This window comes from Nocardiopsis endophytica (assembly GCF_027706725.1).
Taxonomy (GTDB): domain Bacteria; phylum Actinomycetota; class Actinomycetes; order Streptosporangiales; family Streptosporangiaceae; genus Nocardiopsis_A; species Nocardiopsis_A endophytica.
In genome coordinates, this window is the sequence record NZ_JAQFWQ010000022.1 from 1 (window position 1) to 55,462 (window position 55,462).

Sequence of the window (55,462 nt, forward strand, 5' to 3'; positions counted from 1 at the left end):
CTCGCCCACCCCACTGCGCCGCCCGCCTGGCCTGCCGGCCGCCGGACGGACGGCAGGCGGGGCCGGAGAACCGCCTGCTTCTCGCCGTCGCCGCCCAACACGGCGACCACGCACACGCCCCACGGCCGACAACGCTGCGCTGCGGGCTGCTGCCCTTTGTCGTTGCTGCCCTCCACCTCACACCCCGGCGGCCTTCCGCTCGGCTGGGGTTATCGAGTGGGGCACCACCTCAGCCGCCCTCCCGCCTGGACCACGAGTGGGCTCGCGCCCGGCAGGCGGGGCCGGGGAACCGCCCTGCTTGCTCCGTCGCTGCCCAACCACGGCGACCACGCACACGCCTGGCGGCCGACGACGCTGCGCTGCGGGCTGCTGCCCTTTGTCGTTGCTGCCCTCCACCTCACACCCCGGCGGCATTCCGCCCGGCCACGACCCGTGAGTGGGGTACCTGCTCAGCCGCCCGACCGCCTGGACCACGAGTGGGCTCGCGCCCGGCAGGCGGGGCCGGGGAACCGCCCTGCTTGCTCCGTCGCTGCCATCTCCGGCGACCATGCACACGCCCCACGGCCGACAGCGCTGCTGGAAGGCCCGCCGGCCCGTCCTCGTCGCCCCTTTTCCTGGGCATTCGTCTGGTGGTCGAAAGGGTCAGCGGCCTGACCTGCGTGACGTGTACGCATCGATGACCTTGACCCCCAGGGTCTCGTCCTCTGTGCGGATCACCTGTCCGCCTCGACCGGTCACCGCCTGGGCCAGGGCCCCCGCCTCCCCGCCGCCTCCCGGGACGATCAAGGTCACGGCGGCCCCCATCGCCGCCAGTGCGTCCAACTCGGCCTCCGTCTTCTCCGCCGTCTCCGGGCGGGGCGGCCAGGCGAACTCCGGCGACCCGTCCCGTCCGAGGTGTGCGGTCGGCTCCCCGTCCGTCACCAGCACCGCCACCGGTGCCCGCCCGGGATGGCGGCCGAAGTGCTCCCGTGCCAGGAGCAGCGCGTGCTGCACGTTGCTGCCCTGCACCCTCGGGCCGGCCGGTTCCAGCAGCTCCGCCGCGGACAGCGGCCGTGCCGTCTCGTCGAACCCCACCACCCGCACGGCGTCCTGCGGATACCGGGCGCCGACCAGTGTGTACAGCGCCAGCGCCGCCTCCCGCGCCGGGCCGAACAACCCGCCGCGCACCATCGACGACGACAAGTCCACCAACAGGCACACCGCGGCCGCCGCCCGCTCCTCGGCCTCGGCGGTCCGCACGTCTTCAGGGGAGAGGAGAGGAGCCTGCGGATCGGCCGCCCGGCGTACGACCGCGGCCCGCACCGTGGCCACCGCGTCCAGCGGCGCCGGGCTCCCGGGCTCCCAGGGCACCGTCGCCCCCGGATCCCCCGCGTCCGGCCGCGCCGTCCCTGCCGTCCCCACACCCCGTTCCTGCGCGAGGCCGTGGCCGCCGCTTCGGTGACCCCTTCGGCCCGTGGCCAGGCCGCGCAGCGCCGCCTCTCCGAGGCGCCGCACCGCCTGCGGGGTGAGCCGTGGCCGGGACCGGCCGCCGGTGAGCAGCCCGGCACCGCGCAGCCGGGGCTCGACCTCGGCCAGCCGCCCGACCGCCTCGGCCGCCCCCGGGCCCAGCAGCCGCTCCGCGGCAGCGGGATCCACCCCGTCGGGGCCGCCTTCGAGCGCCCGCGCCAACTCGTCCAGGTCGGCCAGCTCCTCGATGAGGTCGACCGCCTCGGCCAGCCCCAGATCCCCGGGGCCGTCCACCTCGGCGAAGGCCTCCCGCACCAGGTCGGGGCGGCGCCGGAGCAACGCGTCGGCGAGGCGGTCGAGCGCCTCGGCCAGGCCCGCCTCCCGGGCGGCCTCGCCGAGCAGCCCCTCCAGTTCGGCGCGGCGGTCCGGGTTCAGCGACGACGCGTGCGCCCGCGCGGCGGCGGCCCGCCGGGCCAGTGCTTCGGCCACGTCGTCCAGGGTGCCGGGCCGCCCGGCGAACTCGGGGAAGAAGGCGCCGTGCTCGGCCATGAACCGGTCGAGGTCGACGGGCTCGCCCCGGGCATCGGCCTCCAGCAGCGCGGCGAGCGCCGTCGCCATGGCCGCGACACCCGCCGGGTCCGGCGAATGCGCCCTCCACGCCTCCGACCGGCCGAGCCGCGCATCGACGAGGTCGTTCCGCACCTCCTCAAGGAGGCGCGCGACCGTCTCCCGCGCCTCGTCCGATCGCCAGGGGTAGGGACCGGCGAGCAGGTGGCGCAGGGCGGCGGCGGTGTCGCGGGGGAGGGAGGCGAGTTCGCTCTCCCGGACGCGCGCGTCGTCGGAAGGGTCGTCGGCCAGGGCACGCAGCTCCAGTTCGACCGCGCGGTCCAGCTCGGCGCGCGCCCGGCGGTGCACCCCGTCGAGGCCTCCCCGCCGTGCCGCCTGTCCGCGCCGCTCCCGCACCTGGCGCAGCAGCTCGTCCGTGCCCGGGATCCCGTCAACGCCCTGCCGCAGCAGGTCGCGCAACGCCTGGTGGGGGCGCTTCCCGTCGAAGACGCGGCGGCCGAGGCCGCGCAGCGCCCGCGCGGTGTCGAACGGCGGCGCGAGCGGGTCGGGACCGGGCCGGTAGGGGAGGTAGCGGACCCGGTCGCCGCGGGCCGCCCCGCCGTCGCTCGGCTCCCCGCCGGTCATTCCGCCGGCCTCATGTCCGGTACACCGAACGCTCGCCGGGGCCGCCGGGGCCCTCCGGTCCGGCCGCCCCGCCCTGCCCTGCGGCCTCCTCGCCCCCGAGGTCCGCCTTGGACAGCCTCCGGGTCAGGTACAGCCCCTCCATGGCCAGCTCCAGCGCCGCCGCGGTCTCTCCGGCGGCCGCGTCCGGCCCCTCCGGCGCCCCCTCGCCGCCCTGCAGGGCCCCGCCCCGCGCGGCGCGCTCGGTCAGCACGCCCAGGCCTTCCAGCGGCCCCACCGACGCGAGCAGGTCGGCAGCGGGCACCCCGGCCCCCGCCTCGGCGGTGCCGCCGCCCGCGAAGTGCGCCTTCAGCGGCTCCAGCTCCTCCTCGGCGAACCGCTCCCGGAACACCTCGGCCGCCGCCCGCCGCAGCAGGTGGTCCAGCACCTCGCCCTCGCGCCCCTCCTCGCCCGGCGCGAACTCGGCCTTCCCGCGCAGCGCCGGGACCGCCGACGCCAGGTCCGCCACCCGGGCCACCGCCGCCTTCTCCCCGGTCAGCGCCGCCCGCCGCTCGGCCGAGGCGGCCGCCGCCTCCACCGCCGCGAGCGCGAACCGGGCCGACACCCCCGAGCGCGCGTCCACCGACGCCGACCCCCGCACCAGCCGCGCGAACCGGGCCACCACCGCCACCAGGTGCCCCGGCACCAGCACCCGGCCCGCGGGCGCGGCCTCCTGGCGGACGAGCGCCTCCTCGTCGTCGGCGGTCAGCGGGTAGTGCGTGCGCACCTCGGCGCCGAACCGGTCCTTGAGCGGGGTGACGATCCGCCCCCGGTCCGTGTAGTCCTCGGGGTTGGCCGTGGCCACCACCAGCAGGTCCAGCGGGAGCCGCAGCGCGTACCCGCGGACCTGCACCTCCCGCTCCTCCAGCACCCCGAACAGCGCCACCTGCACCCGGGCCGCCAGGTCGGGCAGCTCGTCCAGGCCCAGCACCCCCCGGTTGGCCCGCGGCACCAGCCCGTAGTGCAGCGACGCCGGGTCGTCGAGCGCGACCCCCTGGGCCAGCCGCACCGGGTCGATGTCGCCGACCAGGTCGGCCACGGATGTGTCGGGGGTGGCGAGCTTCCCGGTGTACCGGTCGCCGCGGTGCCGCCAGACCACCGGCAGGTCCTCGCCGAGCCGCCCCGCCGCTTCCTTGCAGCGCGGGCACACCGGCGCGAAGGGGTCGTCGTTGACCGGGCACCCCTCCACCACCGGGGACCACTCGTCCAGCAGCCCTGCGACCGCCCGCTGCAGCCGCGTCTTGCCCTGCCCGCGCTCGCCCAGCAGCACGATGTCGTGGCGGGCCAGCAGCGCGCGCTCCACCTGCGGCAGCACGGTGGCGTCGAACCCGACAAGACCGGGGAGGCGCGGCCGCCCGGCGCGCATGCGCTCCAGCAGCGAGCGGCGGACCTCCTCCTTGACGGGCAGGGGCGTGCGGCCGGAGTCCCGCAGGGCGCCGACGGTGGCGGGGAGCGCGTCAGGGGGTGTGAGGGCGGACACGCAGGCGAGTCTAGTGGCGGGGCGCCGTGTGCGGGATCGCCTCAGCGGGGCCGTCTCCGGTGAAATAAGCAGCCTCGGGGGAAGGTTTCACGTCGAGGGGCTGCAAGGATGGTCCCCCGGGCCGGCGCCCCGGCCCGGAACGGACCGACGAGCGATGTGGGGTGCGACCAGTGGCCAGGTTCGGTGATGCGCTTGCGTCGGGCGCCGATCTGGTGAGCGCGGCCGAGAGGGCGGTGCAGGAGGCGGTGCGGTCCCTCGACGGCCCTCCGGACCTCATCTTCTTCTCGGTCTGCGGCACCGACACCGAGGAGGTCGTCCTCGCCGGTGAACGGGTGATGGGCATGGCCCCCGGGTCGGTGAGCATCGGCTGCACCTCCGCCGGTGTGATCGGCGGCGGCCGCGGTGTGGAGGAGCAGGGCGCGGTCAGCGTGTGGGCGGCGCGGCTGCCCGACGTGGAGATGACCCCGTTCCAGCTGGACGTGGTGCCCGAGGGCGACCACCTGGCGGTGATCGGCATGCGCGAGCCCGACGAGTCCGACCGCGCGGCCCTGCTGCTCGCCGACCCCTACCGCTTCCCGGCCCAGTCGTTCGTGGAGCGCTCCACCGACGCGCTGGGCGGTCTGCCGCTGGTCGGCGGGCTGGCCGACGGCATGGGCGGGAACGGCTCGGTGCGGCTGTTCTTCGAGGGCGAGGTGGTCGACGCCGGTGCCATCGGCCTGCTGCTCGGCGGCGACGGCATCGTGGGCACGATGGTCAGCCAGGGGTGCCGCCCGGTGGGCCCGGCGATGGCGGTCACCGGGGCCGAGGGCAACGTGGTCAGCGGCCTGGCCGGGGTTCCCGCCTACGACCGGCTGGAGCAGCTCATCAACGCGCTGCCGCCGGAGGAGCAGGAGCTGGCGGCCGGGGGCGGGCTGCACATCGGTATCGCCATGGACGAGTACGCCGACCGGCACGAGCAGGGCGACTTCCTGATCCGCTCGGTGGTCGGCGCCGACCCGGACGAGAACAGCCTCACCATCGGCGACACCGTGGACGTGGGGCAGACCGTGCGGTTCCAGGTGCGCGACCGGGACACCGCCGACACCGACCTGCTGGAGCGGCTGGGCATGTTCGGCGAGGACACGGGCGGGCGCGCCGCGGGAGTGCTGCTGTTCTCCTGCAACGGGCGCGGGGCGTCCATGTTCGGCACCGCCGACCACGACGTGCGGGCGGTCCGCCGCGCGCTGGGCGTGGACGCGGTGACCGGCTTCTTCGCGGCGGGCGAGGTCGGACCGGTGGCGGGCCGCAACCACGTGCACAGCTACACGGCCTGCCTGCTGGCCTTCGGGGACTAGGGGACTGGGGCCGGCCCGGGGCGGGCCGGGCGGACCGCTGTGGGCCCAGACCCGCGGACCCGTCGTTGATCTCGGGAAATGCGCCCCTAAAAGCGGCCCGGTAGCGTCGCTTCTCCCGAGATCAACGCCGAGCACACCCGCCTGACCGCGCCGGCTCCTCAAGGTGTCCGCTTCACCCCGGCTTCCCCGAGGTCGGCGACGGCGGGGCCGAGGGCCCCGCCGAACCCCCATCGAACTCTCGGGAACCTGCTCCCGGGTGGGCAGCGGACCGATGGCCGAATCCGGACGCGCCCGTGCCGACCGGGCCCCATACGCCGCCACCGCCCATGAACGGGGAATGGTCCCGGGGAACGGCGGCCGCCGATCCGGGTGGTGATCATGCGCCATTAAGGGTGGCCATTATGGCCGCCCCTGGCCAGGCCGGTTCGTTCCGGTGCACTTCCGACGCCCCGGCGTGCGCGGAATTCGGTCCGCTTGTCCTCCTTTTACCCTGCACGGCCCCTCTGCGCGGCGTGCCGTTTTCGTCATTCCCTGTCGCCGGTTGCTTACTTGTGGGGTCCTCGGTGTGCCGGGGACCGACCGAGATGGGGGAGACATGCCGCGTAACCGGCCGCGTATCCGGCCTCGAATCCGGCTCCGCACCGGCGCGTTCGCCGCCGCCGGGCTCCTCGGCGCGCTCCTGCTGCCCGCCGCGCCGCTCGCCGCCGCGCCGCAGGCGCCCGCCCGCCCGTCGGCCCAGGGCTGGATCGAGGAGGACCCCGGCAGCGCCGACCTGCGCCTGGACACCGGCGCCGCACAGGACGCGCCCCTCGGTGCCTCGCTGGAGCGCGAGCCCGGCGACGGCCCCGTCGCGCTGGCCACCTTCCCCGCCCGCGACCTCGACCGCGCCGTCGACGAGCTCGACGTGGCCATCGGCGTCTCCGGCCCGGCCGACGGCTTCTCCGTGGAGGTGCGCGGCGAGCGCGCCGAAGGCGTGTGGGGCGAGTGGGTGCCGGTGGCCGGCTCCTCGCCCGGCGCAGTCGCCGAGGAGCAGGGCGTGCGCGTGCGCCTGCCCCACCCCGCCGACCGCGTCCAGGTGCGGGTCGGCCTGAGCGGGAAGGCCGCCGAGGGCGGGTCGGTGCTGGAGGAGGTGCGCCTGCGCCCGGTCGGTGCCGCCGACGGTGCCGCCGACGGCGGGCTTCCGGGCGAGCCGTTCTCCGCGCGGCTGTTCGCCACCCGAATCGGCCTGGTCGGCGCGACCACCGCCAACGGGCACACGGTCCGCGCCGACGACCACTTCGTCGCGCTGCCCTCCCGGCGGGCGCTGGCGCCGCGCGGTTCCGGGGACTACACGGTGCGGGTGTGCACCGAGGCCGACGGGGGCGACGAGGTCGAGGGGGACGGTGCCGACGGGCGCCGCTGTGCCTACGCGCCGGTGTGGGACGTGGGCCCCTGGAACATCAAGGACGACCACTGGAACACCGACCGCCAGATGTGGCGGGACCTGCCGCACGGCACCCCGCAGGCCCAGGCCGCCTACAAGGACGGCTACAACGGCGGGCGGGACGGCTTCGGTCGCAAGGTGCTCAACCCGGCCGGGATCGACCTGGCCGACGGCACCTTCCGCGACGCGCTGAAGCTGCCCACCAACGCCTGGGTGCGGGTGGACTACCTGTGGACGGGCGACCCGCGCCCGCGCGCCCGGATGGCGGCGGCCGACGGCGGCGACCCGGTGGTGGTCCGCTCGGGACCGGGGCGGGACCACCCGGCGACCGGGATGGCCGCCGAAGGGGCGCGCGTGGCGGTCGAGTGCCGCACCGCCGGGGAACGGGTCGACGGCCCGGCGGGCGCGGCGGCCGAGTGGCTGCGCATCGGCGAGGGCGACTTCGTCCCGGCGGCCTTCGCCGAGGGCGGGGGCGCGGCGCCCGAGTGCGCGCTGCCCTGACCGCGGGCCCTTCCCGGGAACCCGCCCCCGGGAACCCGCCCCCGCAAAGCGGAAGGGGTGGCTCTCGGCCACCCCTTCCGCACTGTGCTGCGGGAGGCTAGGCCCCGCCGTAGGGGACGGCGTCGATGATGTCCACCGACAGGCTCTTGCCGTTCGGGAGCGTGTAACTCACCGTCTCCCCGATCCGCTTACCGTTGATCGCGGAGCCCAGCGGCGACTTGGGGGAGTAGACGTCGATCGGCGCGCCGCTCTCCTCCCGGGAGGCGAGGAGGAAGGTGACCTCTTCGTCGTCGCCCTCGAACTTGATGGTGACGGTCATACCGGGACCGACCTCGCCCTCCTTGTGCGGGGCGCTGCCGACGCGCGCGTTGCGGAGGATGTCCTGGAGCTGGGAGATGCGGGCCTCGATCTTGCCCTGCTCCTCCTTGGCGGCGTGGTAGCCGCCGTTCTCCTTCAGGTCGCCCTCCTCGCGGGCGGCTTCGATCTTGTCGGCGATCTCGATGCGACCAGGCCCCGAAAGGTGCTCCAGCTCCGCCTTGAGCCGGTCATACGCCTCCTGGGTCAGCCAGGTGACGTTGTCATCGCGGGTCTCGGTCACGGGAACTCCCTTGGTGCGTCTGAACTACTGCGGTCCACCATCGGCCGCAGCTGAACTTACGAGGTTATCACCGCGTGATCATCGCGGAAGAACCGTTGATTCCCGCCGTTTGCGCACCGTACAGCGCTTTGCCGTCAGGTGCGGTCAGGAAAGCGGAGGAATGGTCCGTGCGATGGTCGGCGGTGTCCGGCGCCGGGGCCGGGGCACGCGGGGGCGGTCAGGTCAGGGCGGTCTTGGCGTTCACTTTGCCGTTCCTTGTTCCCTGCAGGACGCCACTTCTACCATCGCGGCACGACGAACCGTCTCGATCTTCGCCGTCACGTCCTGGGTCCCCGCCCCGACCTCGACCCGGCGCTGGCCGACCTCGACGTGCTGGGGGTCGGTCGCCCGCACGATGCACACGGCGGGGCCGCCGCTGTTGGTCTGGAAGGTGATGCTGGCCTCGTCGTCGGACTCGATGCTCCAGGCGATGGTCTGGTTGGCCACCCCGGTGTGGTCCCCGTAGCTCATCAGGGCGAACCCCCACCCGACCGTGAAGACGCCGGCGGCGATGAGGCCCAGGACGAAGAAGACGGGGCGGGCGCCGTGCCGCTTCCCGATGGCGCTCCCGGACGCGTCCCCGGCCGCACTCGGGCCGCTGCCGCCGTTGTCGCCGTCACCGCCGTCGCCTCCTGCGGCGCCGTGCCGCTCGGCGCCGTCGGGCGTGAGGTCAGAGGGGCTCTCGGGCATGCGGGAATCTCCGAACGTAAGGTCTGCGTTGTCTAAGATAGCCCCGCCCACTGGGGCCCCTGTTCCACCCCCGCCCCCGCATGTCCCCGCACGGGCAGCGCGGCGGGCACCCGGCCGGACCAAGCCGCCGGCCGGGTCTTTTCGAGGAAGCTTCCGCGACTACCCGAGGGGTAACTCCGTTGTCCGAGCGTTTGCGGCTCATGGCCGTGCATGCCCACCCCGACGACGAATCCAGCAAGGGCGCCGCCACCATGGCGCGCTACGTGGCGGAGGGCGCCGAAGTGCTGGTCGTCACACTGACCGGCGGCGAGCGCGGTTCCATCCTGAACCCGGCCATGGACCGGCCCGAGGTCCGCGAGAACATCGGCGAGGTCCGCCGCAAGGAGATGGCCGAGGCCCGGCAGATCCTCGGCGTGCACCAGGAGTTCTCCGGCTTCGTCGACTCGGGCCTGCCCGAGGGCGACCCGCTGCCGCCGCTGCCCGAGGGCTGCTTCGCGGTGCAGCCGCTGGAGACGGCCTCCGAGCCGCTGGTGCGCTCGGTGCGCTCCTTCCGCCCGCACGTCATCCTCACCTACGACGACGAGGGCGGCTACCCCCACCCCGACCACATCATGACCAACCGGGTCTCGGTCGAGGCCTTCGAGGCGGCGGGCGACCCGGAGCGCTACCCGGGCACCGGCGACCCGTGGCAGCCGCTCAAGCTCTACTACCACGTGTCCTTCCCGCGCCCGCGGTTCGAGGCGATCTCCGCCGCCCTGGACGAGCGCGGCCTGGAGAACCCCTACAAGGACCTGATGAAGCGCTTCGAGGACATGGAGCGCGACCGCAGGACGTGGGACATCACCACCTAGATCAAGTGCGACGAGTACTTCGAGACGCGTGACCGCGCCCTGATCGCGCACGCCACCCAGATCGACCCGAACGGGTTCTGGTTCGCGGTGCCCATGGACATCCAGCGCGCGTCCTGGCCCTGGGAGGACTACCACCTGGCCCGCTCCCTGGTCGACACCGAGATGCCGGAGACGGACCTGTTCGCGGGCGTCCGCGAGACGGTGGGAACATGAGCGGTATGGAGACCGTACTCATGCTCGCTCAGCCCGAGGTGGACAAGTTCACCGTCACCCCGGGCGTGCTGGGCTTCCTGGTGGTGGCCGCGATCGGCGCCGTGCTGTACTTCCTCATGCGCAGTATGAGGACCAAACTCGCCCACGTCCGCGAGGGCGGCTTCGACCAGGCCGTCGAGGCGGCCGCCGACGAGCCGGGGCAGCCCTCCAAGGAGTGACCGGGGAGTGACGGCAGAGGGCCGCGGCGCGCCCCGAACGCCGCGGCCTTCCGCCGGGACGCGCCGGTGCCGTTGACACAGGTCAGTAGGCGACGGTGATACGGCGCCGGATGGCCTGGTCCTTCTCCAGCTCGTCGGCCAGTGCGACGGCGTAGTCCTCGGCGCTGATGAAGCTGCGGCCGTTCGCGTCGAAGAGGAGTTCGTCGCCGCCGAGCTGGAACCGGGCGGTGCGGTCGCCGGGGGCGATCTCGTCCGCCGGTGAGATGTAGGTCCAGTCCAGGTCGGTCACCTCGGCGCGCAGCAGCCGCAGGACCTCGCGCTGGGCGAGGGACTCGGCCTTGTACACCGCGGGGAAGTCGTCGGTGTCGACGCGGTCCGCACCCGACGCGGTCTTGAGGCTGCCGGCGCCGCCGACGACGACGAGCCGCGGCACACCCGCGGTGCGCAGCCCTTCGGCCAGCGAGCGGTACATCGTCAGCAGCGGGGCGGTCGGGTCGGAGCCGTCGCGGGGCGGGGAGACGGCCGACACCACGGCGTCGTGACCCGCGGCCGTCTCAGCCACCTGGGCGGGCTCGGTGACATCGAGGGCGACGCTCGTCAGGTCGGGACTCAGGGGCAGGGCGGCGGCCGTACGGCCCGAGCGGGTCGCGGCGGTGACCTGGTGGCCGCGGTGCAGCGCTTCCGCCGCCACACGGGAGCCGATCATGCCGGTGGCGCCGATGAGGAGGATCTTCACGGATGACTCCGTTCGTGCTGGTCTCGTAGGGCTCGTAGGTATGGTCAGCGCCGGATCTCGAAGGTGACCTTCGCCTGCTCCATCGTCTCCTGCAGGACGCGCACCTCTCCGGAGGCGTTCTTGTACTCGCCGGTGCCGCCCGTGATGGCGAACTTCTCGTCGAAGACGGGCCCGGAGTCGGAGAGCTCCGCGGTTCCAGACGTGGTGATCTTGCCGTCGGGCAGCTCATAGACGAAGGTCAGCATCTCGGAGGTACGCGGCTCGGCGTCGGTGGAGATGCCCACGAAGCTGCTGGCGCCCAGCTCGTTGCCGTCGGCGTCGATGAGGTCGGCGGTCCCGATCAGTTGGTCGCCGAGGGCGGAGTCGTCCGGGGGGACGTCGACCAAGTTGACCGCAGTGCCCTTCTCGACCGCCTCGATGGTGATCGTGCGGTGGTGGTATCCGTGCTTGGGAGGGGCGGCGTTCGCCGCAGTGGGCGCCAGGGACAGGCCGAGGACCAGGGCTCCTGCCGTGGCGGCGGCGACACCGATCGCTGGAAGGACGTGCTTGCGCATGATCGGACTCCGTATCCGTCGAGGTACCGCATCAAATATCTGCCGCTGCAGACAATATGCCTGCAACGGCAGATATTGCAAGAGCAGCTTCTTCTGTCGTCGGCTATCTGGCATCCTGGTGGGATGGACGCGCAACTGCTGCATGACGACGACGTGACGCTCTACGGACTGTTCGTGGAGGCGTTCACTCGCCTCAAGCCCCTGGTGCACCGGGACCTCGGGGTCCCGGACGCCTGGTTCGAGGTGCTGCTGCGGCTGGGGCGCACCCCCGGGCACCGGCTGCGCATGACGGATCTGGCGGAGGCCGTGTCCTTCAGCTCGGGCGGCTTCACCCGGCTCGCCGACCGCATGGCGAAGGAGGGGCTGATCCGACGCGACCCCGACCCCGAGGACCGGCGGGCCTCACTCGCCGCACTGACCGACAAGGGGGCGGAAGCACTCGACCGGGCCCTGAAAGCCCACGTCTCCCAGCTCCGCAGTCACGTCACCGCCCCCCTCACGGCCGAGGACCGCCGCCACCTGGAGCGCATCCTGCGCACACTCCGGGACGCGAACGAGTGAGTCCCGCAGACGCACGGCTGTCGCCCGGTGGGGAGGAGGCTTCTCGCTCGACCTTGTTCCTCAGACGGCCGACAGGTCGACGGTGACCGGGAAGGGGACGGACGCCTTGATCGCGCCGGTGAACATCTCGCCGTCCCGGTACGCCTTCATCGCCGGGTCGAGGACGTAGGTGTAGATGATGGGGATGCCGGTGGCCGCCTGCTCGATCCGCCAGTAGAAGGGGATGCCGGACTCGGCGTACTGGCTCGTCTTCACGATGCGGTCCGTGGTCTCCGAGCCGGGGGAGACCACCTCGACGACCAGGAGCAGGTGCTCGGGGCGGCTGGGCGTGACATCGAGGGTGTCCGCCCGGTAGACGGCGACGTCAGGGCGGCGGTTGGTCAGCGGGACGTCCTGGAGGCGGACGTCGAAGTCCGTATCGGCGTTCCAGTCCGGGCCCGCGGCGTCGTCCAGAGCGTTGGCCAGGATTCGGGCCAACCGGTTGTGCCGCTTGGACGCGCTCGGACTCACGACGACCATCCCGTCCACGATCTCGATGCCCGCGCACTGCTCTTCGGACCAGGAGTCGTACTCCTCCGCGCTGATCTGCGAGTGCATCCACGCGGGGGCGACCATCTCCGCGCCCATGGCGTACCTCCCTCGACCGGCGGTGACCGTCAGGTCCAGCACTGCTCGGTCCAGACTACTGTCGCTCCCGCGTTCCTGCCGGTACATGCCGCGCCCGCAGCCGAGCACCTGCCCGCAGCGGGGCGTGATCCGTGCACGGCCCGATTCAGTCCGGAGACGGCGGGCCGTTCCAGTGGTAGATGTTCTCCGGGCGGCCCTGGCCGCCGTAGCGCGGGCGGCGCTCCACGAGGGCCTGCTCGGCGAGGTGCTCCAGGTAGCGGCGGGCGGTGACGCGGGCCATGCCCAGGCGGTTCCCGGCCTCGGCGGCGGTGATGCCGTCCGGGTCGAGTCCGCGGAGCAGGTCCACCACGGCGGAGAGGGTCGGGTTGCTCATCCCCTTCGGGAGCGGGCCGCCGATGCTGCCGCGCAGCGCACCGAACGCCCGGTCCAGGTCCTGTTGGGCGGCGGTCCCGCCGCGGTCGAGAAGGTGGCCCCGGTATTCGGCGTAGCGTTCCAGCTTGTCGCGGAAGGCGGCGAAGCTGAACGGCTTCAGCAGGTACTGCACCACGCCGTACACCAGCACCGAGCGGACGGTGCCCACATCGCGCGCCGAGGTGATGGCGATGATGTCGGTGAGGTGGCCGCGGGCGCGCAGGGTGCGGCAGACGTCCAGGCCGGTCATGTCGGGCAGGTAGAAGTCCAACAGGACGAGGTCGACGGGGTGCCGGTCCAGGAAGTCCAGTGCCTCGCCACCCCGGTGCACCACGCCCGCGGCGGTGAAGCCGGGGACCCGCTCGACGTACTGCGCGTGCGCGTCGGCGATCCGCGGGTCGTCCTCGACGATGAGCGCTCTGATCCTGTCTTCACCGCTGTTCATACGTCTTCTTCCCGGTCCGGCCGGTCGTCCGGCCCGCCCTGCCCGCCCGGTGCTTCGGGGGCCTGCTGTGGACGCAGCCGCACGGTGAACACCGCGCCGTCGCCCGACTCCACCTCCGCCGCGCCCCCGTACCGGTCGATCACCTGCTTGACCAGGGCGAGGCCCAGGCCCTGGCCCCGCGCCCCGGCGGCGGACTTGGTGGTCCAGCCGCGCGTGAAGATGGAGTCCAGGTGCGCGCCGCCCACGCCGCTGCCGCTGTCGGCCACCCGGACCAGCAGGCCGCCGCCCGCATCGCTGCGCGCGGTCACCGTGACCCGGCGGGGAGGTTCGGCGGCCAGCGCCGCGTCGATGGCGTTGTCCACCAGGTTCCCGACCAGGGTGACCAGGTCGCGGGCCGCGACCGCGCAATCGGTGACCGCGGAGTCCTCGGTGACCACCAGCTCCACGCCCTTCTCGGCGGCCTGGGCCGCCTTGCCGAGCAGCAGCGCGGCCAGTGCGGGCTCCTCCACCGCCTCGGTCAGCCGGTCGGCGAGCTGCTGGGCGGAGGCCAGCTCGACGGTGGCGAACTCCACGGCGCGCTCGGTCTGGCCGAGTTCGACCATGGTGACCACGGTGTGCAGGCGGTTCGCGGACTCGTGCGCCTGGGCGCGCAGCGCCTCGGTGAAGCCGCGCACCGAGTCCAGCTCACCGGCCAGCGCCTCCAGCTCGGTGTGGTCGCGCAGGGTGGTGACGGTGCCCAGCGGGCGGCCGTCCTTCTCGATGCGCTCCTGGCGGGCGACGAGCACCCGGTCGCCGTAGACGCACAACCGGTCGTCGGCGGGCTCCCCGGAGGCGAGCAGCGCGTCGAGCGGGGGCCGCAGGCCGAGGTCGCCGACCCGGCGGCCCTCGGCGTCGGCGCCCAGGCCGAGCAGTTCGCGCGCCTGGTCGTTGGCGAGCACCAGCTCGCCGCGCGGGCTGACGATCAGCAGGCCTTCGCGGACGGTGCGCAGGACGGCGTCATGGTGCTCGTACATGCGGGTGATCTCCGCGGCGCCCAGGCCCAGGGTCTGCCGGTCCAGACGCCGGCTGATCGCGTACGAGCCCGCGGCGGCGACCAGCAGCGCGGCGGCGGAGACGGCGACGACCGGGTACAGGCGGCGCTGGACCTCGCTGCCGATCCGCTCCTGGAGGATCCCGATGGACACCAGCGCCTCCACCTGGCCGTCCTCCCCGCGGATGGGCGTCACCGCGCGGACCGAGGGGCCCAGCGTTCCCTCGTAGCTCTCGGTGAAGGTGCGGCCCTCCAGCGCGGGGGCGACCGTGCCGACGAAGGGTTCGCCGATGCGTTCCGGGTCGGGGTGGGTGTAGCGGGTCCGGTCGGGGGCCATGAAGACGATGAAGTCGGTGCCGGCCGCCTCGCCCACGGATTCGGCGAGCGGCTGCAGTTCGGCCGACGGGTCGGGGCCGTTCAGCGCGGTACGGACCTCGGGCAGCTCGGCCAGCGCGGAGGCCAGGGCGCGCACCTGGAGCACGGCATGCTCGTGGGTCTCCCGGCGCACCTCCAGGAAGACCAGCACCGCCGCCGTCCCGACCAGTGAGAGGATCACCGCGAGCTGCAGTACGAAGAGCTGTCGCGCCAGGCTCATCCGCTTGCGCATGGTGCCATTCTCACAGGTCGGGGGCGGCGGCGCGGGAGGGGCGGGGGCCGGCCGGGCCGCAGGGCCCGCGGTCACATCGTGATGCCCAGGGCCCAGCCTCCGAGCAGCATGCTCATCGCCGTGATCAGGACGACGCCGATCAGGTTCAGCCACAGCCCGGCCCGGATCATCTGCGGCATCGTCACATACCCGGAGCCGAACACGATCGCGTTCGGCGGGGTGCCGACCGGGAGCATGAAGCTGCAGGTGGCGGCCAGCGCGGCGGGGACCATCAGCAGCATCGGGTCGATGCCGATGCCCACGGCGACCGCGGCGAGCACCGGCAGGAAGGTGGTGGCCGTCGCGGTGTTGCTGGTGAGCTCGGTGAGGAGCAGGACGATCAGGCAGACGGCGGCGACCAGCAGGATGACGGGCAGTGCGCCCAGGCCGCCCATCTTGCCGCCGATCCATTCCGAGAGCCCCGTGTCCTGAACGGCCTTGGCCAGGCACAGCCCGCCGCCGAAGAGCAGCAGCACACCCCAGGGGACGCCGTTCTGCGCGGTCCGCCAGTCCATGGCGGCCACGCCCTTCCGCGCCGACACGGGGATGAGGAAGAGGGCGAGCGCGGCGGTCAGGGCGATGGTGGTGTCGTCGAGGTTCGCGATGAAGGGGAGCACGGAGGTCAGCGCGCCCCACCCGCTGAGCTGGTCCTTGAAGACCCACAGCAGTGCGGTGGAGACGAACACGGCCAGGACGGTCCACTCACCGCGCGAAACCGGGCCGAGCCCGTCCAGCTCCTCCTGGATGACCTGCTTGCCGCCCATCACATCGCCGAGCCGGGTCGGGTAGGCGACGCGGGTCAGGAACGCCCAGGCGATGATGAGGAAGACGGCCGAGAGCGGCACGCCCAGCTTCATCCAGTCGGCGAAGCCGATGTGGACGCCGTAGGACTCCTCCATGATGCCGCTCATGATGAGGTTCGGCGGGCTGCCGATCAGGGTGGCCAGGCCGCCGATGGTGGCGGCGAAGGCGATGCCCAGCATCATCGCGACGGAGAAGTTCTTGGTGTCCTTGTCGGCGGACAGGGCCGCCACCGGGTCCTCCTCGGCGCCGCTCCCGGACGCCGCCGCGGCCCCGTCGCCCTGCGGCGCGGTGCGCGCCTGCCGGGCCGCGGCGACCATCGCCAGCACGCTGACGCCGATGGGCAGCATCATCATGGTGGTGGCGGTGTTGCTCACCCACATGGACAGGAACCAGGTCGCGGTCATCACGCCGAGCAGCAGTTGGCGCGGCTTGGTGCCGATCGCCCGCATGGTCAGCAGCGCGATGCGTTTGTGCAGGTTCCACTTCTGCATGGCCAGGGCGATGACGAAGCCGCCCAGGAAGAGGAAGACGATCGGGTGGCCGTAGGCGGCCGCGGCGTCACCGGACGGGAGGACGCCGAGCCACGGCAGCGCCACCAGCGGCACCAGCGAGGTCGCGGCCAGCGGCAGTGCCTCGGTCATCCACCAGACGGCGACCAGGATCGCCACGGCGAGCGAGGCGCGGGCCGCTCCGGACAGGTCGGGGTCGGCCGGAATCAGGAAGTAGGCCGACAAGGCCAGGCCCGGCCCGAGCAGCCGGCCGATCCAGACGCGCGTGTTGGGCAGGTGCCGTTCGTCGGCGCCGGGTCGTGGCCCTGCGGATCGCCGCATCCGGCTCTCGGGCGCCCGGTCCTCCGTGGTTGCCATCGAGGTCCCTTCCGTAACGTTCCGGCCATCGGCCGGTCATCGGGGTGCCCGGACAAGGTGACATGGACCACCACGGGTGTCGCTCTTTTGTTCGTAACGGTCGCACGGCCCTGACGAGGGGTTTCGCGTCCTCGGGGTGCGGCCGGGGCGGCCGACCGCCCCACCGGGTCCGGTTCCGTCGGACTCCGGACGGCAGGCCGGTAGGAAGGGCGGCGGCATCGGTGGCATGGGTGGTAGTGAGAAGTACTCGGTGGGTTCGCCCGAGGAACTCGCGGAGACCGTGCGTGCCCGGGTGGGGCCGGGGGGTTTCTCGGCGTTCGTGCCCGACGCCATCGAGCACCGGATCGCCATGGAGCGGCTCGGGGAGATCGTCGCGGACTTCGAGGCGGACAACGGCCCTCTCACGGGCCAGGAGGTCGAGGCGGCCCGGGCGGTGCTGAACCATGATCGGAGCCCTGGCCCCTGAGCTCCTGCCGGGGGAGCCACGGGCCGCCCGCCGGTGCATGGCGCCAGCCCTGTCGGGCAGAGTGGGGACATGTCCAACCGCTTGGCCGACGCGACCAGTCCCTACCTGCTGCAGCACGCCGACAACCCTGTGGACTGGCGCCCCTGGGGTGAGGAGGCCTTCGCCGAGGCCCGTCGCCGGGACGTTCCGGTGCTGTTGTCCGTGGGCTACGCCGCCTGCCACTGGTGCCACGTCATGGCGCACGAGTCCTTCGAGGACCACGCCACCGCCGAGCGGATGAACGACGGCTTCGTCAACGTCAAGGTCGACCGCGAGGAGCGCCCCGACGTCGACGCCGTCTACATGGAGGCCGTCCAGGCCATGACCGGCCAGGGCGGCTGGCCCATGACGGCCTTCCTCACCCCCGACGGCGCCCCCTTCTACTGCGGCACCTACTTCCCGCGCGAGCATTTCAACCGGCTCCTTGAGGCCGTCTCCCGTGTCTGGCGCGAAGAGCGCGACGGCGTGCTCGACCAGGGCCGCCGGGTGGTCGACGCCTTGGCCGCCCCCCGCACCCTCGGCGAAGGGCAGCTGCCCGGCGCCGACGAGGCCGCTGCCGCGGTGGAGGGCCTGGCCCGCGACTTCGACGCCCGGCGCGGCGGGTTCGGCGGCGCCCCCAAGTTCCCGCCGTCCATGCTCTTCACGTTCCTGCTCGCGCACCACCGCCGCACCGGCGACGAGCGCGCGCTGCTGATGGCCAGCACCACCGCCGAGGCCATGGCCCGCGGCGGCATCCACGACCAGATCGGCGGCGGCTTCGCCCGCTACTCGGTCGACGCCGAATGGACCGTGCCGCACTTCGAGAAGATGCTCTACGACAACGCGCTGCTGCTCCGCGCCTACCTGCGGCTGTGGCGCGAGACCGGCGACCCGCTCGCCCGCCGCATCGCCCTGGGCACCGCCGACTGGATGGTCGCCGACCTGCTCACCCCCCAGGGCGGCTTCGCCTCCGCGCTGGACGCTGACAGCGAGGGCGAGGAGGGCCGCTACTACGTGTGGACCCCCGCCGAGCTGGAGCGCGTGCTCGGCCCCGACGACGGGGCGTGGGCCGCCGAGGTCTTCGGCGTCACCGACGAGGGCACCTTCGAGCACGGCACCTCGGTACTGCGCCTGCCTGAGGACCCCGACGACCCCGAGCGCTTCGAGCGGGTGCGGCGGACCCTGCTGGCCGAGCGCGCGCGGCGGGTTCCCCCGGCCCGCGATGACAAGGTCGTCGCCGCCTGGAACGGGCTGGCCGTCGCCGCCCTGGCCGAGACCGGTGCTCTGCTGGACCGCCCCGACCTCATCGAGCGCGCGCGTACCGCCGCCCGGCTCCTGGCCGACCTGCACATGGAGGACGGCCGCATCGCCCGCACCTCCCGCGACGGCGTCGTCGGAGCGAGCGCGGGCGTCCTGGAGGACTACGCCGACACCGCCGAGGGGTTCCTCGCGCTGTTCTCGGTCACCGGCGAACAGGAGTGGTCCGCCGCGGCCGGGCGGCTGCTCGACACCGTCCTCGACCGGTTCACCGACGGCTCAGGCGCCTTCTACGACACCGCCGACGACGCCGAGGCGCTCATCAACCGCCCCCAGGACCCCACCGACAACGCCGTCCCCTCCGGCCGCTTCGCCGCCGCCGGTGCGCTGCTGACCTATTCCGGCCTCACCGGATCCGAGCGGCACCGCCGCGCCGCCGAGAGCGCGCTGGGGCCGGTCGTGCCGCTGGCCGCCAAGGCGCCGCGGTTCGCCGGGTGGGGGCTCGCCGTCACCGAGACCCTCCTCAGCGGCCCCCTGGAGGTGGCCGTCGTCGGTCCCCGGGGCACCGAGGCCACCCGGGAGCTGCACCGCACCGCGCTGATGGCCGCCCCGTTCGGCACCGCCGTGGCGCCCGGGGACGGGGACGCCCCCGACGACCCCGCGGACGCGCCGGTTCCGCTGCTGGCCGGACGCCCGCTCATCGGCGGCGGCCCCGCCGCCTACGTGTGCCGCGGCTTCACCTGCGACCTGCCGGTGAGCGACGCCGCCGCCCTGCAAGGGCGGCTGACGCCCTGACGTTGGCCGGATCCGGCCGCGACGCGCGGCGGCCGGACGGCCGCACCGTGACATCGGGCATCCACAGTCGGAAGAGGGCCGAGCGGCGGCTCACCACGGGGAGCGCGGAGGGGAGCGCGATGGGCAGACGGGCGGTGGCCCTGGCCGCGCCGCTTGTCCTGGTGCTGTCGACGGCCCTGTCCGGCTGCACCGGGCAGGTGCAGCTGAGGCCGGGCCCGGCCCGGCCGGCGGCCTCCTCCGAGGACGGGTTCCCCATGCACAAGGGCGACGAGCTGCACGCGGTCAACGACATCAACCTGGTGCTGCCCGAGCGCTGGGAGGCCCTCGGCTCGGACGGGTGCCTGGCCCCGCCCGCGGCCGCCGAAGAAGCCGACGGGCAGCACGGCCGTGAGGACGGGCCGGTGCCGTGCCCGCCGGCGGCCATGCGGCTGCGGTTCAACGTCAGCGAAGGCGGCAGCATCAGCCGCGCCGACCTGGACTCCGACACCGGCTGGAAGCGCCCCAACGTGGTGTGCCCCGGCTCGGTGGGCCAGGTGGGCTCGGCCGTCCCGGCCCTGGTGAAGCGGGAGAAGCGGGACGAGTTCGAGCTCGTCAGCGGGGAGACCGTCGAGCAGGCGGCCTGGCGGCTCAAGTGTGAGGGCGGCGCCCCGTTCGAGACCCGGCTGTGGCTGGTGCCCGACGCGGACGTGGCCCTGGACGTCGCGATCGTCGACCCGGCCGCCGACTACGACCGGATCGCCCGCTCCATGGACCTGTCCCGGTACACCCCCTGACCTGGCTCCATCCCCGTTGATCTCGGGGAAAACGCCCCTAAAACCGTGGCGGTAGCGTCGTTTCTCCCGAGATCAACAAGAGGCAGCCGGGCTCACCCGGACGCGCGTGTCCCGGCGATCACCTGGTCGACGATGTCCGGGCGCGGGGACGGCTGGCGCACCTCCAGATAGAGGACCGGGCCGCCGCCGTGCGGGCGCACCGCCGCCGCGGCGAACGACGACGGCCCCGGACACGAGTCCCACTCCCACACCTCGCCGCCCCAATAGGAGTCCGCGTAGTCGCGCCGCCGCGGCTCGCCCGGGCACGGCCCCGCGTCGATGATCTCGTCCAGCTGCGGTCCGGGCGCCGAACGGCTCAGCAGCCCGGCGAACACCCCCGCCGCGCCGCCGCCCTCGTGCCAGGCGTCGGTGTCGGTGGCCGCGAGCAGCCCCGGCTCGCGCCCGCCGACCAGCCCGAGCTGCCGCGGCGACCACCCGTTGGGCTGCAGCTCGTCGGCCCACTCCACGGGGACGGCCACGCTCACCGACCCCGTCGTGTCGCTCACCCGGCCGAAGGTGAGCCCCGGCGCGGCCGCCGCCGCCGGGGTGCACGCGGCCAGCGCCGCCACGACCGCCGTCGCGCCCGCGGTGCGGCGCACCGCCGCGCCGTGCCGCAGCCGCCAGGGCACCCCCTCGGGGAGCTCCTGCTCCATCCGGATGGCGCGCACTCGGTCGGTGAAGGTCTGGGCGTCGGCCGGACGGGCCGACCGGTCCTCCGACAGCGCCGCCATGATCAGCTCGTCGAGCGCGCGCGGGGTGCCCGGGCGCACCCGCCGCGGCGGCACCCGCACCGGCGGGGGCGGCGGCCTCCTCCCCGTGACCAGCTCGTAGGCGACCGCGCCCAGCGAGTACACGTCGGCGCGCACGTCGATGTCGCCGCCGGGCTGTGACTGCTCCGGCGACATGTAGCCGGGGGTGCCCGCCGCCGCGGTGAACCCGGAGGCCCCGTCGATGCTCTTGGCGAACCCCAGGTCGGCCACGAGCACCCGCTGGCCCACCGGGGAGGACTGCAGCAGCACGTTGGAGGGCTTGATGTCGCGGTGGATGGTGCCGTGCCGGTGGAGGGCGGTGACGCCCTGGCCGATCTCGGTCAGCAGCCGCAGGGCCTCGTCCAGGGGGAGCGGCCCGCGGGCGACCAGGTCGGCCACGCTGCCCTGGTCGGCGTAGGTCATCACCATGAAGGGCCGCTCGTCGGCGAGCACGTCGAGGTCGTGCACCCGCACCAGCCAGGCCGAATCGGCCTGGCGCAGGATCCGCGCCTCCTCGACGAAGCGCTGGTGCACGTCCAGCTGGTGGGCCCAGTTCTCGGCGAGGACCTTCACCGCGACGGGGGTGTCGAGCAGGTCGTCGTGGGCCAGCCATACGGTCGCGAACGAGCCGGAACCCAGCCTGCGAACGACCCGATATCGGCCGAAGGTGTCCGGTTGCGCCACAGGTACTGCCTTACCAGAGCGCACCCCGGCAAACCTGGCGGGCCTGGCCCGCTTCGGCAGGAGCCGGCCGGGGCACCTACGCGTCAGAGTGGAATGTGAACCTCGTACAGGGGGGTGCGCGTGTAAGGGAGTAGCAGGGGACGGCGCACCGCCCGGAGCGCCGCCCTCGGAGCAAGGAGCTGAGAGCCGTGGGTAACACCGACAAGGGCACCGCCCCCAGGCGGAGCGCCGCGAAGGTCGACGAGGCCGTCGAGGAGCTGGCCCGACGCGCCCGCGACGGAGACGAGTCCGCGCTGGAGGAGCTGCTGCGCCGCATCCAGCCGGAGGTGCTGCGCCGCTGCGCGCGGTTCCTGCCCTACCGCCAGGACGCCGAGGAGGCCTGCCAGGACGCGCTGCTCCGGGTCGCGCGCAACATCTCCGGGTTCAAGGGCGACTCGCTCTTCACGACCTGGCTGTACACCGTCGTCTCCAACTCCGCCCGGCAGACCTACCGGTCGATGAAGCGCCGCGCCGGCGAGCTGCCCACCGAGGCGGACCGCATCCCCCACCAGCGCGACCCCCGCACCACCAGCGTCATCGCCGGCTCGCGCATCGACCTGCTGGAGGCCCTGGACCGGCTGGAGAAGGAGCGCCCCAACCTGGTCGCCCCCCTGGTCCTGCGGGACCTGTGCCAGATGGACTACAACGAGATCGCCGGGGAGCTCAACATCGCCCTGGGCACCGTCAAGTCGCGCATCCACGAGGGGCGCAAGCACGTGCGCAGGGCGCTCGCCGTGACGTGAGCGGGTAAAGCGCCCTACCCTGGAAGGTAATCCACCCCTCGCGCACCGGGCCGCGCCGTCGGTGCCGCCGGTGCCGCGGGGGCCTCTTCCCCTGCCTTGCTTCCAGCGGCGAAAGGTTGCGTCCCATGGGGCTCCGAGACCCCCTGTACTGGCTCTACGAGCGGCGCCTGGAGCGCAAGCTCGGCGACGCCGAGACCCCACGCCACGTCGGCGTCATCCTGGACGGCAACCGCAGATGGGCCAAGGCCGGAGGGCTGGGCGACGTCGCGCGCGGCCACGAGGCCGGGGCCGAGAAGATCTTCGACCTGCTGGGCTGGTGCAGCGAGCGGGGCGTCCAGGTGGTCACCCTGTGGATGCTCTCCACCGACAACCTCGGCCGCGCCCCCGGGGAGCTGGAGCCGCTGCTGCGCATCATCGAGGGCACGGTGGAGCGGCTGCGGCGCGAGGGCTGGCGGGTCAACCCCCTCGGCGCCCTGGACCTGCTGCCCGATTCGACCGCCCGTGTGATGAAAGAGGCGGGAGCGGCCACATCCGGCAATCCCGGGCTGATTGTGAATGTGGCGGTCGGGTATGGGGGTAGGCGTGAGATCGCCGATGCGGTGCGGTCCCTCCTGCACGAGGAGGCCGCCAAGGGCACCACGATCGAGGAGCTCGCCGAGCGACTCGATCTGGACCACATCGCCGAGCATCTCTACACCCGCGGCCAGCCCGACCCGGACCTGCTCATCCGGACCTCGGGGGAGCAGCGCCTCTCCGGCTTCCTGCTCTGGCAGAGCGCGCACTCGGAGTTCTACTTCTGCGAGGTCTTCTGGCCTGCCTTCCGCAGAGTGGACTTCCTGCGCGCGCTCCGCTCCTTCGGCGCGCGGAACCGGCGGTTCGGCGGCTGAGCCGGCCCACACCCCCGCCCCGCAGCCACCGCGACGAAAGGACGCCACCCGCTTCACCCGGTGTTCACATGCCGTGTCACCTGGGGGTCTTGCTCTTCACAGCCTGCCGGGTACCGTCGGAACCAGCGGACGGTGCGCATCCGTCCGCTGCGGGAGGCCCCTGCTGTCCGAGGTCCTGTTCCCACGAGGAGCTCACCACGACGCGGGCCGGTCCCGGCCCGTCGCGGGGGTCGGTCCCGGTCCCAGGAATCCCGTGAGAGAGGGGCGCCCCCGCGGCGCCCAAGGGGAGAACGAGTGGCTAGTTCCTCGACCACCCGGCGCACCTACGTGCTCGACACCAGCGTCCTGCTGGCCGACCCCGCGGCGATGACCCGGTTCGCCGAGCACGAAGTGGTGCTTCCCGTCGTGGTGATCTCCGAGCTGGAGAGCAAGCGTCACCACCCCGAACTCGGCTACTTCGCCCGGGAGGCCCTGCGCCGCCTCGACGACCTGCGCGTCGAGTACGGGCGCCTGGACGCCGACGTCCCGGTCAACGAGTCGGGCGGTACCCTCCGCGTGGAGCTCAACCACAGCGACCCGACCGTGCTCCCGGCCGGTTTCCGGCTCGGCGACAACGACACCCGCATCCTGACGGTGGCCCGCAACCTCGACGAGGAGTCGGGCATGGCCGGAACCGGGGCCACCGTGCTGGTCAGCAAGGACCTGCCGATGCGGATCAAGGCGTCGTCGATCGGCCTGAGCGCCGACGAGTACCGGGCCGAGCTCGCCATCGAGCACGGCTGGACGGGCATGGCCGAGCTGGAGGTCCCCGGGCACGAGGTCGCCGCCCTCTTCGAGGACGGCACCGCTGAGATCGAGGCCGCTCGCGACCTCCCCTGCCACACGGGCCTGGTGCTGGTCTCCGAGCGCGGCAAGGCGCTGGGCCGGGTGCTGCCGGACAAGTCGGTCAAGGTGGTCAAGGGCGACCGGGACGTCTTCGGCCTGCACGGCCGCAGCGCCGAGCAGCGCATCGCGCTGGACGTGCTCAGCGACCCCTCGGTGGGCATCGTCTCGCTGGGCGGGCGCGCCGGCACCGGCAAGTCGGCCCTGGCCCTGTGCGCGGGGCTGGAGGCGGTCCTGGAGCGCGGCCTGTACCGCAAGGTGATGGTCTTCCGCCCGGTGTACGCGGTCGGCGGCCAGGAACTCGGCTATCTCCCGGGCACCGAGAACGAGAAGATGACCCCCTGGGGGCAGGCGGTGCACGACACCCTGTCCGCCGTTACCAGCCAGGACGTCATCGACGAGGTCGTGGACCGGGGCATGCTGGAGGTCCTGCCGCTCACCCACATCCGCGGGCGCTCGCTGCACGACGCGTTCGTCATCGTCGACGAGGCCCAGTCCCTGGAGCGCGGGGTGCTGCTCACCGTGCTGTCCCGGCTGGGGGAGAACTCGCGGGTGGTCCTCACCCACGACATCGCCCAGCGCGACAACCTGCGGGTGGGCCGCTACGACGGCGTCGTCGCGGTGATCGAGAAGCTCAAGGGGCACCCCCTGTTCTCGCACACCACGCTGACCCGGTCCGAGCGGTCCCCGATCGCCGCCCTGGTCACCGAGATGCTCGAAGGCTGACGCGCCGCACCGGCCCGCGGTGCCGGTGAGCGCGGCCGCTGAACGCGTGCCCGCCGGAGCGCCGCTCCGGCGGGCACGCGCGCGTTCACCCCTCCTTCCCCACCCGTTCCGGTCCGGGACCAGGCGGGCAGATAGAACGCGGACGGAGGGGCGCCGCGGCGCCCCTCATCCGCGCCTTTCACCGAGCCCGAGGAGCCGCGTTCCATGGCACCGACCCCCGAATCCCCCGACACCCCCGAACCCTCACAGCCCGCGCCGCCGTCCGGGCGGGACGCGCCCTCCCGCCGGTCGGTGCTCGGCCGCGGCGCCCTGCTCGGCGGCACCGCGCTGGGCGCGTCGCTGGTCGGCGGCGCCCCCGCCTTCGCCCAGGGGAAGAACCGCCCGAAACTGACGCACGGCATCCAGCTCGGCGACCCGCGCCCCGACGGCGCGGTGGTGTGGGCCCGCGCCGACCGGCCCGCCCGCATGGTGGTGGAGGTCGCCACCCGGCCGGACTTCTCCGACGCCGAGGAGGTCCGCGGGCCGATGCTCACCCCGGCCTCGGACGGCACCGGGCGGGTGCGCGTCGACGGCCTGGAGCCGGGGAGCGAGGTGCACGTGAGAGTGCGCGCCGAGTCCGGCAGGTACAGCAGCGAGCCGGTGACCGGGTCGTGCCGCACCCCCCGCGGCGGCCGGCCGGTGCGGTTCCTGTGGTCGGGCGACGTCGCCGGGCAGGGGTATGGGATCAACCCCGACATCGGCGGGATGCCGATCTTCGCGGCCATGGCCGACCGCGACCCCGACTTCTTCCTCCACCGCGGGGACGCCTGCTACGCCGACGGGCCGCTGGAGGAGCGGGTCGAGCTGCCCGACGGGCGGATCTGGCGCAATGTCACCACCGAGGCCAAGTCCAAGGTGGCCGAGACCCTGGCCGAGTTCCGCGGCCAGTACGCCTACAACATGCTCGACGACAACCTGCGGGCGTTCGCCGCGCGGGTGCCGCAGATCGTGCAGTGGGACGACCACGAGGTCACCAACAACTGGTACCCGGGGGAGATCCTGGAGGACGACCGGTACACCGAGACGTCGGTGGACCGGCTGGCGGCCCGCGCCCACCGCGCGTTCCACGAGTGGCAGCCCATCGTGCGGCGCGAGGCGGTGGACGGGCGCATCTACCGTCGCCTGTCGCTCGGCCCGGACGTGGACGTGTTCGTCATCGACATGCGCCCCTACCGGGCCGCGAACTCCGACGGGACCGCCCCCGACGAGCCGATCCTGGGGCGCAGGCAGGCCGACTGGCTGCTGCGCGAGGTGAAGCGCTCGAAGGCCGCCTGGAAGGTGATCGCCGCCGACATGCCGATCGGGCTGGTCGTGCCCGACGGCGACGCCATCGAGGCCGTCGCCAACGGGCGCCCGGGGGCGCCCGCGGGGCGGGAGCCGGAGATCGACCGGGTGCTGAACGGCCTGCACCGCGCCGGGGTGACCGGAACCGTGTGGGTGACCGCGGACGTGCACTACACGGCCGCCCACCACTACTCGCCGGACCGCGCGAGCTCCTCGGAGTTCACCCCGTTCTGGGAGTTCGTGTCCGGGCCGCTGCACGCCGGGGCATTTGGGCCCAACGAGCTGGACCCCACCTTCGGGCCCGAGGAGGTGTTCGTGCAGGCGCCGCCCGCGCCCAACACCTCGCCGCTGGACGGCTTCCAGCACTTCGGCGAGGTGGAGGTGGACCCGGAGTCCAAGGCGATGACGGTGTACCTGCGCGACGCCAACGGGGACGAGCTGTGGTCCACCCAGCTGGAGCCCGGTTCGGCCTGACACACGGCCTGACACGCGGGCGGGCACGGGTTTCGGACATCACCGCGGACGGTGCCCGCATGTCCTAAGATCGGGGGCGCCGGCGGCGGCCGAACGGAGCGGCCGCGCAGCCGGAGCCCCCGCACGGATCACGCAACGGAACGGGACCCAGGTGGCGGCGGTGAACGCCGTGACGCGATGTAGTGTGACCGAGGTCATGCCGGAACCGGTGTCCGGCCTTCGCGGCATACGGCAGGGTTAGGGACGGATCGTAACCAGGAGCCCCCGGGCGCGCGCCCGGAGGCGGAGGCGTCCGCCGCCCCGCCCCCCAGCCCCCGACATCGGGTCGCGCGCACTTCTGACGGAAGGCCCACTCGTGCTTCTCAACCGCATCTCCCCCCGCCTGGCCGCGGGCATCGGCGCCGCGGGCCTGACCGCGGGCGCCCTGTTCGCCGGGACCATGTACTTCGCCGGGGCCGACACCGGACAGGTGACCGGCGCCGCCGTGCAGCCGCCGCCGCAGGCCGGCGGCGAGGACTTCTTCGCCGGCGTCGAGGGCGTCTCCGACGAGCAGCGCGCCTCCGCGCGCGAGGAGGCCCAGAACCGCATCGACGAGGCGAACTCCGCTGCGGGCGCCTCCGGCGTGGCGTCGCCGGAGAAGAAGGAGGAGGAGCCCGAGGAGGAGTCCTCCGACGAGGGCTCGTCCGACTCGGGCGGAGGCAGCGCGGGCGGCGACACCAGCGCCGACGCCGACTCCCTCAACTGGCCCGCGCTGGCCCAGTGCGAGTCGGGGGGCAACCCCTCGGCGGTGAATGAGGCGGGCGGCTACTACGGGCTGTACCAGTTCTCCATGCAGACCTGGCAGTCGGTGGGCGGCAGCGGGAGCCCGGCCGAGGCGCCGTCGAGCGAGCAGACGATGCGCGCCAAGATGCTGTACGACTCCGTGGGGGGCAACTGGCAGAGCCAGTGGCCCGAGTGCGGGCGCCACCTGTTCGACTAGGGGCCGTCGGGGCCCGTTGAGGCCCCGCCCCCTGAGCGTGTGGTGTGGGCTCCGTGAGGGGCCCACACCACACCTGCCCCACGCACCCCGCGCATCCCCCTGTTCCGCGGTTCTCGCCCCGTTTCCCGGGGTGGACATGTCGGGATTTGCTGTTATTGTTCCGTGACGATGCGGGTGGTCCCCGGACCCCCGCCCCATAAGGAGCCCCCGGAGCCCTGCGCGGCACGCACCCGAGAACCCCGGTGCCCCCGAAGTACCGCCGCGCGGACCCCAGAGGCGAGGGCGGCCGGCGAAGTTCCCCTCTCAGCCGCCCTTTCCGATTCCAACCTGTGCCCGGGGCATCGGTCGATCGCGCGCGCTCGCCGGCGCGCGACTGGCGAAAGGGCGATTTTTGCTGACGAACCGGATCTCGCTGCGCGCGGCCGCCGCGGTCGGATGCGCCACCGTGGTGGCGGGAGCCGCCTTCGGTGTCTCCGCATTCGCCGACAGCGGCTCCCCCGAGCAGGCGGCGAGCGCGGCCCTCCCCGCGGACGCGCCGAAGGCGGAGTCCCAGAGCGAGGAGGAGTTCTTCTCCGACGTCGAGGAGGTCTCCGACGAGCAGCGCGCGTCCGCGCGCGAGGAGGCCAAGGACCGCATGGACGACGCGGGCTCCGCGGCGGGCGCCAGCGGCACCGCGTCGCCGGAGAAGAAGGAGGAGGAGAAGGAGGAGTCCGACGACGACGGCGGCTCCGACTCGGGCGGCTCGACTCCCAGCGGCGACCCCAAGAGCATCGCCAAGGCCATGCTCGGCGACTTCGGCTGGAGCTCGGACCAGTTCAGCGGCTGCCTCGAGCCGCTGTGGGAGAAGGAGAGCAACTGGAACCCGTCGGCGCAGAACCCGAGCTCGGGTGCGTACGGGATCCCGCAGGCCCTGCCCGGCTCGAAGATGGCCACCGCGGGGTCGGACTGGCAGACCAACCCGGCCACCCAGATCGAGTGGGGGCTGGGGTACATCGAGGACCGGTACGGTTCGCCGTGTGAGGCCTGGTCGCACTCGCAGGCCAACGGCTGGTACTGACCGGCCTGAGACGGAAGGGGCCCTCCGGACAGTGTCCGGAGGGCCCCTTCGTCGTTTCCCGGCGCGTATCCCGTCCTGTTGCCGTTCCGTCCCTCAGATCGACAGGAAGAACCAGCTGTCGAAGGAGTGCTGCAGGACGGGCCCGTAGGCCTCCGCCTCCCCCTCGGGGACGTTCAGGGAGAGGGTGAAGCCCTGGCCCTCGTGGTGGACGGAGTACTCGGTGAGGTAGCGCTCCGGGTTGTCCCAGTCGTTGCCGGTGTAGCGGTTGACGACGAAGGCCGCGTCGTACTCCGGGTCCCAGAGGAAGGGGTACTCGTCCTCCTCCAGTTCGCGGATCTCGTCGGTGCGGTAGTTCTCGTAGTCGCCGGAGGACTTGAAGGACTCGTCGTTGGCCTCCAGGCGGGCCAGGCTGCCCTGGTCGCCCTCCAGGTCCCAGGTGGCCAGCATGAAGCGGCGCTCGCCGGTGGAGTCGGCCATGGTGACCGTGCCGGTGCCGTCGGAGGACATGTCGCTGTCGTCGAGGGTCCAGCCGGAGGGGTAGTCGACGCTGAAGCGGTCGCCGTAGTAGGTCTCGAAGTCGGTGGGGACGCCTTCGGTCTGCCCGGTGTCCCCGCCCTCGGAGTCCCCGGAGTCCGACGGGTCCTCCCGCGCCTCGGTGTCGGCGTCGCCGCTCTCGGAGCCGCTGGAGCCGGTGTCCGACTCGGAGCCGCCGCTCTCGCTGTTGGCGACGATGGCGACGAACGCGCCGCACCCGCCCAGCACGAGGAGGGCGAGCACCACGCACCCGATCCCGAGGACCAGGGGCGTCTTGCTGCCCGACTTCTTCGGCGCCTGCGGGGGCTGCGGGGGAGGGCCGGCGGCCGCGTAGGCGGGCTGCCCGGGAGGTGGCCCGCCGGGCGGGAAGCCCGGCCCAGGGCCTTGTGCGGGGCCCGGACCGGGCGGAGGCCCAGCGGGTCCCTGAGGCGGCCCAGAGGCCGCGGGGGAGGGCCACCCCCCACTGGGGCCCTGTGGCCCAGGCGGCATCCCGTGCGAGGGCGTACCCCCCGTAGGCACCGCACCGGGCCCACCCGGGCCAGCCGGGCCGCCCATCCCCATCTCCGCGGGGACGCCACCGGCAGGAGTCCCGGGTCCGGGTCCACCCATGCCCATCTCGGCGGGGAGCCCGCCGGCCGGGGTTCCGCCTCGGGGGCCGGGGTCGATCCCTTCAGGTGCACGTGGCCCAGGATCGAACGCCGCGGACGGCCCCGTCCCGGAAAGGGCGGCTCCCGGCCCGGAAGCCGAGCGGAGGAGCTCCAGGGCGGCGTCGGGCCCCAAACGGTGCGCGGGGTCGCGCTCCAGGAGCCCTGAGATGAGCGGCTGGAGCGGGCCCGCCTGCCGCATGTCCGGCACCGGGTCGGAGACGACCGCCGAGATGGACGCGGTGATCGTGCCCCGGCGGAACGGGGAGGAGCCCTCGACGGCCTGGTAGAGGGTGACCCCGGCGCTCCAGAGGTCGCCGGCGGGAGTGGCCGCCTCGCCCAGGAGGCGTTCGGGCGGCATGTACTCGGGCGACCCGATGAGCGCGCCGGTGGCGGTGATGGAGGCGCCGCCCTCCATGGTGGCGATGCCGAAGTCGGTGATGACGACGCGTCCGCTCTCGCAGACCATGACGTTGCCGGGCTTGATGTCGCGGTGGACGACGCCGGCCTCGTGGGCGGACTTGAGCCCTTCGATCAGCGCGGTCGCGAGCGCGGCCGCCCGAGAGGGCAGGAGGGGCCCGTTCCGGCTGAGCTCCTGGTCGAGGGAGTGCCCGGGGATGAGCTCCATGACCACCCACGGGTTGTCCTCGAAGTCGAAGACGTCGTGCACGGTGACGATGGAGGGGTGCGGAACCCGGGCGGCACTCTGCGCCTCCCGGAGCACACGCGCCCGAGCCTCGGCGCGCTCATCGTCGGACAGGTGAGCGGGGAGGAGGATCTCCTTGACGGCAACGGCCCGCTGGAGCTGGGTGTCCCAGGCCTTCCAGACGATGCCCATACCGCCGCGGCCCAGCTCCTTGTCCAACCGGTAGCGCCCCATCACAACGCGGGCGCCCTCATCCGTGGACATCAGTGAGGCCTCTCAAGGGGGAGATAACGTTAGCGATCGTGCATGCAGACTACTAACCAGCCACACCGGACAGACCCAGAGGGCAGGATCCCTCTTGTCCGGATCGGGCCTTTCGAGAGGGCTGGCGAGGTCACGGAGGAGGGCGCCTCTGAGCGGCGCCCCTGAGGAGCGGTCCGACGGTTCAGTCGACCTCTTCACGCCTCTTCTTCACCAGAGCCGCCACCCTGACGGCCGCATCTTGAGGGTCCTCGTGTTCCCAGATGCGGAGAACGCGCCAGCCTCGTTCTTCCAGCAGGCTGTTCGTCTCGGCGTCACGCTCCCGGTTCCGTCGGACCTTCTCGGCCCAGAAGCTCGTGTTCGTCGCGGACACGGTGTGGTGCTCGGGGCAGCCGTGCCAGAAGCAACCATCGAGGAAGACCGCGACCTTGACCTTGGTGAACGCGAGATCGACGGTACGACGGTATGACGGGATTGCGGCATAGGAGACGCGATAGCGGAGCCCCAGGGCATGCACGGCACGACGCAGCGCGAGCTCGGGCTTGGTGTCACGCCCCTTGTTGGAGCGCATGCTCTTCCGTACGCCGGGGCTGGAGGCACCTACGGGGCGGGAAGCCGTCATAGGGCCAACGCTACGGGACGTCGTGATGTCGCGATCACGGCCGTCCACAGGTTGTCGAGGCTCCATGGTCCGTCGCAGAGGTCGGATGAGGAAGGACACGTTCGGCCAGAGGCATGCCCCAGGGATGGATCGTCGTACCCGTGGTGTTGGCTACTGGGTGGACAGAGGCGCTGGACAGCCGTGCGATGCAGGGGGCGGGCGCCTATAGTTTCATCAGATTCAAGCCATGACGGAGGTGCGATGGGCAGGGGAGGTATCCGGACGGTCGACCTGTTCGCAGGTGCCGGGGGGCTGAGCCTGGGGTTCCAGCTCGCCGACCGGGGGTTCGAACCGGTCTTCGCGGTCGAGGTCGATGACGCCGCCGCTCGCACGTTCAAGCGGAACTTCGACTGCGACGTCCATTCCGGATCCATCGAGGATGTGCTCCACTACCCGGATGCCGACGTCATCATCGGCGGTCCCCCTTGCCAGGGTTTCAGCCCTCTCGGGCGTGATCGGGACGATGAGAGCCGGGCCCAGTTGAACGAGCTCTGGCAGCAGTACCTGACCGCGGTCCGCCGGATCCGACCTCAGGCCTTCGTCATCGAAAACGTTCCCGAATTTCAGAAGTCGGCTCAGTTCGCGAAACTTCTCCGGATCATGGAGTCCGATCCGGAACTGAAGGATTATGCGTACGGTTACGGTGTCCTCAATGCTGCCGACTACGGGGTTCCGCAGCGTCGGAGGAGAGGAATATTCATCGCCGTCCGAGACGTCGAGAATGTTCCTTGGCCTCCTCCGCCCACGAATGGCCCGGACTCTCCGGGTGAAGTCCCTTACGTGACTCTCAGAGACGTTATCTCTGATCTTCCGGAGGTTCCTGAGAGGACTGAGATCGAGATCGATGACGATGGGGTGCAGCACCTTCATATTCGGCGTTCGCCGACACAGAAGTCCCTCGAACGGTATCGGGCGATTCCGGAAGGTGGAAACAGGTTCGATCTTCAGCGGAATCGACCCGACCTCCTGCCCAACTGCTGGAAGAACAAACCGACCGGTACCACGGACGTCATGGGGCGGATGTGGTGGGACAGGCCTTCGTTCACGATCCGTACCGAGTTCTACAAGCCGGAGAAGGGGCGTTACCTCCACCCTGTGTACGATCGCCCGATCACGCACCGAGAGGCCGCTCGGCTGCAGAGTTTCCCTGATCAGTTCACCTTCGAGGGAAGTAAGATCGAGGTGGGAAAGCAGATCGGAAACGCGGTCCCTCCGTTGCTGGGCAAGGCGATCGCAGAGCATGTGTATCGGCTGACGTTCGCACCCGAAGCCGCGCAGCTGGAGCTCACTCAGATGTGGTGATGAGGTCGCACTGATCTCTCTGTCGGTGAACGAGAAACGGATACTCGAATGATGGACACCCCCCTCCCTCTTTCGGATGGTCCCGATTCTTCCAGCGGATCGGACGATCCGGGACTCGACGACGTCGAAGCCTGGTTTCGATCCCGATCTCGGATGGAGGAGATCTTCGGTCGCGTCTTCCGACAGGCGATAGATGAGGTGTTGGACGGCCAGCGGACAGGACGCTTCGATCTTTACGCATCGAATGTCGCGAAGACGGAGCGCACATACCTGGGGACGAAGGTCGAGATCATCTGCCAAGACGAGTTCGGCCTTGACCGTGGAGAGGTGATGGATTATCGCATCTGCGGCCATGAGGTGGACGCCAAGTTCTCGATGACCTCACGTTTCTCTCAGGCCATCCCTACGGAGGCCGTCGGCCGGATATGCCTCTTCATGTATGCGCAGGACCAGAAGGGTGAGTTCTCTGTCGGGCTCATGCGGCCCACCGATGACGTTTTGAATCCGGGAAGCAATAAGGACGGGAAACGAACCATCAAGAAGGAGGGGCGATCGAAGATCAGGTGGCTCGTAGAGAATGGTCGCCTTCCTGAGAATCAGCTGCTCCGGTTTCCTGCGAGCGTGGTCGAGCAGGTGTTCAGTCGTCGGCTTTCCGGGCAAGGAAGGGTCACGGAACTCTTCCGAAGGGTTCAGGGGTCCCTGATCAGGCGCGAGACTCTCATCACGGTCGCGCGGCAGCACGATGGCCCGAAGCGTGCTCGGGATTCGAGGTTGCGCCTGGCCGATGAGGGGATAGTGATTCTCTGCTCGCTTTACGGGCACCCGCAGATAGCTTCGGAATTGGGTCTTCCGGTGCCTGGGAAGAGCGAATGGGTCAGTGCTCGACTCGTCGAGAGGCCCGTTGGGGATGATCGCCCGTTCACAGTCCTCTCAGGGATAGAGTATGTCGTCGCTCAAAACGACGAGCCAGCGTGTCGTGTCCCCGCGAAATATGGTTCGATGCCGTGATCGCCGCTGATGATCGGAGGGCGTGTTGCCTGCCCCGTTTGCCATTGGGCTCTGTGGGTTCAGAGAGGGAAGGCCCAATACAAGTGATAAGAGCGATAAGTTCTCTGTGAAGTTGGGTCATGCCTTCTTCGAGGCCATGGGGGTCGATGGGGGGCGCCCTGCCCGGCCGGACGTGGGTTCGTTGATGCAGTCCGCAGTCGTCGAGGACCTACGTCAACGGGTCGTGGTGCAGACCGAGCATCTTGACATTCACGCTGACAGGCGTATCGACAAATTCGAGCAGTACTCGCATCTTGGAGTCGTGCGCGAGCTCGTGCGGGATTCCTCGTCCGGAGGCCGATTGGCCGAACTGGTCGACGAGATCAGTACCCTCACCTCGTCGTTCCGGCCCTCTGCCCTTGAGAGTAAACTGTCAGCGCTTCTCGATGATCTGAGCAAGGAGGAGCTCAAGGCCCGTGAGCAGAGGCGACTGCTGCTAGGAGCGCTCGGAGAGGAATCCGTTCTCGGTCTGGACGTCGCGATCGGCCGTACGTCCCCGTACCGGTCGGACCGGTCGGATCTTCCGCACCTGGCCGCCGGCTTCTCGGTCAAATGGTCACTGAGAACCGATCGCGCTCAGGATCCACGCTCTCAAGGAGCGAAACTCTCCGCACTACGGAGGGGGCGGATGCCCCATTTCGCAGTGATCGTCATGGAGCCGCGTCCCTATTTTCTCTCGATCCTCGGACGTGGAGCCGGGGACGTCGACTGCGTCTACCATCTCCATCTTCCGGCTTTGGAGACTGCACTCGAATCAGTCTGTAACGGATCGTCCGCGACGAGTTCCCAGAGGCAGACCTGGGACACGTTCTGCAGGCTCCGTGATCAGGGGCGTCTCCGTGACTACGACGACTTGGTCGATCTTGTGCGGACGCTCTGAAATCACCGTTGCCGCATATGGTGTTACAGGGACGCACTCTGGGGTCGGTACAGGGTGGGCTCCGACCCCAGAGTTACGTCGTTTTCAGAACGGGGTCGGTACTACTTCGCGTTCGTCATCTTCAGGACGTCTAGGGCCTCGTCGAGCTGGGTCTCCGTCAGCTTGCCTTCGCTCACGTAGCCGCGCTCGATGACGACCTGGCGGATCGTCTTGCGCTCGGCCAGGGCCTGCTTCGCGACCTTGGCCGCCTCCTCGTAGCCGATGTAGCGGTTCAGCGGGGTCACGATCGACGGCGACGACTCCGCGTACTCCCGGCACCGCTCCTCGTCGGCCTCCAAGCCGGCCACGCAGCGGTCGGCGAAGACGCGGGACACGTTCGCCAGCAGGCGCACCGACTCCAGGATGTTGCGGGCGATCATCGGCAGCTGCACGTTCAGCTCGAAGTTGCCGCTCGCGCCGCCGAAGGCCACCGCCGCGTCGTTGCCCACGACCTGCGACGACACCTGCAGCATCGCCTCGCACAGCACCGGGTTCACCTTGCCCGGCATGATCGACGACCCCGGCTGCAGGTCCGGCAGGCGCAGCTCGCTCAGCCCCGTGCGCGGGCCCGAGCCCATCCAGCGGATGTCGTTGGCGAGCTTGGCGAAGCCCACCGCGATCGTCCGCAGCTGCCCCGACAGCTCGACCAGCCCGTCGCGCGCCCCCTGGGCCTCGAAGTGGTCCCGCGCCTCGGTCAGCGGCAGGCCGGTGGCCTGGGCGATCTCGGCGATGACCCGTGGCGCGAAGCCCTCCGGCGTGTTGATGCCGGTGCCCACCGCGGTGCCGCCCAGCGGCAGCTCCGCGACGCGCGGCAGCACCGCCTTCAGGCGCTCGACGCCGTACCCCACCTGCGCCGCGTACCCCGAGAACTCCTGCCCCAGCGTCACCGGGGTGGCGTCCATCAGGTGCGTGCGCCCGCTCTTCACGACCCCGGCGAACTCCACGGCCTTGCGGTTCAGCTCGCCCTGCAGGTGCTCCAGCGCCGGGACGAGGTCGTTCACCACCGCGGAGGTCGCCGCGATGTGGATCGACGACGGGTACACGTCGTTCGACGACTGCGAGGCGTTGACGTGGTCGTTCGGGTGCACGTCCAGCCCGGAGGCGTCCTTGGCCAGGGTCGCGATGACCTCGTTGCTGTTCATGTTGCTCGACGTGCCCGAGCCCGTCTGGAACACGTCGATCGGGAACTCGTCGTTCCACTTGCCCTCGGCGACCTCCAGGGCCGCCTGGCGGATGGCCTTGCCGAGCTCGTCGGAGATGACCCCCAGCTCGGCGTTGACCTTGGCGGCGGCGGCCTTGATGTGGCCGAGCGCCTCGATGTTCGCGGCCTCCAGCCCCTGGCCGGAGATCGGGAAGTTCTCCACCGCGCGCTGGGTCTGGGCCCGCCACTTGGCCTTAGCGGGGACCTGGACCTCGCCCATCGAGTCGTGCTCGATGCGGAACTCACTCATCGTTGAAAGACACCTCCAGGGAAACCTGTCCCCAAGATTGCCAGAAGTAGAGGTGGGGGGTGGGGGTGCCCCCGCCACAGACCGGGCGTGGCCTCGGGCGTTGTGGGCGGTGTCACGTAGGGCGCCCCCGCGGAAAAGCATTAGGCGGGCCCACCGGATTTCCCTACGGTGGCCGTATGCCGTCACCATCACGGGGAGAACCCCCCGCCCTCACCCTCCGCGGGGTGGTCAAGTCCTATGGCGCCCTCCGCGCCGTCGACGGGCTCGACCTCGACGTGCCCCCGGGCATCGTCCTCGGGCTCCTCGGCCCCAACGGGGCCGGGAAGTCCACGACAATGCGCATGCTCACCGCCCAGACCCGCGCGGACGACGGGGAGATCACCATCCTCGGCCACTCCGTCCCCCGCGAGTCCAAGCGCGCGCGTGCCCTCATGGGCGTGGTGCCCCAGCACGACAACCTTGACGAGGAGCTCACCACCGCCGAGAACCTCCTGGTGTTCGCCCACCTCTACCGCGTCCCCAAGGCCGAGCGCGCCGAAGCGGTGGAGCGCGCGTTGCGCATCGCCCACCTGGAGGACCGACGCGACACCCGGGCCGACAAACTGTCCGGCGGCATGCGGCGCCGACTGCTCATCGCCCGCGGCCTGGTCCACCGCCCCCGCCTCGTCCTCCTCGACGAGCCCACGGTCGGCCTGGACCCGCAGGTCCGTCAAGAGCTGTGGAGCCTGGTCGCCTCCCTGAGGGACGAGGGCGTCACCGTCCTCATGTCCACGCACTACATCGAGGAGGCCGAGCGCCTCTCCGACGAGGTCGCGCTCATGGCCAAAGGCCGCGTGGTCCGCCACGGCGTCCCCGCCGACCTCATCGCCGAGTACGCGGGCAAGACCGTCGAGGAGTTCCCCGCCGGAGCCGACGGCCACGAGGAGCTGGAGCGCCGCGCGCAGGCCGCCGGGCTGCCCACCCGCCGCACCGGCGCCGCGCTGGCCGTCATGCGTGCCGAGGAGATCACCGAGGCCCTCCGCGGCGAGCTGGGCCGGGGCGACGTGCGCCCCAGCAACCTTGAGGACGTGTTCGTGAGCCTGACCGGGGAGCGTGTGGAATGAGCGTGCAGGAGACCGCCGAGCGCCCGGAGGCCGCGGCCGCGCTCGCCGCGCGCACGGGCCCGCCCGGACGGTTCGAGCTGGCGCCCGTCAAGGGCGTCCTCACCCGTGAGTGGGCCCTGTACCGCCGCAGCTGGAAGCCGACCACCTTCGCCTCCGTCGTGGAGCCGGTCATCTTCCTGCTCGCGTTCGGCTTCGGCCTGGGCTCCCTGGTCGGGGTGGTCGCCGGGTACCGGTACCTGGACTTCATCGGCACCGGCATCGTCGCCACCTCCGTCCTGTTCACCTCCATCTACCCCGGCCTGATCGACACCTATGTGCGCCGCGTCTTCCAGCACACCTACGACGGCATGCTGGCCGCCCCCGTCGACGTGCGGGAGCTGGTGACCGGCGAGGCCGCCTGGATCGCCCTGCGCGCCGGCGTGTACGGCTGCGCGCCGCTGCTGGTGGCGATCGGCTTCGGCCTGTCCCCGGCCACAGGGATGATCGCCGTACCGCTGATCGCCATGGTCACCGGCTTCGGCTTCGCCCTGATGGGGATCTGGATGTCGGCCGTGGTGCCCTCGATCAAGACCATCGACTACGTCATCTCGGGCCTGATCACCCCGATCTTCCTGGTGGCGGGCACCTTCTTCCCACTGGACCAGCTGCCCGGCTGGGCGCAGACCGTCTCCAAGCTCAACCCGCTCTACCACTGCGTGGAGCTGGTCCGCGGGGCCGCGTTCGGCATCGACACGGGCACGGCCGCGCTCCACTGGGCCGCCCTGGCCGCCTTCGTCGTGGTCGCCTGGGGGCTGGCGGTCTTCCAGATGCGCCGGCGACTGATCGACTGAGAGCCGGGACCGAGGACGGGACGGGGCGGGGCCGCCCGGCCTGCCAGGGCCCCGGCCCTCAGGACGTCGGCCCCCAAGACCCAGGCCCCTGGAAACGGAAGAGGGCCGCGCCCCGGAGTCATCACTCCGAGGCGCGGCCTCCAGCGCTCTTCCGGACGCCGGGCGTCACTCCCCGCTGGGCGCCCACCGGATGTTGGTCGTGGCCCGCTCCCCATCGAGGGACGAGGCGTAGCCGACCGCCCCCCACTGGTCGGAGTCCGACTCGCCCTCGGACTCGGCGAACGGCCGCAGGTCCATGTACATGCCGAACACCGCGTTCTCGTTGCCCTGCATGACCTGCTTGTACACCGGGTCATCGCCCAGGCGCCCCTGCCCGGTGGCCCCCGAGGACACCACGACCGTGTCCCCATCGGAGTTCACCCCGGGCGGCGAGGAGTAGGAGCCCTGCGAGGCCTCCTCCACCAGGTCCTCGATCAGCCCGGCGTCCGCTCCCGCGGCCCTGTACTGCACCGAGCCGCTGTCGAAGCCCTCGAACGGGTCCGACAGGCCGCTGTCCAGGCCGCTCATGCCCAGTGCCGTCTGCGTGCCGAGCAGGTCGGTGAAGCCCTCGGGCACGGAGATGCCCATCTCCTGCAGCGCCGACTCGGCCTCGTCGAACTCCTCCGGCATGACGCCGGCCATGTCGTTCCACGACTGCTCGGACAGCTCGTCCAGGCCGCTGCCGCCGAGGGCGATCATGGTGTCGTCCGGCAGCTCGGCCATCTCCGAAAGCCCGGTCTGCTCGGTCGTGTAGTCCCCGAGCGAGAAGTCGCCCATCTGGAAGTCGATCAGGTCGGCGCGCAGCTCGGCGTAGTCGGCGTCGACCGACACGGCCGCGGCGATGCGGCCGTCGAACTCCATGTCCTCGAAGGAGCTGCCGCCCGAGCCGTAGTCGCTGTAGTCCTCGTAGTCGCCGTACTCGTCGTAGCCGGTGCTGAAGGGGTCGCTCGCGCCCGACAGCCCCTCCTGGATCAGGTCCGACGCGCTGCCCAGGTCGTACCACATGGCGGCCAGGCTGTCGTCGGAGACGCCAGCCATGTCGGAGGAGTAGGTCTCGTTGTCGGCAAGCGAGCCCTCCTCCTCGACCTTCTTCTCGACGTCGTCGAGGGTCCCGGTGGACTCGGTGAGGAACATGAAGCCGTCCCGGACCTCGCCCGCGCCGTCCTCGGAGCCGGAGAAGTCCTTGGCGAGGTCGTCGACGACCTCATCGGCCGCGCCCTCGTCGGTGACCGCGATCGCGACGACCGGCTCGAAGGTGGGCCCCTCCTCGTCGGCCCCGGTGCCCATCGCGGCGAAGCCGAAGCGCTTGCCCAGCCACGGCTCGATGTCGTCCTCGTAGCTGAGGTCGCTGTCGCTCGACTCCAGGATCTCGTCGAAGAGGGCGGCGGCCGGGTCCTCGTCGCTGCCGAGCTCGTCCTTGACCGAGTCGGGCAGCTTGCCCGCGAAGCTCGCGTAGTCGGTGAGCTGGGCCCCGGACGGCTTCAGGTCGACCTGGAAGTAGCCGGCGGCGTCACCCGGAAGCACCGTGTCCGGCTGCGGCCCGCCGAACAGGCGCGTGACGACCGTGTTCGCGGCCCACACCCCGGACCCCATGAGGAGCACGCCGAGCCCCGCGGCCACGGGGATCATCCACACGCGGCTGCGCCGCGGCGCCCCGCCCGGGGGCGGGCCCTGAGGTGGGCCCTGCGGCATGCCCTGGGGCGGATACCCGGGACCCATCGGGGGCGGCCCGGCGGGGCCGGGCTGCTGCGGCCCGGACGGCTGCCACTGGGGGCCGCCGGGGGGATCGGGGTAGGACATCGGACCTCCGGAGTGCGCTTTTGCCTGTAAGACCGTACCAATCCGCACAGGTCCCCTCGGCCCGGCGACGGGGGACGTCCGCCTCTGGTGGCCGGGTCCGGCCGGACCCGGCCACCAGAGGCGCCGCTGGAAGGTCGGTCAGGAGCTCGCCGAGGCGAAGTCCACCCCGCTGTAGGTGGCGAGCTTGGAGATGCGGTGCTCGCTGTGCACCTGCCGCACGGTGCCGCTGCGCCCCCGCATCACCAGGGAGTCCGTCATGGCGCCTCCGGCCTCGTAGCGCACACCGCCCACCAGCTCGCCGTCGGTGATGCCGGTGGCCGCGAAGAACACGTCGTCCGAGGAGACCAGGTCGTCGGTGGTCAGCACCCGGTCCAGGTCGTGCCCGGCGTCCAGGGCCGCGCGCCGCTCCTCCTCGTCCTTGGGCCACAGCCTCCCCTGGATGGTGCCGCCCAGGCACTTCATCGCGCAGGCGGTGATGATCCCCTCCGGGGTGCCGCCGATGCCCAGCAGCAGGTCCGCGCCGGTCCCGGGGCGGGCTGCCATGATGGCGCCGGCCACGTCGCCGTCGGTGATGAACTTGATGCGAGCCCCGGCCTCGCGGACCTCCCGCACCAGGCCCTCGTGGCGCGGCCGGTCCAGGATCACGACGGTGACGTCCTGCGGCGTACCGCCCTTCGCGCGCGCGACGGCCCGGATGTTCTCGGCCACCGGCGCGGTGATGTCCACCACGTTCGCCGCCTCGGGGCCCGCGGCCAGCTTCTCCATGTAGAACACGGCCGACGGGTCGAACATGGACCCGCGCGGGCTGACCGCGATCACCGAGATCGCGTTGGGCATGCCCATCGCCGTCAGGCGCGTGCCGTCGATCGGGTCGACCGCGACGTCGCACTCGGCCCCGCTGCCGTCGCCGACCCGCTCGCCGTTGTAGAGCATGGGGGCGTTGTCCTTCTCGCCCTCGCCGATCACCACGGTGCCCTTCATGGACACGGTGCTGATCAGGTGGCGCATCCCGTGCACGGCCACGCCGTCGGCGCCGTTCTTGTCGCCCCGGCCGACCCACCGCGCGGCGGCCAGCGCCGCCGCCTCGGTGACCCGGACCAGTTCCAGGGCCAGGTTGCGGTCGGGGGCGGTGTCGCTACTGTGCGCAGGCGGCGTGGACTCGGTCATGGATGGCCTCTCAGAAAGGGGCGTGAGCTGCTGAAGAAGGGGCCCGCGCGCGCGGGCGTGGAACAACTCTATTGAACTGGCGTAGCCTCATCCTGAGGCGGGCGACGGATAAGGACGGGACGCGGACGTGACAGTCGACAAGGCCGAAACCGAGCGCAAGGCGGAACGCGGCTCTGCGCGCGGTGCGGCGACACGGAGCGCCCTTCTGGAGGCCGCGGCGCACGTCTTCCGCACGGTCGGCTTCTCCAAGGCGGGCGTGAGCGAGGTCGTGCAGCAGGCGGGCGCGAGCGTCGGCAGCCTCTACCACCACTTCGGCGGCAAGGCCGACCTCTTCCTCGCCCTGTATGAGGAGTTCCAGCAGCGCCAGCAGGAGCGCACGCACACCGCGGTGACGCGCGCGCGGGCCGAGGGGGAGACCGACCCCACACGGCTGATGTACGCGGCCGCCCGCGCCTACCTCGACGGCTGCATCGAGGAGCGGGACACCACCCGGCTGTTCTTCAGCGGCGACGGCCCGCCCGGCTTCGACTCCCAGCTGCGGGTGCGGCTGCGCGAGTGGACCGACCGCAACGTGGCCCTGTTCCGCAAGGCCGACGAGCCGGTGGACGAGGCGCTGCTCATGGTCGTCAGCGGCGCGATGCTGCTCGCGGTGTCGGAGGTGGTGCACCGCCCCGACGAGGACGCCCGCCGCCTGGCCGACGACGTCACCGAGCTCCTCTCCGACCTGCGGCCGCGGCGCCGTGCCGAGGGCCGCGGCGCCGAGGGCTGAGCACCCGGGCACGGGAGAGCGGCGGCGCCGCCGAACCGGCCGGGGCGCCTGAAGAGGGGCGCGGACCACACCCGACCCGGTGCGGGCCGCCCGCGAGGGTGCGGCAAGCTGGAAGCATCATGAGTACGTACAACCGCTCCCAGGCCACCATGGGTCCCATGGTGCTGGCCATGGCCATTCTCGTCGGGGTCCTTCTCCTCATGGCGATGGTGGTCAAGTGGCGCACCGTCGAGCACATCCCCAGCGTCGACTACGCGCCGCAGGCCGAGGCGATGGAGCGCGAGGCCGACTTCCCGGTGTACGCCCCCGAGGGCCTGCCGGAGGGGTGGGTGCCGACGAGCACGAACATGGGCGCCGACGGCGGCACCACGTGGACGGTCGGCTTCGCCACCCCGTCGGACATGCACGCCGAGTACCTGATCACCGGGGACGCGGAGGCCGCCGAGGCGGCCGCGGGCGGCGCGGCCGAAGGCACCGTCGAGGCCGGCGGCCTCGAATGGGAGCGCCGCGGCGCCGACTCCGATGGGGACAGGGCCCTGGTCCACGAGGGCGAGGACGGCGGGTTCCTGGTCGTCAGCGGCAGCGCCGACGAGGAGGAGCTGGAGCGGCTCGCCGCGTCGCTTCAGGAGCGCTGACCACCGCGCGGGCTCCCTGCGGGCTCCGTGCGGGCAGAGCGTCGTCCATCTTTCACGTTGCGCTTATATCGGGCGGGTAGGGGCGCAGCGACAGTCACACCCCTAGGGCGCACAGCGCCCGCCACGGAGCGGACACCATGATGGACGGCATTCTCGACTGGCTGAAGGGCCTCTTCGGAGACACCGCCCAGGACGCGGTCGACACCCTGCAGGGAACTGCGGAGGAACAGGGGCAGCAGTACGCCGAGGAGGCACAGGGTTACGCCGACCAGGCGCAGGACGCCGCGGGAGGCGTGACCGAGCAGGCCCAGGACGCCGCGGCAGGCGTGGGCGAGCAGGCGCAGGAGTACACGGACCAGGCGCAGGGCGCCGGGGAGGCCGTGCAGGACGTCGCCCAGGACCCCACGGCCGCCGCCGAGGACGCGTTCAGGAACGGGGCCGAGGGCGGGCGCTGAGGCGATCCCTCGCGCGACCGCATCGGCGACCACCGACGCGTCCGGCCGAGCCTCTCAGGGCGCGGACCCGTTGAACGCGAAAGGGGCCGTCCCTCCCGCGAGGAGGGGCGGGGCCCCTTTTCGGCGTGCTCAGTGCTCCGAGGAGCCCCGGTACGCCGCCGGCTCAGACGGTCTCGGCGCGCAGGTCGCGCCGCAGCTCCTTGGGCAGGGAGAAGGTGAGGCTCTCCTCGGCGGTCTTGACCGTCTCCACGTTGTCGAACCCGTGGCCCGAGAGCTTGTCGAGCAGCTCGCGCACCAGGATGTCGGGGACCGACGCGCCGCTGGTGACGCCGACCGTGTCGACGCCCTCCAGCCACGCCTCGTCCATCAGGGAGGCGTTGTCGATCAGGTGGGCGGCCGAGGCCCCGGCCTCCAGGGCGACCTCCACCAGGCGCACCGAGTTGGAGGAGTTGTCCGAGCCGACCACGATCACCAGGTCGCACTCGGGCGCCATCGACTTCACGGCGTCCTGCCGGTTGGAGGTGGCGTAGCAGATGTCGTCGCTGGGCGGGTCCAGGAGGTTCGGGAACTTCTCGCGCAGCGCGTCGACGGTCTGGTTGGTCTCGTCCACCGAGAGGGTGGTCTGCGAGAGCCAGGAGACGTTGTCGGGGTCGCGCACCTCGACCTGGTCGACCTGGTCGGGGCTCTCCACGATCTGGATGTGCTCGGGCGCCTCGCCGCTGGTGCCTTCGACCTCCTCATGACCGATGTGGCCGATGAGGATGATGTCGCGGTCCTGCGACGCGAAGCGCTTGGCCTCCTTGTGCACCTTGGTCACCAGGGGGCAGGTCGCGTCGATGGTCTTGAGGCGCCGCTTGTCGGCCTCCTCGTGGACCATGGGGGAGACGCCGTGCGCGGAGAAGACGACGATGGCGCCCTCGGGGACCTCGTCGGTCTCCTCGACGAAGATGGCGCCGCGCTTCTCCAGCGTGCTCACCACATGGGTGTTGTGCACGATCTGCTTGCGCACATAGATCGGCGCGCCGTACTGCTCAAGGGCCTTCTCGACCGTGACGACAGCGCGGTCCACCCCGGCGCAGTAGCCGCGGGGGTTGGCGAGCAGGACACGGCGGCGATTCGTCGCAGTCATGCACCCCATCCTAGGGGCCCTGGTCCACCGGGGCGTCCTGATGTCGCCATCGCCACAGAGCCGACGCGGTCCGACCGCCGCGCGGGCCGATGCGCGACCGACGCCGGGCCCGTCGGCCGCCGCACGGCGCGTGCGGCACGACACAGTGCGGCACGGTGCGGCACGGCTGCGGTGGAGAAGGGATAACGGTCAGCGATCGGTTGCGTCCCGAGATGGCGAATTCGTACCCAATACGGCCGCCACCACGGGACCCTTACAGCCCTATCCTGGTTGACTTGCGTACCCCCATACGCCTATACCCCCGATAGCAGCCACCCCCGTATAGCACTGCGACAGCGGCAGGAGCCCCAGTCCAATGTCGAACGCGTCGACCGTCAGCAAGCTCGTGACCATGGTGAAGGGCATCTTCGGACGCAAGGAGAAGGGTGGGCCCGCCGCGGCGGGCCCCGTCTCCGCGGAGAAGCCGGAGAAGCCCGAGGCCCCCGAGCAGGCGGCCGAGCCCGCCGCGGCGGACGGGGCTGCGGCGACGGCCGCGGCGACCGGAGATGCCGCCGGCGACCGGTCGTCCACGGACGACGCCAAGGGCGAAGAGGCCGGCCGGTCCGAGGAGACCGCCGAAGCCGAAACGGAGCCCGCCAAGGCGGACGCCGCCGAATCGGACGGTTCCGGCGCCGACGGCGCGACCGCGGACACCGCCGGGGCCGAGGCGGCGGAGAAGGCGGAGACGGCGCAGGAGGAGGGCGGTGAGCCCGAGCGCCTCGTCGAGCCGGAGGAGCGGGAGGCCGTCGCCGAGGAGCTGTCCGCGAACGCCGACGACACCCAGGTCGCCAGCGACGAGGTGCTGGAGAAGGTCCGCAAGGACTCCGCTCCCGCCGCCGAGGACCTGCCCGTCCCGAACTACGACGAGGTGACCCTGCCGTCCGTCCGGGCGCGCCTGCGCAAGCTCACCATCGACGAGGTCCGCCTGCTCCGCGCCTACGAGGTCGCCCACCAGGAGCGCCCGGAGTTCATCAAGATGTACGACAACCGCATCGCCAAGCTCCAGAGCGAGGACCAGTAGGCCCGGTGGTGCCGCCCCGGCGCCCCGGCCGAGTCTTCGTACCCCCCACCCTGGAAACCGGATATGACCGAGGAAGGCCGCCCTGAGGGCGGCGTCTCCGAGGGCCGCGTCGCCCTGCCCTATGTCCACATGGTGCTGGTCGGCGCCCTGTTCCTCCTCCTCATGCTGGTCAAGTTCGAGGACCCCGTCCCCGAATGGCGGACGCCCCTGATGATCGGACTCGGCGTGGCTGTACCTGTCAGCGCGTTCCTCCTGGGGGCCAGGACCTTGAAGCAGAAGTGACCGCCGCGCCGGGACACCGGGAAAGGACCGGGTCCCGGCCGTATCACACCCGTTCGGCGCCGCCGGGGAGCAGGCCGGTCACGTCGGCCTGCTCCAGGCGTTCCAGGAACCGCTCGGCCGCGGGCGACGGAGTCCGCCCTTGAGGCGTCACGACACCGATCTCCCGGCTCCACACCGGTTCCTCCACGGGCCTGTGCGCGATGTCGGCGAACCCCATCAGTACGCGCACCAGTGACGGCAGGGCGGTCACCCCCAGGCCGGCCGCCACCAGGCCCCCGACGGTCGACACGTTCCCCGCTTCGATCGCCGTGGCGGGCGCGCCGCCCGCCTCCTCGAAGGCGCGGTCGGTCAGCCTCCGCACGCTGGAGTCGGTCCCCAAGGCGATGAACGTCTCCTGCGCCAGGCGCGACCACGTCACCCGCTCCTGGGCGGCCAGCGCGTGTCCGGGCGGAAGCGCGGCGAAGAAGGCGTCGCGCACCAGAGGGCGGACGGCGAATCCGACGGGCCGCGGGTCCAGCGCCGTCACCGCCAGGTCGGCCGTGCCCGAGGCGACCCGGTCCAGCGCCGTCCGGGCCATCCCGTCCAGGACGCGCACCCCGATGCCCGGGTGCCTTTCGCGGAATCCGGCGATGACCGGCGGCAGGAGGACGGCGGCGACCGACGGCAGCGTCGCAATGGTGACCGTGCCCTCGTCCCCGCGCAGCACCCGGTCGAGGCGGTTCATCTCGGCGCGGTGCGTCCCGAGCACCCGCTCGGCGGCGGCCAGCAGCGCGTCGCCCTCGGAGGTGCGCCGCAGCGACCGGGTGGTGCGCTCGAACAGGCGCACCCGCATCAGCCGCTCGACCTCCTGCACCGTCCGGCTCAGCGACGACTGCGAGACCCGCAGCTCCCGCGCGGCCGCCGTGTAGCCGCCGCACCGCGCCACCGCCTCGAACGCCGCGAGCTGCCGCAATGTCAGATCCATGACCCGACAGCATAGATCCATCCGGTTCTGATGTTGGACAGGCAACGACCGGCGCCCTCACCATGATCGGAAGTGATCGCCGTCACGCACCCCGGCGGCGCACGTCTCCCCCCGGTCGAGGAGGCCCTGGCATGCTCACGGCACTGGCGTTCGCGACGATCGCCGTCCTGCTCGCCCTCCTGCTGTCGAACCGCGTCAGCGCGGTCGTCGCGCTCGTCTCCGTGCCCCTGGCCGCCGCCGCGCTCGCGGGCTTCGGGCCCGGGGAGATCACGGAGTTCGTCTCCGCCGGCGTCGGCGGGGTCGTCGGAACGGTGGCGATGTTCGTCTTCGCCATCCTGTTCTTCGGCGTGATGCGCGACGCCGGGCTGTTCGACCCCGTCGTGGAGCGCGTCCTGCGCTTCGCCGGGCGCGACCCGGTCACCATCGCCGTCGCCACGGTCGTCCTGGCCATGGCCTGCCACCTGGACGGCGCCGGGGCGACGACCTTCCTCATCACGGTCCCCGCGATGCTCCCGCTCTACGAGGCGCTGGGCATGCGCCGCCTGCTGCTCGCGGCGCTGGCCGGGCTCGGCGCGGGCGTGATGAACCTGGTCCCGTGGGGCGGACCCACCGCCCGCGCCGCGACCACGGTGGGCACCGGGGCCAACGAGCTGTGGACGCCCCTGATCCCTGCGCAGGCCGTCGGGATCGTCGCGGCGATCGCCGTCGCCTACCTCCTGGGGCGCCGCGAGCGCAGGCGCCTGGCGGCGGTCCCGGCGGGGAGCGGCGCCGGTGCGGACGGTGCCGGTGACGATGGAGCGGCCTGCGGGGACGGAGTGGACGGCGCCGACGCGGGAGGCCCCGGGCACACCGCCTCCGAGCACGCCCGCCCCCGCCTGTTCTGGGTGAACGCCGTGATCACCGCCGCCGTCGTCGGCGTGCTGATCTGGGGCGTGCTCTCGTCCGAGCTGGTCTTCATGATCGGCCTCGTGGCCGCGCTGGTGGTCAACTACCCGGGCATGCGCGCACAGACCGAGCGCATCAACGCCCACGCCCAGGGCGCGGTGCTCATGGCCTCCACCCTCCTGGCCGCCGGGGTGTTCCTCGGCGTCATGGAGGAGAGCGGCATGATCGAGGCGATGGCCTCCTCGCTCACCGGGGCGGTCCCGCAGGCCGCGGGCCCGGCGCTGCCGGTCGTCGTCGGGGTCCTCGGCGTCCCGATGAGCCTGCTGTTCGGACCGGACGCCTACTACTTCGCCGTGCTGCCGGTCCTCGACGCCGTGGGGGCGGGCTTCGGCGCGGACCCGGACGCGCTGGCGCGCGCGTCCCTGGTCGGGCAGGAGACGGTCGGGTTCCCGATCAGCCCGCTCACCGGGTCCTTCTTCCTGCTGACCGGGCTGGCGAAGGTGCCCATCGGCGCGCACATCCGCTTCCTGCTGCCGTGGGCGTGGCTCGTCAGCCTGATCATGCTCGCCGCCGCCGTGCTGACGGGCGCCGTGCCGGCCTGGACCGGCTGAGGGAACCACTCGATGGGGGGACGACGATGAGCCGAATCCGGATCGGATGCGGCGCCGGCTTCGCCGGGGACCGCATCGCTCCGGCGGTCGACCTGGTCCGCGACGGGCGCCTGGACTACCTGGCCCTGGAGTGCCTGGGGGAGCGGACGGTCGCACTCGCCCAGGCGCGCCGCCTGCGCGACCCGGCGGGAGGGGCCGACCCGCTGCTGGCCAAGCGCGTGCGCGCGCTTGCGGGGCCGCTCGCCGGGACGGGCACGCGCCTGGTCACCAATGCCGGGGCGGCCGATCCCGAGGCGGCGGCGCGCCTCGTCTCCAGGGTGTCGGCCGAGGCGGGCGCGCCCATGGACGCCGCGGCGGTCGTGGGGGACGACGTCCTCGACCGGATCGACCTCGCTCAGCCCGCCTGGGAGGACGGCAAGCCGCTCGGTGAGCACGGGGAGATCGTGTCCGCCAACGCCTACATCGGCGCCGAGGCGCTGCTTCCTGCCCTGGAGACGGGAGCGCGCGCGGTGGTGTGCGGAAGGGCGGCGGACCCCTCCCTCTTCCTCGCACCGATGATGCACGCCTTCGGCTGGGCCGACGACGACTGGGACACCCTCGCGCGCGGCACCGCGGTCGGGCACCTCCTCGAATGCGCCGGGCAGCTCACCGGCGGGTACTTCGCCGACCCGCCCTACAAGACGGTCCCCGGCCTGGCACGGCTCGGCTATCCGCTCGGGGAGGTCGCCCCCGACGGGAGCGCGGTGGTGACCAAGCTGCCCGACGCCGGAGGGGTGGTGGACGCCCGCACCGTCGCCGAGCAGCTCGCCTACGAGGTCACCGACCCCTCGGCCTACCTCACACCGGATGTGGCGGCCGACTTCACCGCCGTACGCGCCGACCGGGTCGGGCCCGACCGTGTTGAGGTCCGCGGCGCCGTGGGGCGGCCCCGGCCCGGCACCCTCAAAGTGAGCGTGGGATACAGGGCGGGTTTCCGCGGTGAGGGCGAGATCGGCTACGCGGGCCGGGGCGCGGTGGCGCGGGCGCGCCTGGCCGGAGAGGTCGTCCGGGAGCGCCTCGGCGGAGCGGTGCCGGACCTGCGCGTGGAGGTGGTCGGCGTGGACGCGATGCACGGCCCGCAGGCGGGGGAGGGGGTCGAGCCCTACGAGTGCCGACTGAGGGTCGCCGGGCGCGCGCTGGACCGCGAAGCGGCCGAGGCGGTCGCCGAGGAGGTCGACGCGCTCTACACCTCCGGGCCTGCGGGCGGGGGCGGGGTACGGGTCCGCGTGGAGGAAGTGGTGGGCGTGCTCTCGGCCGGCATTCCCCGGGACGCTGTGGAGACCAGGGTCGTGCATGTGGCAGCGCGCGCGGAGGAGCGCCCGACGGAGCGCCCGATGGATGCGGAGGAGGGCTGATGGTCCGGCTCTACGAGGTGGCCCACTCGCGCGCGGGCGACAAGGGCAACGTGACGACCCTGTCGCTGATCCCCTACGACCCGGCGCTCTACCCGGTGCTGTGCGAAGCGGTGACCCCTGAGGAGGTCGGTCGGCACCTGGGCGACCGCGTCGTGGGCGAGGTGGTTCGGCACCGCATGGACGGGGTGGGCGCGCTGCTGTTCGTGTGCCCGCGCGCGCCGGGGGACACGGTCACCGAGTCCCTGCGACTCGACGCCCACGGCAAGTCCATGAGCTCGGCGCTCCTGGAGATGGAGGTGCCGCTGGATCCGTGATGCTCCCGGTGTCCGAGCGGTCCACTAGGGTGCCGCGGCATGAGCGATGAGAGCGTGAGCACCCTCCTCCGTCGGGCGAGCCGTTCCCTCAGCGAGTGCGAGTTCTGGGTCAGGCACATCGTGTGGGAGGACGGCGCCCTCGGTCCGCTCGGCGAGGCGCGGCGGCTCTGCGACGAAGCCGAGCGCAGTAGCGACCCGGAGGACGCCGAGACCTCGGGCACCCTCGCCGTCCTCCGCTCCACAGCGGCGGCCTACGCCCTGCGCCACTGTGTCGGGGCGACGGTGGGGTGCGACTTCGACGACGAGGACGGGACGCTCCCCGACGGGCTGAGTGAGCACGACCCGGAGGGCGTGAGCCGCCCCCTTGCGGAGGAGGCCGTCCGGGCGGCGCGGGCCGCCCTGGACGTCGACCCCGGGGACGCGCTCGTCCCGCTCCACCTGGGCCACGCCCTCACCTGGGTCGGCGATCAGGAGGGCGCGGTGGAGGCGTACCGGGAGGCGCTCCGCCGCGACCCGGGGGAGGTCGGCGCGCTCTCCTGCCTGAAGCACTTCGGCGCGTTCCCCGACGACCTGGACGCGCACGACCGCAGGTCGTGGGACGAGGCGCGCATGTACGGCCAGTGGCCCTACACCGCCCCGGAGAGCCACGGGAGCCACGGATTCTTCCTGCTCCGCGTCCCCTACTGGATGGACAACAACAACGCGGACCACGACTTCGTGCTGTTCGCGTCCGCGGCCGAGGCGTGCGCCCATCTCGACCGGGTGCTCAATGTTGTGCTGGGGGACGGCGACTTCGTGAATGGGGGTCTGGACGAGGAGGACGACGAGGTGGGCGGGGTCGTCCTCCGTGTCCACCGGCCGGGCCGCCCGGTCGCCGAGTACGACCTGACGGCCCGGGTGGGGCGGGCTACGGACGGGGTCTACCACGTCGACCGGTCGGGTCTGCCGCTGGACGAGGCGGTCGAGAACCCGCTCCCGGCGGGCCGCCCGGTGCGGATCGACACCAGGACGTGCTTCGCGAGTCCTGAGTAGCGGGCGCGTCCGCTCTCAGAGCCCGCCGTCCCTGCTCACCCCTGGAGGCCGAAGAAGCGGAGCAGGTGGCGGCTGGAGCAGATGGTGTCCGGGAAGTACTGGCCGCTCTGGCCGCACTCCTCCGGGCCGCCGCCGGGGCGGACCGGCGTGCCGTGCCCCATCCCGGGGACCCTGTTGACCTGGACGGCCACCGTGCCGTCGGAGGCGAGGTACTCCTCGCGCAGGGTCCCGTTCGGCTCCAGGGTGCTCGTGCGGTCCGGAGTCTGGCCGAGACCGTGCACCGCGGTCCACTGGTCCCGTAGCTCGTCGGCGTTGCGCTCGACGACCGTGTAGTCGGAGGTGCCGTGCCACACCGCCACACGCGGCCACGGCCCCTCCCAGGAGGGGTGCCCGGAGGCGGCGAGGCGCGCCCACTCCTGCGGGGACTTGTCCTTGCCCGGGTTCATACAGGTGAAGGCATCGATCATGCTGGTCGCGCACTTGTACGGGAGCCCGGCCATCACCCCGCCCGCCTGGAACGCGTCCGGATAGGCCGCGAGGAGCGCGGTGGTCATCGCGCCCCCGGCGGACAGTCCGGTCGCGTACACCCTGCCGGCGTCGCCGCCGAACTCGGACACGGCGTGGGCGGCCATGTTCCGGATGGACGCGACCTCCCCCTGGCCGCGGGCGATGTCGGCGCCCTGGAACCAGTTGAAGCACCGGTTGAAGTTGTTGGCGGTGCGCTGCTCGGCGAAGACCAAGAGAAGGCCCTGTTCGTCGGCGAGTTCGACCAGCCCGGAGTGGTCCGCGTACTCCTGGGCGGTCTGCGTGCACCCGTGCAGGGCGACGATGACGGGGGCGCCGTCGGGCAGGTCGGCGGGGCGGTGCACGTACATGTCCAGGGCACCGGGGTTGGTGAACCCGCTGACCTTCTCCAGGGGCGGTGCCGCCTGTGCGGGGGCAGTGGTGAGCAGGGCCGCTCCGACACCGGCGGCCACGGCGGCGGCGAAGAGGCGCGCCGCCCGGGACACGGTCCAGGAAACGGCTCGGCGCGCGGTTCGACGGAAGGGGGATGTCATCTCCTCATCTCCTCAGGTCTCGTCTCGGTTCGCGTTCGGAGGGCTCACAGAGCGCACCGGTTCACCAGGTCGCCCTCCTCGGGGCGTTCGACCGTCGTGCTGGGCGGGGGAGGCGTTCCGTCGTCGACCCAGCGCTCCATGGCGGTGAAGGCCTCGCGGTAGCAGGGCAGCATGGGGCGGAGCCGGTCGGGGAACCGGTCGTACAGGCCGTCCACGTGGTTGCCGTCCTCCACGCGGTAGTAGCGGGCGATGTCGGCGTTGCCCCGGTCGTCCACCATGTCGGCGTAGACGTCGGAGTCCGTGGAGATCGGCAGCAGGGCGTCGAGGGTGCCGTGCAGGGTGATCAGCGGCTTGCCGATGTCCCCGGTCAGGGAGATCCGCTCCACCGCGCGCCGCACCGACGCCGGGCGGTCCCCATAGGCGTAGTCCGCGTCGTCGCCCTTGTAGGCGGGATCGAACTCGGTGCGGTAGATCTCCTGGGTCAGGCCCCAGTAGACCTCGTGGTGGTACTCCCACAGGAACTCGGAGTCGGCGGGGAACCCCGCCTCCACCAGCGCCTCGCGCGCTTGCGGGTCGCCCGTCCCGGCGTAGGCCGGGTACTCGCGCACGGCGGTCGGCAGGGTCGTGAACAGGTTCGGCCCGTCGCCGCGCCAGAGCACCCCGGACCAGTCGATGCCGCCGTCGTAGAGGTCGGGCCGGTTCTCCAGCTGCCAGCGGGTCAGGTACCCGCCGTTGGACAGGCCGGTGACGAAGGTGCGTTCGGGGGACCGGCCGTAGTGGAGGTCCGCGGCCTTCTGGGCGGCGACGGTGAGCTGCGTCAGGCGCTCGTTCCATTCGGCGACGGCGTCGCCCGGGCGGCGGCCGTCGCGGTGGAATTCGAGCCCGGTGTTGCCCTTGTCGGTCGCGGCGAAGGCGTACCCCTGGGCCACGACCCAGTCGGAGACGGCGGCGTCCAGGGCGTACTGGGTGCGGTTGCCGGGCGACCCGCCGACCACGAGCCCGCCGTTCCAGTCCTCGGGGAAGCGGATGACGAACTGGGAGTCGTGGTCCCAGCCGTGGGTGGCGTTGGTGGTCGACCGGTCGGGGAAGTGGCCGTCGAGCTGGACACCGGGCACACCGCTCGGGTTGTGGGTCCCCTCGGCATTCAGCCCGGCCCACGCGGCGGGGTCGGTGTGTCCGCTGTCGACGGTTCCGGCGGTGGTCAGGTCGTCCAGGCGGGAGGCCGCGACGCGGTCCGCGCCCGGGACGGGGCCGTCTCCGTGGGCGGGGGAGGCGACGGCGGGGGAGGCCGCCGAGGCGAGGAGGAGCGCGCCCGCCAGTATGGCGGAGGTCACGTGCTTGCTCATGCCGTACGACGGTAGGCGCACGTCGCCGCGGTCCCCATGGGCTCGGCACCCACACTGGGAGGGGGGCGGGTCCCCGGAGGGGACATGGCGGGAGGGGCGGGTCCGGTTCGGTCCTGGGGGCGGTGCCCGGCTCAGCCCTCGACGATCGCCCGCAGCGCGGCGACGTGGGCCTCGTAGGCGGCGCGCCCCTCCTTGGTGAGCGACAGCCAGACCCGCTGCCTGCGGTCGCGCGTGGCGCGGGTCTGGTGGACGTAGCCTTCGTCGACCAGGACGCCGACCTGCTTGCTCAGGACCGAGGCGCTGACCCCGAGCTTGTCCTGCACGGTCGCGAACTCCACCTGTCCCCCCGGGCCCGCGGCGTCGAGCGCCGCGCAGATCCTGAGCCGGTTCGGGGCGTGGATGGTCGGGTTGAAGCCGTCGGTCGCGGTCGGTGTGGGATCGGTCGTCACTGCGCGTCGCTCTGCTTGTAGTAGGGGCTGGTGCGGCGATGGTAGGGGCCGAACGCGGCGATGACGAGGCCGACCGCGGCCGACAGCCCGACCCACAGCCAGTTGGAGTCGATGAAGAGGCTCGTCGCGACCGCGGCGACCACCAGCACCCCGCACGGGACGAAGACCGGCCAGGTCTCCTTCCAGGTGAGCCAGCGCAGCACGCCCATCTGCTTGACGCCGAAGTGCATGATCAGCGCGCACGCCGCGAGGAAGACGACGATTCCGGCGAACATGGCCCCGATGCCGACGGGGGTGTCGGGGAGGACGGTGATCAGGCCGTAGGGGGCGACGACGGCCCCGAGCGCCGGGAAGTACCAGGCGGGCACCTTGACGCCGGCGACGTCGGTCGTGAGCTTCTCGGTCTCCTGCAGCGCGGCCGCGGCCTCTTCGGGGGAGGGGTGGCCGTTCGGGGGGTTCTGAGTTTCCATACCGGAAAGTGAAGCACTGACTTTCCATGTCGTCAAGTGAGGAGATGGGGGCGGCGGCCGATCCCCTGACCTGCACGGGTGTCCGGGCTCACGGGGCGCGGTCGGTGCCGTGGCCGAACCCGGACGCGCCCCGTGCATCCGGCGCGGTGGGCGAACCGCCGGAGACGGGACCGGGTGGCGGGACCGCCACCCCGGTGGCCCGGGCCCGGCCCACTGCGCCCCCTGCGCGTGTGGCCCGTGCCACCGACCGGCATATTCTGGCTCTTGGACGGCTCTTTCGGCCCGGCCCGCCGGGCGGTGAACGAGGAGGCTCGGCATGAGCAAGGCCCTTGTGCTCGGCGGCGGAGGCATCACCGGGATCGCCTGGGAGATCGGCATCCTCACCTGGCTCCAGGAGGCCGGGCTGGACCTCACCGGCGCCGACCTCGTCGTCGGTACCTCCGCCGGCTCGGTCGTCGGCGCGCAGATCACCTCCGGCATGCCGCTCGCCAAGCTCTACGACCGCCAGCTCGCGCCCCCGGATGGGGAGGCGGCCGCCCACCTGTCCCGTGTGGGCCTGCTCCGCCTCGTGTCGGCCTACGTGACCGAGCGCGACCCCGACCGGGCACGGGCCCGCATCGGCCGCGCCGCCCACCGCAGCGCGATCCGCCGCCCGAACGCCTCCGTCGCCGACCGCCGCGCCGTCGTCGCGGGGCGCCTCGTCTCCCACGACTGGCCAGAGACCGACCTGCGCGTCACCGCCGTCGACGTGCACACCGGACGCCGCAAGGTGTTCGACCGGAACAGCGGGGTGCCCATCGTCGACGCGGTCGCCGCGAGCTGCGCGGTGCCGGGCGTGTGGCCGCCGGTGCCGGTCGGCGGGTCGGTCTACATGGACGGCGGCGTGTACTCGACGGCCAACATCGACCTTGCGGCCGGGTACGACCGCGTGGTCGTCCTCGCCCCCATCGCGCACGGGATGGGGCCGCTGCCCGGCCCCGCCGCCCAGCTCGACGGCCTTCCCGGTGAGCCCAGGAGCGTCCTGGTCACGCCGGACAAGGAGGCGCTGGCGGCGTTCGGCGGCAACGTGCTGGACCCGAGGTTCCGCGCGCCCGCCGCGCGCGCGGGCCGGACCCAGGCGCCGGACGTCCTGCGCGTGGTCGGCGACGTGTGGGAGGGCTGACCGCCCGCGCGGATAGGCGGGTGCACTCCGCGTTGATCTCGGGAGAAACGACGCTACCGGGCCGCTTTTAGGGGCGCTTTTCCCGAGATCAACGCCGGAGGGGCGGGCTCAGTCCCCGGCCCGCCCCAGGGCCGCGTAGTGGCAGGCCACCCTCGCCGGGCCGCTGCCGGACAGCACCCCCGGGTCCTGCGTCCTGCAGGCGTCGGCCACGCCCGCGCGCTCCGCCTCGCCCGAGGCCAGGACCGGGCACCGGGCGTGGAACCGGCACCCGCCCGGGATCCTCGTCGGGTCCGGCGGCTCGCCCGCGAGGACCTGGGGCTCCTGGGCACCGGACTCCGGAAGCACCGACATCAGCGCCTGCGTGTAGGGGTGCCGCGGCTCCGCCAGCACCTCCTCCACCGGGCCCGCCTCGACCACCCGGCCCAGGTACATCACCGCCACCCGGTCGGCGA

Annotated in this window: 51 protein-coding genes and 1 pseudogene (1 of these 52 cut by a window edge); 29 read left to right on the top strand and 23 right to left on the bottom strand. The window is 72.3% G+C overall.

Features of this window, described 5'->3' with window-relative positions:
• Positions 1 to 642 precede the first annotated feature (642 nt).
• Together O4J56_RS09920 and O4J56_RS09925 are read right to left on the bottom strand one after the other, a co-directional pair.
• Positions 643 to 2,637, bottom strand: a complete 1,995-nt coding sequence (locus O4J56_RS09920) for a vWA domain-containing protein (protein WP_270685372.1) — start codon at positions 2,635 to 2,637, stop codon at positions 643 to 645.
• A 10-nt stretch (positions 2,638 to 2,647) separates the two neighbouring features.
• The gene (locus O4J56_RS09925; RefSeq protein ID WP_270685373.1) at positions 2,648 to 4,153 is read right to left on the bottom strand and encodes a sigma 54-interacting transcriptional regulator; all 1,506 of its coding nucleotides are present in this window, start codon (positions 4,151 to 4,153) and stop codon (positions 2,648 to 2,650) included.
• A gap of 170 nt (positions 4,154 to 4,323) precedes the next feature.
• On the opposite strand from O4J56_RS09925, the gene O4J56_RS09930 reads away from it, so the two are divergent.
• Together O4J56_RS09930 and O4J56_RS09935 are read left to right on the top strand one after the other, a co-directional pair.
• On the top strand, positions 4,324 to 5,487 hold the full coding sequence (locus tag O4J56_RS09930) for an FIST signal transduction protein (RefSeq protein WP_270685374.1): 1,164 nt from the start codon (positions 4,324 to 4,326) through the stop codon (positions 5,485 to 5,487).
• Positions 5,488 to 6,082: 595 nt separating this feature from the next.
• A complete protein-coding gene (locus tag O4J56_RS09935) occupies positions 6,083 to 7,411 on the top strand; it encodes a hypothetical protein (protein ID WP_270685375.1) in 1,329 nt (442 codons plus the stop codon).
• Positions 7,412 to 7,508: 97 nt separating this feature from the next.
• Here the strand turns inward: O4J56_RS09935 and greA are convergent, their stop codons facing one another.
• Positions 7,509 to 8,009: a transcription elongation factor GreA gene (gene greA, locus O4J56_RS09940; protein WP_017626777.1), complete on the bottom strand. Its 501-nt coding sequence runs from the start codon at positions 8,007 to 8,009 to the stop codon at positions 7,509 to 7,511.
• A gap of 240 nt (positions 8,010 to 8,249) precedes the next feature.
• A complete protein-coding gene (locus tag O4J56_RS09945) occupies positions 8,250 to 8,738 on the bottom strand; it encodes a DUF4307 domain-containing protein (RefSeq protein ID WP_270685377.1) in 489 nt (162 codons plus the stop codon).
• Between the two features lie 179 nt (positions 8,739 to 8,917).
• Here O4J56_RS09945 and mca point away from each other — a divergent pair.
• Both mca and O4J56_RS09955 read left to right on the top strand, forming a co-directional pair.
• Positions 8,918 to 9,802 (top strand): annotated as a pseudogene (gene mca / locus O4J56_RS09950) (mycothiol conjugate amidase Mca).
• Between the two features lie 5 nt (positions 9,803 to 9,807).
• Positions 9,808 to 10,020: a hypothetical protein gene (locus tag O4J56_RS09955; protein WP_270685379.1), complete on the top strand. Its 213-nt coding sequence runs from the start codon at positions 9,808 to 9,810 to the stop codon at positions 10,018 to 10,020.
• Between the two features lie 82 nt (positions 10,021 to 10,102).
• On the opposite strand, the gene O4J56_RS09960 is transcribed toward O4J56_RS09955, so the two are convergent.
• Both O4J56_RS09960 and O4J56_RS09965 read right to left on the bottom strand, forming a co-directional pair.
• On the bottom strand, positions 10,103 to 10,756 hold the full coding sequence (locus O4J56_RS09960; RefSeq protein ID WP_270685381.1) for an NAD(P)-dependent oxidoreductase: 654 nt from the start codon (positions 10,754 to 10,756) through the stop codon (positions 10,103 to 10,105).
• A gap of 44 nt (positions 10,757 to 10,800) precedes the next feature.
• Positions 10,801 to 11,310, bottom strand: a complete 510-nt coding sequence (locus tag O4J56_RS09965) for an allene oxide cyclase barrel-like domain-containing protein (protein WP_270685382.1) — start codon at positions 11,308 to 11,310, stop codon at positions 10,801 to 10,803.
• 123 nt (positions 11,311 to 11,433) lie between these two features.
• On the opposite strand from O4J56_RS09965, the gene O4J56_RS09970 reads away from it, so the two are divergent.
• Positions 11,434 to 11,871, top strand: coding sequence for a MarR family winged helix-turn-helix transcriptional regulator (locus tag O4J56_RS09970; protein WP_270685384.1), 438 nt, complete (start codon positions 11,434 to 11,436; stop codon positions 11,869 to 11,871).
• A gap of 60 nt (positions 11,872 to 11,931) precedes the next feature.
• Here O4J56_RS09970 and O4J56_RS09975 read toward each other — a convergent pair whose 3' ends face one another.
• The 4 genes from O4J56_RS09975 to O4J56_RS09990 all read right to left on the bottom strand — a co-directional run bounded on the left by O4J56_RS09975 (position 11,932) and on the right by O4J56_RS09990 (position 16,700).
• Positions 11,932 to 12,540 carry a Uma2 family endonuclease gene (locus O4J56_RS09975; RefSeq protein WP_270685386.1) on the bottom strand — a complete coding sequence of 203 codons (609 nt, stop codon included), beginning with the start codon at positions 12,538 to 12,540 and terminating at the stop codon, positions 11,932 to 11,934.
• 103 nt (positions 12,541 to 12,643) lie between these two features.
• Positions 12,644 to 13,354 (bottom strand): response regulator, encoded by a 711-nt coding sequence (locus O4J56_RS09980; RefSeq protein WP_270685388.1) that lies wholly within the window; start codon positions 13,352 to 13,354, stop codon positions 12,644 to 12,646.
• A complete protein-coding gene (locus O4J56_RS09985; RefSeq protein ID WP_270685390.1) occupies positions 13,351 to 14,991 on the bottom strand; it encodes a sensor histidine kinase in 1,641 nt (546 codons plus the stop codon). Before O4J56_RS09985 ends, O4J56_RS09980 begins: the two co-directional genes overlap by 4 nt.
• Positions 14,992 to 15,062: 71 nt before the next feature.
• On the bottom strand, positions 15,063 to 16,700 hold the full coding sequence (locus O4J56_RS09990) for an SLC13 family permease (protein WP_270685392.1): 1,638 nt from the start codon (positions 16,698 to 16,700) through the stop codon (positions 15,063 to 15,065).
• A 226-nt stretch (positions 16,701 to 16,926) separates the two neighbouring features.
• On the opposite strand from O4J56_RS09990, the gene O4J56_RS09995 reads away from it, so the two are divergent.
• The 3 genes from O4J56_RS09995 (at position 16,927) to O4J56_RS10005 (ending at position 20,009) form a co-directional block, all read left to right on the top strand.
• Positions 16,927 to 17,166 (top strand): hypothetical protein, encoded by a 240-nt coding sequence (locus O4J56_RS09995; protein WP_270685393.1) that lies wholly within the window; start codon positions 16,927 to 16,929, stop codon positions 17,164 to 17,166.
• Between the two features lie 69 nt (positions 17,167 to 17,235).
• Positions 17,236 to 19,236 carry a thioredoxin domain-containing protein gene (locus O4J56_RS10000; protein ID WP_270685395.1) on the top strand — a complete coding sequence of 667 codons (2,001 nt, stop codon included), beginning with the start codon at positions 17,236 to 17,238 and terminating at the stop codon, positions 19,234 to 19,236.
• A 119-nt stretch (positions 19,237 to 19,355) separates the two neighbouring features.
• A complete protein-coding gene (locus O4J56_RS10005) occupies positions 19,356 to 20,009 on the top strand; it encodes a hypothetical protein (protein WP_270685396.1) in 654 nt (217 codons plus the stop codon).
• Between the two features lie 92 nt (positions 20,010 to 20,101).
• Here the strand turns inward: O4J56_RS10005 and O4J56_RS10010 are convergent, their stop codons facing one another.
• On the bottom strand, positions 20,102 to 21,481 hold the full coding sequence (locus O4J56_RS10010; protein ID WP_270685397.1) for a serine/threonine-protein kinase: 1,380 nt from the start codon (positions 21,479 to 21,481) through the stop codon (positions 20,102 to 20,104).
• Positions 21,482 to 21,669: 188 nt separating this feature from the next.
• Between O4J56_RS10010 and O4J56_RS10015 the strand changes: the two genes are divergently transcribed.
• The 6 genes from O4J56_RS10015 (at position 21,670) to O4J56_RS10040 (ending at position 28,591) form a co-directional block, all read left to right on the top strand.
• Positions 21,670 to 22,263 carry an RNA polymerase sigma factor gene (locus O4J56_RS10015; RefSeq protein WP_270685398.1) on the top strand — a complete coding sequence of 198 codons (594 nt, stop codon included), beginning with the start codon at positions 21,670 to 21,672 and terminating at the stop codon, positions 22,261 to 22,263.
• 125 nt (positions 22,264 to 22,388) lie between these two features.
• The gene (locus O4J56_RS10020; protein WP_270685400.1) at positions 22,389 to 23,150 is read left to right on the top strand and encodes an isoprenyl transferase; all 762 of its coding nucleotides are present in this window, start codon (positions 22,389 to 22,391) and stop codon (positions 23,148 to 23,150) included.
• Between the two features lie 327 nt (positions 23,151 to 23,477).
• Positions 23,478 to 24,758, top strand: coding sequence for a PhoH family protein (locus O4J56_RS10025; RefSeq protein ID WP_270685470.1), 1,281 nt, complete (start codon positions 23,478 to 23,480; stop codon positions 24,756 to 24,758).
• A gap of 204 nt (positions 24,759 to 24,962) precedes the next feature.
• Positions 24,963 to 26,555, top strand: a complete 1,593-nt coding sequence (locus O4J56_RS10030; protein WP_270685402.1) for an alkaline phosphatase D family protein — start codon at positions 24,963 to 24,965, stop codon at positions 26,553 to 26,555.
• 355 nt (positions 26,556 to 26,910) lie between these two features.
• Positions 26,911 to 27,534 (top strand): transglycosylase family protein, encoded by a 624-nt coding sequence (locus O4J56_RS10035; RefSeq protein ID WP_270685404.1) that lies wholly within the window; start codon positions 26,911 to 26,913, stop codon positions 27,532 to 27,534.
• Between the two features lie 391 nt (positions 27,535 to 27,925).
• Positions 27,926 to 28,591, top strand: a complete 666-nt coding sequence (locus O4J56_RS10040) for an aggregation-promoting factor C-terminal-like domain-containing protein (protein WP_270685406.1) — start codon at positions 27,926 to 27,928, stop codon at positions 28,589 to 28,591.
• A gap of 93 nt (positions 28,592 to 28,684) precedes the next feature.
• Here the strand turns inward: O4J56_RS10040 and O4J56_RS10045 are convergent, their stop codons facing one another.
• Together O4J56_RS10045 and O4J56_RS10050 are read right to left on the bottom strand one after the other, a co-directional pair.
• A complete protein-coding gene (locus O4J56_RS10045) occupies positions 28,685 to 30,679 on the bottom strand; it encodes a serine/threonine-protein kinase (protein WP_270685407.1) in 1,995 nt (664 codons plus the stop codon).
• Positions 30,680 to 30,860: 181 nt separating this feature from the next.
• The gene (locus O4J56_RS10050) at positions 30,861 to 31,247 is read right to left on the bottom strand and encodes a very short patch repair endonuclease (protein WP_270685409.1); all 387 of its coding nucleotides are present in this window, start codon (positions 31,245 to 31,247) and stop codon (positions 30,861 to 30,863) included.
• Positions 31,248 to 31,538: 291 nt separating this feature from the next.
• Here O4J56_RS10050 and O4J56_RS10055 point away from each other — a divergent pair, with 291 nt between their 5' ends.
• The 3 genes from O4J56_RS10055 to O4J56_RS10065 all read left to right on the top strand — a co-directional run bounded on the left by O4J56_RS10055 (position 31,539) and on the right by O4J56_RS10065 (position 34,566).
• Positions 31,539 to 32,639 (top strand): DNA cytosine methyltransferase, encoded by a 1,101-nt coding sequence (locus O4J56_RS10055; RefSeq protein ID WP_270685410.1) that lies wholly within the window; start codon positions 31,539 to 31,541, stop codon positions 32,637 to 32,639.
• 153 nt (positions 32,640 to 32,792) lie between these two features.
• Entirely contained in the window at positions 32,793 to 33,647 is an 855-nt protein-coding gene (locus O4J56_RS10060; protein WP_270685412.1) for a NaeI family type II restriction endonuclease, read from the top strand.
• A 184-nt stretch (positions 33,648 to 33,831) separates the two neighbouring features.
• Positions 33,832 to 34,566, top strand: a complete 735-nt coding sequence (locus tag O4J56_RS10065; RefSeq protein ID WP_270685413.1) for an NgoMIV family type II restriction endonuclease — start codon at positions 33,832 to 33,834, stop codon at positions 34,564 to 34,566.
• Positions 34,567 to 34,667: 101 nt separating this feature from the next.
• Here the strand turns inward: O4J56_RS10065 and O4J56_RS10070 are convergent, their stop codons facing one another.
• Positions 34,668 to 36,056: a class II fumarate hydratase gene (locus O4J56_RS10070; RefSeq protein WP_270685414.1), complete on the bottom strand. Its 1,389-nt coding sequence runs from the start codon at positions 36,054 to 36,056 to the stop codon at positions 34,668 to 34,670.
• A gap of 176 nt (positions 36,057 to 36,232) precedes the next feature.
• On the opposite strand from O4J56_RS10070, the gene O4J56_RS10075 reads away from it, so the two are divergent.
• Positions 36,233 to 37,159 (top strand): ABC transporter ATP-binding protein, encoded by a 927-nt coding sequence (locus O4J56_RS10075; protein WP_270685415.1) that lies wholly within the window; start codon positions 36,233 to 36,235, stop codon positions 37,157 to 37,159.
• Complete coding sequence (locus O4J56_RS10080) at positions 37,156 to 37,989, top strand: ABC transporter permease (protein WP_270685416.1); 834 nt, start codon at positions 37,156 to 37,158, stop codon at positions 37,987 to 37,989. The genes O4J56_RS10075 and O4J56_RS10080 overlap by 4 nt, the downstream gene beginning before the upstream one ends.
• A gap of 165 nt (positions 37,990 to 38,154) precedes the next feature.
• Here O4J56_RS10080 and O4J56_RS10085 read toward each other — a convergent pair whose 3' ends face one another.
• Both O4J56_RS10085 and glpX read right to left on the bottom strand, forming a co-directional pair.
• Positions 38,155 to 39,657 carry a hypothetical protein gene (locus tag O4J56_RS10085; protein WP_270685417.1) on the bottom strand — a complete coding sequence of 501 codons (1,503 nt, stop codon included), beginning with the start codon at positions 39,655 to 39,657 and terminating at the stop codon, positions 38,155 to 38,157.
• Positions 39,658 to 39,966: 309 nt separating this feature from the next.
• A complete protein-coding gene (glpX, locus tag O4J56_RS10090; RefSeq protein WP_270685418.1) occupies positions 39,967 to 40,995 on the bottom strand; it encodes a class II fructose-bisphosphatase in 1,029 nt (342 codons plus the stop codon).
• Positions 40,996 to 41,122: 127 nt separating this feature from the next.
• Here glpX and O4J56_RS10095 point away from each other — a divergent pair, with 127 nt between their 5' ends.
• From O4J56_RS10095 to O4J56_RS10105, 3 genes are all read left to right on the top strand, one after another.
• Complete coding sequence (locus tag O4J56_RS10095; RefSeq protein WP_270685420.1) at positions 41,123 to 41,764, top strand: TetR/AcrR family transcriptional regulator; 642 nt, start codon at positions 41,123 to 41,125, stop codon at positions 41,762 to 41,764.
• Positions 41,765 to 41,883: 119 nt separating this feature from the next.
• A complete protein-coding gene (locus O4J56_RS10100; protein ID WP_270685421.1) occupies positions 41,884 to 42,399 on the top strand; it encodes a DUF4245 domain-containing protein in 516 nt (171 codons plus the stop codon).
• 137 nt (positions 42,400 to 42,536) lie between these two features.
• Entirely contained in the window at positions 42,537 to 42,854 is a 318-nt protein-coding gene (locus O4J56_RS10105) for a hypothetical protein (protein ID WP_270685424.1), read from the top strand.
• 163 nt (positions 42,855 to 43,017) lie between these two features.
• On the opposite strand, the gene O4J56_RS10110 is transcribed toward O4J56_RS10105, so the two are convergent.
• Complete coding sequence (locus O4J56_RS10110; protein ID WP_270685425.1) at positions 43,018 to 43,983, bottom strand: 4-hydroxy-3-methylbut-2-enyl diphosphate reductase; 966 nt, start codon at positions 43,981 to 43,983, stop codon at positions 43,018 to 43,020.
• A 355-nt stretch (positions 43,984 to 44,338) separates the two neighbouring features.
• Between O4J56_RS10110 and O4J56_RS10115 the strand changes: the two genes are divergently transcribed.
• Positions 44,339 to 45,043 (top strand): hypothetical protein, encoded by a 705-nt coding sequence (locus O4J56_RS10115; RefSeq protein ID WP_270685426.1) that lies wholly within the window; start codon positions 44,339 to 44,341, stop codon positions 45,041 to 45,043.
• Between the two features lie 63 nt (positions 45,044 to 45,106).
• Positions 45,107 to 45,325 (top strand): hypothetical protein, encoded by a 219-nt coding sequence (locus O4J56_RS10120; RefSeq protein WP_270685428.1) that lies wholly within the window; start codon positions 45,107 to 45,109, stop codon positions 45,323 to 45,325.
• A 43-nt stretch (positions 45,326 to 45,368) separates the two neighbouring features.
• On the opposite strand, the gene O4J56_RS10125 is transcribed toward O4J56_RS10120, so the two are convergent.
• Positions 45,369 to 46,289, bottom strand: a complete 921-nt coding sequence (locus O4J56_RS10125) for a LysR family transcriptional regulator (RefSeq protein ID WP_270685429.1) — start codon at positions 46,287 to 46,289, stop codon at positions 45,369 to 45,371.
• A 131-nt stretch (positions 46,290 to 46,420) separates the two neighbouring features.
• On the opposite strand from O4J56_RS10125, the gene O4J56_RS10130 reads away from it, so the two are divergent.
• The 4 genes from O4J56_RS10130 to O4J56_RS10145 are packed head-to-tail and all read left to right on the top strand — an operon-like array spanning position 46,421 to position 50,525.
• Entirely contained in the window at positions 46,421 to 47,785 is a 1,365-nt protein-coding gene (locus tag O4J56_RS10130; RefSeq protein WP_270685430.1) for a CitMHS family transporter, read from the top strand.
• A gap of 26 nt (positions 47,786 to 47,811) precedes the next feature.
• Entirely contained in the window at positions 47,812 to 49,179 is a 1,368-nt protein-coding gene (locus O4J56_RS10135) for an acyclic terpene utilization AtuA family protein (RefSeq protein WP_270685431.1), read from the top strand.
• The gene (locus O4J56_RS10140) at positions 49,179 to 49,493 is read left to right on the top strand and encodes an AtuA-related protein (protein WP_270685432.1); all 315 of its coding nucleotides are present in this window, start codon (positions 49,179 to 49,181) and stop codon (positions 49,491 to 49,493) included. Before O4J56_RS10135 ends, O4J56_RS10140 begins: the two co-directional genes overlap by 1 nt.
• Positions 49,494 to 49,532: 39 nt before the next feature.
• On the top strand, positions 49,533 to 50,525 hold the full coding sequence (locus O4J56_RS10145) for a tetratricopeptide repeat protein (RefSeq protein ID WP_270685434.1): 993 nt from the start codon (positions 49,533 to 49,535) through the stop codon (positions 50,523 to 50,525).
• 35 nt (positions 50,526 to 50,560) lie between these two features.
• On the opposite strand, the gene O4J56_RS10150 is transcribed toward O4J56_RS10145, so the two are convergent.
• The 4 genes from O4J56_RS10150 to O4J56_RS10165 all read right to left on the bottom strand — a co-directional run bounded on the left by O4J56_RS10150 (position 50,561) and on the right by O4J56_RS10165 (position 53,848).
• The gene (locus O4J56_RS10150; RefSeq protein WP_270685436.1) at positions 50,561 to 51,583 is read right to left on the bottom strand and encodes an extracellular catalytic domain type 1 short-chain-length polyhydroxyalkanoate depolymerase; all 1,023 of its coding nucleotides are present in this window, start codon (positions 51,581 to 51,583) and stop codon (positions 50,561 to 50,563) included.
• A gap of 44 nt (positions 51,584 to 51,627) precedes the next feature.
• Positions 51,628 to 52,929 carry a 3-hydroxybutyrate oligomer hydrolase family protein gene (locus O4J56_RS10155; protein WP_270685437.1) on the bottom strand — a complete coding sequence of 434 codons (1,302 nt, stop codon included), beginning with the start codon at positions 52,927 to 52,929 and terminating at the stop codon, positions 51,628 to 51,630.
• 131 nt (positions 52,930 to 53,060) lie between these two features.
• On the bottom strand, positions 53,061 to 53,378 hold the full coding sequence (locus O4J56_RS10160) for a transcriptional regulator (RefSeq protein ID WP_270685438.1): 318 nt from the start codon (positions 53,376 to 53,378) through the stop codon (positions 53,061 to 53,063).
• Positions 53,375 to 53,848, bottom strand: coding sequence for a hypothetical protein (locus O4J56_RS10165; RefSeq protein WP_270685439.1), 474 nt, complete (start codon positions 53,846 to 53,848; stop codon positions 53,375 to 53,377). The genes O4J56_RS10160 and O4J56_RS10165 overlap by 4 nt, the downstream gene beginning before the upstream one ends.
• A 316-nt stretch (positions 53,849 to 54,164) precedes the next feature.
• Here O4J56_RS10165 and O4J56_RS10170 point away from each other — a divergent pair, with 316 nt between their 5' ends.
• The gene (locus O4J56_RS10170; RefSeq protein ID WP_270685440.1) at positions 54,165 to 55,010 is read left to right on the top strand and encodes a patatin-like phospholipase family protein; all 846 of its coding nucleotides are present in this window, start codon (positions 54,165 to 54,167) and stop codon (positions 55,008 to 55,010) included.
• A gap of 108 nt (positions 55,011 to 55,118) precedes the next feature.
• Here the strand turns inward: O4J56_RS10170 and O4J56_RS10175 are convergent, their stop codons facing one another.
• On the bottom strand, positions 55,119 to 55,462 hold the 3' end of the coding sequence (locus tag O4J56_RS10175) for an oligopeptide/dipeptide ABC transporter ATP-binding protein (protein WP_270685442.1). The gene runs 718 nt beyond the window's last position; only the last 344 of its 1,062 coding nucleotides appear in the window; the start codon falls outside the window, past its right edge; it ends in the stop codon at positions 55,119 to 55,121.

Coding starts and splice junctions, on each gene's coding strand:
- O4J56_RS10100 (WP_270685421.1), top strand. CDS start 41,884: ATGAGTACGTACAACCGCTCCCAGGCCACCATGGGTCCCATGGTGCTG.
- O4J56_RS10075 (WP_270685415.1), top strand. CDS start 36,233: ATGCCGTCACCATCACGGGGAGAACCCCCCGCCCTCACCCTCCGCGGG.
- O4J56_RS10140 (WP_270685432.1), top strand. CDS start 49,179: ATGGTCCGGCTCTACGAGGTGGCCCACTCGCGCGCGGGCGACAAGGGC.
- O4J56_RS10000 (WP_270685395.1), top strand. CDS start 17,236: ATGTCCAACCGCTTGGCCGACGCGACCAGTCCCTACCTGCTGCAGCAC.
- O4J56_RS10060 (WP_270685412.1), top strand. CDS start 32,793: ATGGAGGAGATCTTCGGTCGCGTCTTCCGACAGGCGATAGATGAGGTG.
- O4J56_RS10065 (WP_270685413.1), top strand. CDS start 33,832: ATGCAGTCCGCAGTCGTCGAGGACCTACGTCAACGGGTCGTGGTGCAG.
- O4J56_RS10170 (WP_270685440.1), top strand. CDS start 54,165: ATGAGCAAGGCCCTTGTGCTCGGCGGCGGAGGCATCACCGGGATCGCC.
- O4J56_RS09985 (WP_270685390.1), bottom strand. CDS start 14,991: ATGCGCAAGCGGATGAGCCTGGCGCGACAGCTCTTCGTACTGCAGCTC.
- O4J56_RS09970 (WP_270685384.1), top strand. CDS start 11,434: ATGGACGCGCAACTGCTGCATGACGACGACGTGACGCTCTACGGACTG.
- O4J56_RS09995 (WP_270685393.1), top strand. CDS start 16,927: ATGGGTGGTAGTGAGAAGTACTCGGTGGGTTCGCCCGAGGAACTCGCG.
- O4J56_RS10005 (WP_270685396.1), top strand. CDS start 19,356: ATGGGCAGACGGGCGGTGGCCCTGGCCGCGCCGCTTGTCCTGGTGCTG.
- O4J56_RS10055 (WP_270685410.1), top strand. CDS start 31,539: ATGGGCAGGGGAGGTATCCGGACGGTCGACCTGTTCGCAGGTGCCGGG.
- O4J56_RS09990 (WP_270685392.1), bottom strand. CDS start 16,700: ATGGCAACCACGGAGGACCGGGCGCCCGAGAGCCGGATGCGGCGATCC.
- O4J56_RS09965 (WP_270685382.1), bottom strand. CDS start 11,310: ATGCGCAAGCACGTCCTTCCAGCGATCGGTGTCGCCGCCGCCACGGCA.
- O4J56_RS10145 (WP_270685434.1), top strand. CDS start 49,533: ATGAGCGATGAGAGCGTGAGCACCCTCCTCCGTCGGGCGAGCCGTTCC.
- O4J56_RS10150 (WP_270685436.1), bottom strand. CDS start 51,583: ATGACATCCCCCTTCCGTCGAACCGCGCGCCGAGCCGTTTCCTGGACC.
- O4J56_RS10085 (WP_270685417.1), bottom strand. CDS start 39,657: ATGATCCCCGTGGCCGCGGGGCTCGGCGTGCTCCTCATGGGGTCCGGG.
- O4J56_RS10135 (WP_270685431.1), top strand. CDS start 47,812: ATGAGCCGAATCCGGATCGGATGCGGCGCCGGCTTCGCCGGGGACCGC.
- O4J56_RS10030 (WP_270685402.1), top strand. CDS start 24,963: ATGGCACCGACCCCCGAATCCCCCGACACCCCCGAACCCTCACAGCCC.
- O4J56_RS09920 (WP_270685372.1), bottom strand. CDS start 2,637: ATGACCGGCGGGGAGCCGAGCGACGGCGGGGCGGCCCGCGGCGACCGG.
- O4J56_RS10120 (WP_270685428.1), top strand. CDS start 45,107: ATGACCGAGGAAGGCCGCCCTGAGGGCGGCGTCTCCGAGGGCCGCGTC.
- glpX (WP_270685418.1), bottom strand. CDS start 40,995: ATGACCGAGTCCACGCCGCCTGCGCACAGTAGCGACACCGCCCCCGAC.
- O4J56_RS09945 (WP_270685377.1), bottom strand. CDS start 8,738: ATGCCCGAGAGCCCCTCTGACCTCACGCCCGACGGCGCCGAGCGGCAC.
- O4J56_RS10115 (WP_270685426.1), top strand. CDS start 44,339: ATGTCGAACGCGTCGACCGTCAGCAAGCTCGTGACCATGGTGAAGGGC.
- O4J56_RS10110 (WP_270685425.1), bottom strand. CDS start 43,983: ATGACTGCGACGAATCGCCGCCGTGTCCTGCTCGCCAACCCCCGCGGC.
- O4J56_RS09980 (WP_270685388.1), bottom strand. CDS start 13,354: ATGAACAGCGGTGAAGACAGGATCAGAGCGCTCATCGTCGAGGACGAC.
- O4J56_RS10125 (WP_270685429.1), bottom strand. CDS start 46,289: ATGGATCTGACATTGCGGCAGCTCGCGGCGTTCGAGGCGGTGGCGCGG.
- O4J56_RS09955 (WP_270685379.1), top strand. CDS start 9,808: ATGGAGACCGTACTCATGCTCGCTCAGCCCGAGGTGGACAAGTTCACC.
- O4J56_RS10080 (WP_270685416.1), top strand. CDS start 37,156: ATGAGCGTGCAGGAGACCGCCGAGCGCCCGGAGGCCGCGGCCGCGCTC.
- O4J56_RS09935 (WP_270685375.1), top strand. CDS start 6,083: ATGCCGCGTAACCGGCCGCGTATCCGGCCTCGAATCCGGCTCCGCACC.
- O4J56_RS10105 (WP_270685424.1), top strand. CDS start 42,537: ATGATGGACGGCATTCTCGACTGGCTGAAGGGCCTCTTCGGAGACACC.
- O4J56_RS10155 (WP_270685437.1), bottom strand. CDS start 52,929: ATGAGCAAGCACGTGACCTCCGCCATACTGGCGGGCGCGCTCCTCCTC.
- O4J56_RS10070 (WP_270685414.1), bottom strand. CDS start 36,056: ATGAGTGAGTTCCGCATCGAGCACGACTCGATGGGCGAGGTCCAGGTC.
- O4J56_RS10130 (WP_270685430.1), top strand. CDS start 46,421: ATGCTCACGGCACTGGCGTTCGCGACGATCGCCGTCCTGCTCGCCCTC.
- O4J56_RS10050 (WP_270685409.1), bottom strand. CDS start 31,247: ATGCGCTCCAACAAGGGGCGTGACACCAAGCCCGAGCTCGCGCTGCGT.
- O4J56_RS10165 (WP_270685439.1), bottom strand. CDS start 53,848: ATGGAAACTCAGAACCCCCCGAACGGCCACCCCTCCCCCGAAGAGGCC.
- O4J56_RS10020 (WP_270685400.1), top strand. CDS start 22,389: ATGGGGCTCCGAGACCCCCTGTACTGGCTCTACGAGCGGCGCCTGGAG.
- O4J56_RS10045 (WP_270685407.1), bottom strand. CDS start 30,679: ATGTCCACGGATGAGGGCGCCCGCGTTGTGATGGGGCGCTACCGGTTG.